This is a genomic window from Marinobacter fuscus (assembly GCF_003007675.1).
Classification (GTDB): Bacteria; Pseudomonadota; Gammaproteobacteria; order Pseudomonadales; family Oleiphilaceae; genus Marinobacter; species Marinobacter fuscus.
Window position 1 is genome coordinate 57672 of record NZ_PXNP01000016.1, and the last position, 44908, is coordinate 102579.

A 44908-nucleotide genomic window follows, 5' to 3' on the forward strand; every position below is an offset into this window, starting at 1 on the left:
CCGCCCAGAGAGCCGGTTTGTGTTCGATTTTCTGGGCCACGTCAACACGGTGGTTGGGCTGGTTAAGGGCCAGAAGCTGGTACAGGGCGACGCCTGGATCTCCTTGCCGGGCGTTCGCAACGACCAGGAAGCCCAGCTGTATCTTCGCCCCCACGAGGTGCAATTGGCCAGAGCGCCTTCGGTAAAAGCAAAACTGCCGCTGCGCATTGCGTCTATTAGCCTGATCGGCTCGGAAGTGCGTATCGAGCTGATGCCAGAGGGTTGGCAGAGCGACGAAGTCTGGGAAGTGGGCATGAGCCACAGCGAGTTTGCAAGGCAAAGCCCCACCCGGGGCGAGCTGTGGTACGCGGTGCCAGAGGTGGGCCATCTGTTTCTGGCAGATGGCGCCGAACCCCGGACAATTGACTGGCAGTATACGGAGGCTGCCAACGCCAGCAATATGTGAGTGCGGTCAGGTGGTTTCCCACCGGCCGCCGCGGTATCTCTGAATGGTCTGGCCATCTGTGCGGTATAACCACAGCCAGCGGTTTTCAATCAGAGCGCCCACATCGGTATGGCTGGCAAGCACCGCCTCTATGCGTTCTGCCGGCGCCTGAATCACTACCGCAAGCCGCATGGGTTCATGGCGCCAGTGCTTGCCGTCAAACACTGACTGCAACGGAAGACCCTGTCGCAAGTCCACATCGTTACCTTCGATCACGCCCAGATTGCCGCCCACCACGGAGTGCAGCAGCTTGTTGCCAGCACCAAATACCGTTGGGCGCGCTACGGAGCCGAAATACTGCAGGTTGATCCAGTTGGCAACCACCATGGGCGCCGCCATGAGAGCCGCGAGCACATCGCCCTGCTTATCCAGATCCGGGTCGTATTCCTGCAGAAAGCAGCGCCCCGCCAGGTTGGCGTTGCGGGTCAGGCTTCTGGAGCCAATCACCATCGCCGCGTTATTGGCCAGCCCCCATTCCGGGCGCACCTCCGCCCAGTTGCGGGTGCGACGTTTGAGTTCAGCCAGCAGTCCAACGTCTGTTTCGCCCTTAAGACCAAGCACCGTGGCCCGTTCGCGGCGACAATGAGTGCCTGCGGCCGCCAGCTTTTGTTTGAGGGTGTCGAGAATGCGGGCGGAACCCTCCGGCAGTGCATCGGCATCAAACACCCTGACCTGATCGGTCACGGTGCAATGCTCAGCGGCCAGTACCCGGGTTGTTTCCGGTAGCACAATGCCCCGGCCGGCCAGACCCTGCCGGACATCCGGAGTATTGAGCAGCGCTGCTGCGGCACGGGCGTTCACCCCGCCATTGTTGCCACCACAGGCGCCACACGCCAGCCCTGCTTCGTTCGGATTGTTGTCGGTATGGGCTCCATGGCCCACCAACAGGACAATCGGGGCAAAGTTTGCCGTGAGCGACATGGCACTCAGTATTCCTTCGGCCAGATCTACCCGCTCTTGCAGTGGCAACGGTTGTCCGCCCATGGTTTCCAGGTAGCTGTTATACCCGGCGTCTGTTGTGGTGGTATTACGGTTGAGGCCGTCCCGCACCAGTTTCCAGGCCCAGGCAAGGCCGGTGGTTTCCACCAGGGTAAACGTTGAAAGACTGGAATACTTGGCCCGACGCACCGATTCACGAACCTGTTCCCGTTGCTCGAGTGATCGCGACAGTTTCGCATCGGCTGCGGCATCACCCAGGGTATCGGACAAGCGGTAGGCAGGCGCCAACAATCCGGGTAGCCGGGGTTCCGACGTTCCGGTGCCATGGCGCGCGTGGGCAATGGGCATTCCAAAGAAGCCCGCAACGCCCAGAGTTTGCACGGCAGGGTACTCGCTTTCCAGGTGGCGTCGCAGCACTTCAGAACGGACGTCAATACAGAAAGCTGCCTGCACCTCGGTGGGCTGTGGCTTCTCGGGCTCGGATTGCCGACGGTTGCAGGCCAAATCCAACTGCGTTAAAAACCGCTTTTGCCAGGCCAGCTCATAGGCGTTGTGCCATACCCAGAGATTCTGAGTGTGCCAGTCCGGCGTCATATACGCCTTAAGTTCTTTCAGGCGCTCGTGCCAATGCTGGCGCTCAGCCTCTGTCAAGCCGATGGCTGCGTCGTGTTCACAACTCAACCAGATCGTTGCCAGTTGGGCACAGAGCCCGGCAGCGCCAGAATTATCAGGCTGCTCCAGCCCGGCTCGCCAGTCCATCCCACGACACCAGGCGGCCCAGCCCGGCAACTGCCCAAGCAGATGCTGAATCGCCCAGGGTCTTTGGGCATCGGTGTATGGCAGTTGTGCGCCGAAATGCGTCACTGCCGCTTCCCAGCCATCCGGTGCAGCTCCCGATTTGCCCGATTCTTCCAGCCAGAACTGCCAGAGCGTTCGTTGGCCAACGGGAACTTGCCAACGGCTCTGGCGCTGGTCGAAGTAGCGCATGCAGGCCTGGCCAATTTGCTCGCGGGCCAGCCTTAGTGCCTCGGAGTTACTGGCAAACCCAGCCAGTGCCGAAGGAAATCCGTGGGGAGACGTGCTCCCGGCCCGCAGCTGCTCTACCAGCTGTTCGACGGTTGTCGGCTCACCGGCAAAGCTGGCCGCCTGCTGCAGGTCGCTATCCTTGATTCGTCCGCTCCGCCAGGCGCTCAGGTAGAAGGCAGGTGGCATCAACATACCACCTGAACACAGCATCTCCCGCTCGAACGAGGCCGTTTCAACCGCCTGATGCCGCTGCCCCCACCAGGGGTTCACCGCAATCCAGCGATCCAGTGGCCACATCGGGGCAATCCCCTCGCAGGCCTGGATGACCTGCGCGGCTATAGCTGACGACTTCACCACTGGGGCATTGACAGGTGCATTCATGACTTCTCTCCTGACAGACTTGCATGGGATTGGGTATCACCGCTCTGGCGAGCCTTCCGGTCGAGCCAGGCATGGGCCCAGCGACGGGTTAATGCCTCAAAGGGACGATCCAGGTGGAGCCCTTGGCTGAACTGCCGCTGCAGCAGTTGGGCCACACGACTTTGTGGCAGGAAAAACAGCATCAGCGACAGAGCCACCAGCGCGGCCAAAGTGGCCCAGGCCAGCAAGGCGGCCAATCCTGGCAGCGGCACTTCGTTGGCGGCAGGCAGTGCCGCACCAAAGATCAGATTCAGAAAGCCGTAAAGAGGCACAAGCGAAATGGCGAGCAGTGCCACTCGTGCCTGGCTGGCCAGTCGCCAGGGCGCCGGTGCGCCGAGCACCGTAGCCGCCACCGCCAGTATCAGCAGGCCCGCCAGTACCGGTTTATGGGCCACCAGTTCCGGTGCCAGCCACAGTAAAACGGCGGCGATGCTTGCGGTTCCCAGCGCCAGAGCCAGTATCAGGGGGTGCGCGCCGCCACTGTGTACCGGCCGGGACACCTTTACCGTTCTGCCCACCGCCAGGAACGAATGGGCCTTGTAGACCGAATGCGCCAGCAGATGCAATAGGGCCAGGGTGTAGGCTCCCAGCGCGATCTCGAACAGCATGAACCCCATCTGAGCATTGGTAGACCACACCAGCGTGTGCTTTGCGGAACTCTGGGTCATCATGGTGAACACCCCCACCACCGCGGTGCTGCCACCAACGACCAGCAGAATCAGGTGCCCGGGCGTAAAGCCATCAAAGACCGGGAACATCCGCAGCCACAGAAAACCGCCCAAATTAACCACGCCCGCATGGAGCAAGGCAGACACCGGTGTAGGCGCTTCCATCATCCGGATCAACCAACCGTGGAATGGCAGTTGGGCGCATTTCAGGGCCGCAGCGATGGCCAGCAACACCGATGCGACCGTCAGCTCCATGGACTGTGCCGGCAATTGCCCGGCCATTGCGTAGATTTCCGGTAATCGAAAACTTCCGTAGTGACTGCCCACCAGCAGAACCGCGCCCAGAATGGAAAGATCACCCAGACGGCTGGCAATGAATTTCTGGGCGGCGGCCAGCCTCGCCTGCGGGCGGTCGGCATACAGCGTCAGCAACTGATGAAGCGCCAGGCTCACACCAACCCAGGCGCCCGCAAGAACCAGCAAGTGATCGGTAAACACCAGCACCAGAACACTGGCAACTGTGAGCAGGAACCAGGGCAAAAAGTCGTTGAATGCCGAATCGTTGCGCAGATAGTCGCGTGCGTACCGCAGAATTGACCATGCCACCAGGGCGACCATCAGGGACATCCACACCGCCAGCCCGTCGGGCTGGAGCCCGAAGCGGTTGCCCAGCCCCGGCAAACCAAATGTCAGGCCCCAATGGCCCGCCAGCAATGCAGCGCCGATGGCCAGGGTTGCCATCAGAAGTGCCTGTAACAGCCGCTCGGCCAAACGCCAGCAGTGGTGCCGTTTAGCCGTGTTCTTTGTCCAGTTAGCAAAGCCCGCCAGCATAAACAGGCAGATCGGAATCGTGAGCCACGCCAGAATCAGCGTGTAGGAAATCGAAGTGGTGATTGGTGTCATGATTGGCTCCTTCAGATTTCGCCTACTATGCAGCCCGCCAATCCATATATAAAATGGTTTATAAAGAACAATTCGTTCACATAAAGCGAACAATAAAAATGAGCCGGACACGCCATGCGACTGAACTATCATCATCTGTATTATTTCTGGATGGTGGCCCGCACCGGTCACCTCACCCGCACTGCGGAATCCCTCCATATCGCGCAATCGGCGCTGTCGGGCCAGATCCGAAAGCTGGAGGACAATCTTGGCTACGACCTGTTTATCCGGGAGGGGCGGAGGCTCCGGCTGTCTGAAGCCGGGCGGGTAGCCTTTGCCTACGCGGATGAGATTTTCCGCCAGGGCGATGAACTGGAATCACTCTTCCGAACCGGCAAGCTGGCCAACCGGGACACCCTGAAAGTGGGGGCTGTGGCCACTCTGTCACGAAACTTTCAGGAAGGCTTTCTTCGCCCTTTGCTGGGCCGGAAAGATCTTGTGCTGAAACTGGAAAGTGCCAGCCTGGAGGATCTGTTGCGACGCCTGTCGGCGCACCGACTGGATCTGGTGTTGTCGAATCAGCCGGTGCATGGCGATGAGGAGAATCCCTGGCGGTGTCGGCGGATCGCACGGCAAACGGTCAGTGTGATCGGCCCGCCCGGCCAGGAAAGCACCGGTGCCTTTCCTGCGCTGTTGCAGGAACAACCGCTGATTCTACCGGATGCCAGCAGCAACATTCGTCAGGCCTTTGATCAGCTTTGTGAGCACCACCAACTACGGCCGGAGATCATTGCGGAAGTGGATGATATGGCCATGATGCGATTGCTCACCCGTGACAGCGGCCATTTTGCGATCTTGCCGCCGGTGGTTGTGCGCGATGAGCTGAAGAATGGCGAGCTGACCGACTACGGTGCCTTGCCCGGGGTTTACGAGGAATTCTATGCCATCCGCATTCGCCGACAATTCGAATCGCCAGCTCTGCGGGAACTTATGGCGCAGAAGTCTGAACAATTGCTGGCGTTAGAAATCCCCGGCGCAGTCTCCCAGGATTGAGGGTCGGCCGGGATTCTGATGTAAGGATTTTGTCAGAACCACGGCCGAGTGTTTCGTCCGGTTGACCGCGGCTATTATTCATAGGATGATTGGATCATCAGTTTATTGGGTGATCGGGCATGTTAAAACCAATCCGAAAAGGTTCGCTGGTAGATACCGCGATCGAAAGCATTCGCCAAACCATTGAAAGCGGCGAGTGGCCGGTGGGCACTCGCTTACCCGTAGAGGCAGAGCTATCCGAGGCCTTGGGTATTAGCCGCAACACCATTCGGGAGGCGGTGCGAGTGCTGGTGCACGTAGGAATGCTGGAAACCCGCCAGGGCGACGGTACCTATGTGCGGGCAGATAGGGATGCCGGGGAAACCTTGCGACGCATTTCCCGCAGCAAACTGGCCGAGCAGATCGAAGTACGAACCATTCTGGAAACCGAGGCTGCACGCCTGGCAGCGCTGCGCCGAACCGAGGCCGACCTGAAAGCCATGGCCGATGCTCTCGATGCCCGTGCGGCAGCCAGTGAGCAGGTGAGTGAAAAGATTGCCCATGATGAGCGGTTCCATCAGGCGCTGGTGAAAGCCGCCCACAACCCTGCCCTGCTGGAGTTATACGATTACTTTTTCCACGCCGTCAGCCAGACCATTGAACATACCGAGCGAGACTCCGATCTTCCGGAACCCAGCCAGGAAGCTCATGAATTATTGCTGGCTGCCATTCGACGCAAAGATCCGGAGAAAGCGGAAGCGCTATCCCGCAGTTTGCTGGCACCCAGCCTGAACGCCCTGACCAACGAGGCATCATCGTGAAATTTCGTCTTGATACATTTACCTGGTTACTGCTCGGCGCCATTGTTCTTGCGTCATTTCTGCCGGTAACCGGCCAGGCGGCAGACGCCTTGGCCACCACCGGCACCATTGCGGTGGCGCTGTTGTTTTTCTTCCATGGGGCCGCTTTGTCACGCCAGCAAATTGTCGATGGCGCCACCCATTGGCGCCTGCACATCCTGATTACCGCGCTCACCTTTGTGTTCTTCCCGCTGGCAGTACTCCCGCTGAATGAGCTGAGCACCTTTGCGCCACAGTGGATGCCGGAAGACCTTGGCTTGGGCTTTCTTTACCTCGGGGTATTGCCGTCTGCAGTGTCGTCGTCCATCGCTTATACCGCCATGGCCCGCGGCAATGTGCCCGCCGCCATTTGCAGCGCGGCCGCGTCAAATGTCTTTGGCATGATGTTGACGCCGTTTCTATTGTTGCTGCTGGTCTCAACCTCCGGCGCAGGCGAATTTGCCGTTACCGAAGCGCTCAAGGACATTGTGGTGCAGTTGTTGATGCCCTTCGCCATTGGCCATGCCTTGCGCCCCTGGCTGGGCGGTTTTCTGTCGCGGAACGAGCATCTGATGGCCAGATACGATCAATGCGTGATCTGGATAATTGTCTATTCGGCGTTTTCCCACTCGGTGGTGAGCGGACTCTGGCAAAATCTGCCGCTGAAAGCCATTGGGCTAGCGATAGCTCTGTGTTTCGGCTTGCTGGCGTTGTTTGTGTATGTCGCGCGCCTGCTGGTACGGCGCTTCGGCTTCAGCCTTGAAGATGAAGCGGCGGTGGTGTTTTGCGGGTCGAAAAAGAGCCTGGCTTCAGGGCTGCCAATGGCCAAGGTGCTGTTTTCCGGGCACCCCGGCTTTGGCATGATCGTATTACCGATTATGTGCTACAACCAGGTCCAGGTAATTGTCGGGGCTATGCTGGCCCAGCGGTACAGGGTGAAAATTGAACAGGCGGCCTCAGCCGCCACCCATACCACCGAAAATAGTGGCTAGAATGACCAGCCCGACAATCCAGCCAATGACGGCTGGCCAGAAATTGGCCATCTGGGGCGGCTCCTGGGCATCCGCAGCCTGCTCCTGCCTGACCATGCTATCGTCCGTTTCCGGGTAGCTGCGTGGATCGACCTCCGGTGCCACGTCTTTCAGGTTAAACCACTCAAACCAGTCACCCAGAAAGCGCACCACCGGGCCGGGGAAGGCACCGTTCTCCGCCAGCGGGCGAATCTGCGGCTCCAGTTGGCTGGCGATTTCGCGCCGGACAGCCGGGCGATCCGCCGGTGGCTCACACAGAATGGCCTTCCAAATGCCCACATCTTGCTGGCGGCCGCTGTCGTTCATCAACGCATGGATCTGGATAACCACTTCCCTGGCAATTTGCGCTTCTTCGGCACTCAGCGTGTCGCCGTCAGCGGTATCGTCGGCTGCTGGCGCCTGTGCCAGGGCTTCAGGTGCCGGTGTACTTTGGGGTTGCGGAGCTGAACCCGTAGCTTCCCGAAACGCCTGCTCAAGGGCCCTGGCCTCATCACCCGACGCAAACTTCATCTGCCGGTCGTAGGCGCGACGAATTTGATCAAGATCACCCGTGGGTTCGATACCAAGCAGATCCCAACACGTCATAAACCGGAAACTCCGTACATGTAAATAAAGTAATCTTTAGCGAGACAAACGGCTTTTCGTCCCTTAGGATTAGTTGAAAATGCAAACCGTACTCCATACCCCGGATTATAGAACGACACGCATGCTTATTACGAATTACTCCTGTGTGAAGCCAGTAGCAAAGCGTCGCGTGCAAGGAAGCCAGTGGCTGGTTGCTTCAGTATCTCTTGCCTTTACCCTGACACATATTCCTCAGGCCTTCGGCACCTCGGCCCCCGCCCCGGAATTTAACTCCGGGCTGGATGGCATGCTTCTGGAAATTCCGGAGGTACTGACCACCACCCGATTGCGGCAACCGAAAACCCGGGTTCCCGGCAGCACCACAGTGATCGAAGGCGAACTGATCCGGAACCTCGGCATCCGCAATCTCTACGAAGTGTTTCGCCTGGTGCCGGGCATGGTGGTCAATTTCGTTGGCAACCATCAGCCGGTCACCACCTACCACGGCACCGTTCACTACGAGCAGCGGCGAATGCAGGTTCTGGTCGATGGCCGGACCGCCCACCGGGCCAACCTGTCGGACATGGACTGGGAAACCATGCCGGTACCGCTGGAACTGATCGAACGCATCGAAGTGGCCCGCGGCCCTAACTCCGCGGCCTACGGTATCAATGCGTTTCTTGGCACTATTAACATCATTACCCGTGATCCGGCCGACACGGCCAATCTGGAAGCCACCGTCACCCGAGGTTCGCGCCGGAACATGCGTACCTTCGCGGCAACCGGAAATGCTGATGGCCAATACGACTGGCGGCTGAGTTACGAAAGTCGCAAGTTCGACGGCTTTGATTACCAGGTGAGTGGCCCCGATGAGTTTCCTTTCAATGATGGCCATGATGTGCAGTCCTTTCTTTACGACTCACGCGTCACATTCAGCCCGGACACCAACCTTCAGTTGCACGCGGGCGTGGTGGATGGCAGCAAGTACCAGGATAAGCACAAAACGGGTGAATTGAACCCGCAAAATAATCCAGACATGGATGTGCGTGATTTTTATCTGCAGGGGCGGCTCAACTTCAATACATCCGAAAGCCACTTCTTCCATATTCAGGCAAGTGTGGAGAATTTTGACCGGCGTCAGCAGTATACCGTTCGCCTGCCTGACAGCGCCGTCGACTGCCTCAAAAATGGAACACCGCTCTACCAGTACACCTACTTCGGGAACAGCCGCGAACGTTTGTGTTTTGTGAGCCAGGGTGGCCCCGATTTAACGGCCGATGTAACTGCGGATTCCGAAGATACCCGCATGGAACTCGAACTGCAGAACACATTGTTAGTCAGTGAACAGCTGAAACTGGTTTCCGGCGCGGGCTTTCGCAAGGATGTGTTTCGTTCAGAAACCTATTTCAATGGTCGGGGCAGCGATTACCAGTCGCGACTTTTCGGCAACCTGGAATACTCCCCCTGGCAATGGTTAACTCTGAACGCTGGCGGCAACTGGGAGCGCACCAGCACCACAGGTGAAAGCTACTTTTCTCCTCGGGTTGCCAGCAATTTCATTTTCAATCAGAACCATGCCTTAAGACTGGTGTTTTCACAGGCCGTGCGCACGCCAGACAGCTTTGAGCAGAAGCCAGACTGGGGCTACACACTCAGAAACGTTTCACCGGGCACCTACAGCGACCTTGAAGGCTTTCGTGTCGATATTCCCGCCGCCGTGGAAGACCCGGCGCTGCTGACACTGGGGGAGCCCCTGGAGGAAGAAACCATCACATCGCGGGAAATCAGCTATTTTGGCCAGTTTCCGCTGAATCGCGCATTACTGTCACTGGAAGTCCGGGGGTTCAAAGACGAACTGCGTGATATGGTTAGCGGTGTTATCCAGTTGAAGAAGTGGACGATCGATAACAACGTGGCAGTGGATCAGAAAGGCTTTGAAGTGGAGGCCAGGCTCGACTACCCGGCCACCTCGTTCCGGGCCAGCTATGGTTATCTGGATCAGGACACCCGATATGTCGGAGAGCCCATTATCGACAGCAATGGCGACCGCAATCTCCGGGAAGAGAATTACGCCGCCGGGCTTCTCACCCGCATGTCGGTACGGCATTCCGGTAGCCTGGCCGTGGTTCAGGATTTACCGTATGGCTTGCGCTGGTCTGGCGCCTTCTATTGGGCAGACGAATTCCGTACCCAGTTCGAACGATTCGACACACGCATAGCCAAGCAAATTATTCAGCCAAGGTACACGGCAGAAATTGCGTTCAGTATGCAGCATTACCTTAACCGTGAACCTGAGCTAAGCTCTGATAATAATATTGAAGACCAAAACCAGTTCTTCGTCGAAGCTGGTTTGCGCTTTTGACCGGAAGGCTTCGGGACACTACATATACAATGGAATGGCATCGTCTGACACCACGCGATCTGTACGCTCGGGCCCGGAGCGAGCCGGCTTTCGGAAGGTGGCTGATCCCCTTCCTGAACTGGCTATTGTGTCTGGCTTGCCTGGTTGGCACGCCGATCTCAGCACTTGCAGAAGCGCCCAGGCCGGTTGTCTATGTGGCTGGCTCGGGCAATTCCGCACTGGATGATCACGTTACCCGGCTATTGCGGGAGCGGCTAGAGGAGACGGCCCTGCTGCTTCCCATCAGCGAACCGCCGCTATCTGAAATTACCGGAGCGTCCATCGTCGCTATCGGGCCGGAGGCCTTCGAAAAAGTCTATCAATCCCGCCCGGGTGTGCCGGTTCTAGGGCTGCTGGTAAGCCGAGCGTTTCTTGCACCCTATGTTGAAGCGTCGCCCATGCAGGTCTCTGCGGTCTACTACGATGTTCCGCTGCTACGCCAGGCGCTGACGGGCAAGGCGATCTTGCCGCAAGCCATCAGGATTGCCCTGCTGGCAACCACGGAAACGGTAGGGATTTACGACGCTCTGATCGAAACACTGCCGGACTACGGTATGTCGGCCAGAGTGTTTATTGCCGACACTCCGGATCAACTGATTCCGGGGCTTATCCGGGCCTTAAGTTATGGCGACTTTATTCTGGCAGGCCCGGACAACACTATTTATAACCCGGCCAACATCAAGCACATTCTTCTGACTGCCTACCGCCGCAACAAGATATTGATCGGGCCCAACCAGGCCTATGTGAAGGCCGGTTCCCTGGCCTCCAGTTACGCGTCGTTTGAAGCCATGTCGTCACAGGCCGTGGAGTATCTGGAGCACTTTTTCCGGACAGGTGCATTGCCCGGGCCCGGATATCCCGATACCTTCCGGGTGGAGCTCAACGAACAGGTTGCCCGTTCCCTGAACATCCCTATGCCCAGTCGTGAACGCATTTCCAACGCGGTTAATGCGTTGATTGAAGACCGCAACCCGGAGGGCACCCCATGAGTCAGCCTGCTGCGGCCGCCGGAATGTCTTTGTCACAAAGACTGCTTTTGCTCGGCGCCCTGCCCGCCATCGTTGTCTTTGTGGCATTGATGCTGTTTTTTACCTCCGCCCGGCTTGATGACGCCCGTGCAGAAATCGCCCAAAACAGCCAGTTGCTGGCTGACAGTCTGGCACCTGCCCTTGAGTACCCGGTGGTGGCTGGCAACACCCAGGCACTGGAGCAAATACTGGCGGAATCCCTGAAGCACAGCCAGGCCAGCTGGATTCGGGTTACCAATGTGTCTGAAGATGTGCTCGGATTTGTCGGCAATAACCTTCAACCATCTGCTGTCGACACGGCCGACTTTGTCGTATACCACGCCGAGGTATTGCAGGAACCGCTCGAGATGGGCTCGGGTGGTTCCGTTGACTGGTTCAGCGGCCAGTGGGGGCTGAGTTCCGGTGCACTGCGTGTCGGGCGGATTGAAGTCGGTGTCGACCCCTCGCTATTGCAGGCGCGGCAAGACGATATTCTGTGGTCTTCGCTGTCTGTCGGTATTGCGCTGTTGCTACTCACACTGGTTTTGGTTGATCACTTTTTACGCAACATTCTCCGGCCGTTTCGGGATCTCTCCGGGCGGGTCGGGCGATTGATCGATGGCGACTACCGACGCCTTCCGGTTGTTGCCAAAGGTGCAACACAAGAGGTCGCCGCCATTCACCGGCAATTGAATGGTCTGGCATTGCACCTGGAAGAATTAAAGGTCGCCCGGGATCAGACACTGGCACTGTCAGAAACAGCGCGCGAGAAAGCCGAGCAAGCCAGCAACGCCAAGTCCGAATTTCTGGTGACCATGGGCCATGAGTTAAAAACACCGCTAAATGGCGTGCTTGGAATGGCCCGGCGCATAGCAGAAGAACCCCTGAGCCAGAAGCAGCAGAATGATCTGACAACCGCGCAGCAATCGGTGCGGGATCTGTTGATGGTGATCTCGGACATGCTGGATTATGCCCGCGTAGAAGACGGCAGCCTGGTGCTGGATCGCAGGGAATTTGATGTAAAGGCGTTGATTACCAACTGTGTGTCGTCCTATCGCTACCAGGCGGAACAACAGGGGCTGAGCCTGGATTTGCGGTTTATCGGTGAATGGCCAGAGCAGCCGCGTGTGATGGCAGATGCACCCAGGCTCCGACAGATCCTTGCCGGGCTGATTGACAACGCTCTGAAACTCACCTCCGACGGTTTTATCAATGTGCATGCAGACTGGCGCGCCATCGATGCCGGCAGCGCGGCTCTCAGTTGCACCGTGACGGATTCCGGAACCGGCCTGGCGACCGATCAACTGCACGCCGAGCTGAATAGTCTGGAACAGTCAGACGCGGGCGCCAGCAGATTCAGCAGCCATGGCGGGCTTGGCCTGGCCCTGGTACAGCGCCTGGTTGAGCTGCAAGGCGGTCATATCCAGATAGACACAGGAAGCGTTCAGGGCAATGCGTTCCGCTTTGAGCTCACCCTGAACTATGTCGGAGAAGGCTCTGGCCAAAACGGCCAGAGCGAATCCAGCGGCGACAACACATTGAGCCAGGCAGGACGCTAGTCAGCAGCCGGCTCGCGCATGGTTACAAACTCCTCGGCCGAGGTCGGGTGGATGCCAACCGTCGCATCAAACTGGGCTTTGGTGGCACCGGCTTTGATCGCCACCCCCAGGCCCTGGATAATTTCACCGGCATCCGGCCCTACCATGTGGGCACCCAGTACAACGTCTGAGCCGTCGTCTACAACCAGTTTCATCAGGCAACGCTCGTCGCGGCCACTGAGGGTGTACTTCATGGGGCGGAATTCAGAGCGATAGACCCTCAGCCTGTGGCCGGCTTTGCGGGCTTCCTCTTCGGTCAGGCCAACGGTTCCTATATTCGGCTGGCAGAACACGGCGGTGGGAATGGCGCCATAGTCCATCTCTCCCTCACCATCGCCAAACAGGCGCCGCGAGAGCACCATGGCCTGGCCGATAGCAACAGGGGTCAGCTGGGGCGTGCCGATCACATCGCCCAGGGCATAGATAGACGGCACGGCTGTCTGGAAATGGTCATTCACCTCAATGTGGCCAGAACCGTTCAACCCGACGCCCAGGGTTTCCAGGCCGAGCCCGTCTACCAGAGCGCGGCGGCCGGTAGCGGCCATCACCAACCCGGTGTCCAGCTGGCTGCCATCGCTCAGGTCTACGCGGTACTGGCTGTCGGCTTGCTCAATCGAGTTGATGGTCACGTTGAATCGCAGGTCAACGCCCTTTTTGCGCATTTCCTGTTCGGTAAACCGGCGAATATCACCATCGAAGCCCCGAAGAAACAGGTCGCCACGGTACAGGAGCGTGGTTTCTACCCCCAAGCCCGCCAGAATGCCTGCAAATTCCACGGCAATATAGCCGCCGCCCCACACCACCGCATGGCGTGGTAATTGCGGCAGGTAGAACATTTCGTTGGAGGTCAGCAAAAAATTCTTGCCGGGAATATCCGGCACTACCGGCCAGCTGCCGGTGGCAACGGTAATGTGATCAGCGGTATAGCTTTTGTCGCCGACCACCACCGTGTGGGCATCCCGCAGGCTGGCTGTGCCCTCGATAACCGTAACACCTGCGTTCTCAAGCAACCGGCCATAGATCCCGTTCAAACGTTCGATTTCGGTGTTCTTGTTGGCGACCAGGGTTGGCCAGTCGAAGCTCACGTCGGCGGTGGGAACAGACCAACCATAGCCCCGTGCGTCTTCCAGCTCCTCGCGGACATGAGCGCCATAGACAAACAGCTTTTTGGGCACACAGCCCACGTTGACACAGGTTCCTCCCAGGTAGCGGGATTCAACAACAGCCACACGGGCGCCCTGCTGGGCAGACATGCGGGCCAGCCGCACGCCGCCGGAACCCGCACCAATGACAATCAGATCATAATCACGGTGTTCAGACACAGTTACTCCTGTCTTTGCAAATAGTCTTGAGAGGAAACCGGCGTTAAATCGCCAGCGTAAGGCGCACAGACACTTTGCCAGCCTCATTGCCCCGATCCATGGCGGCCTGGTCGATAATCACGCCATGGCTGGAGTGCAAGCGTTCAAGCCAGGCGGCGACGTCGGCGTAGGGCGCGTTTTCCAGCCAGATTCGGATGGCGCTCTCCCCACTAGGCTCGAACCGCTGTAACGACAGCCCCGCTTCACCGGACGATCGTGTTACCAATGCCATAAGGGCGCGGCCGTCCTGCGGTTTATCAACGCCTGAGGCGCCCGAACTGTTACCCGCCTGGCCGAGGCGCAGAATGGTTTGCTCATTTGCCTGCATCCACGCCAGCAGTTCAGCGGCGTTCTTCCGGCTCGCCTCGGCACGGTCATGAAAGCCCGTGACCGGCTGCCAGACCAGCAAATACAACAACGCAATCAGCAAAGCCACGGCCAGCAACGAAAGCGCCTGACGGTCCCGGGATGGCAGCTGGTCGTAACGGGCGACCAGCTTGCCGATGGCCGGCTGATTTTTCAAACGGGTCCACATGGCGTTATCCCCCCGATACCGTCAGGCGGCCACGGGCGCCCGAGGATTCATTCACCACAGAACCAATCTGCGCGTTCAGCCCCTCCCCGGACAGTCCGTTGCGTAGCTGGCTCAGGCGGTCATAACTGTCTGCCCGCACATCCACCACCAGTTCGCCCCGGGTATTGCTGTAGTTAACGGAATTGAAAGACACGGCAGAAGGATTCGGCAACCGACCGTACTGGTCTCCGGTGTACTTCATCAGGGTGATGAAATCAATTTGTGCTCCCTGGGTTCCGGCCACCCGCAGCTGGCCCTCAATCACTCGCCGTACGTTGCCTGAATGGGTGCGCCGGTCACCCGGGAACGCCTTCCGGTAAATCGTCATGGCCTGACTGTTCAAGGATTCCGCCTGCTGTTGCTGGTATACGCCCATGCCAGCCTCAAGCCCGAGCTGGATCACAAACCACAAAGACGCAACCACCAGCAGCGGCTTCCAGGGTTTGAGTCGCCCGGGGCCTTCAGCCTTTTGGGAATAGGCACCCTGGCACAGATTAATGGCCCGGGTTGCTTGCTGAAACTGCGACCAGGCCAGAAACTCAGTGACAGAGACTTCCAGAGGCGTGCGCTCGATCGTCAGATGTCCGGTTGTTCGGGCCAGCCCGGTGAGCAGCGTATCGTAGTGCTCAAGATCGGCTTCCGTACCGAAAACCTGTACCGGCAGCTCGGCCACAACTTCGTCTTCAGAGGGGGCCGCAAAAGTGATGGCCAGCATTTCAAGGTTATCAGCGCGCATTCTGAGCCACTCGCCACTGCTGCTCTGCATCAAGGCGTATTCCCCGTCCAGGCATATAACCCAACCGGACTCCCTCACCGGCAGTAACGACGCCTCGGGATAAACGGCTTCAAGGCGGGTGTGGTGCCAGCCGGCGAACAGACTGTGCCAGCCCGCCATGCGCTCCCGGTCGATTGCTGCCACCCGGTAACCGTTGGCGGTATGCTCGCCAAGCGCCAGGTGAACGGCGTCTATATCCTGTGCGATCTGCTCCTCCACCGCATAGGGCAGTGCCTGCTGGATAAAACGAGCCTGCCGGGCCGGAATGTCGGCAAGACAAAACACCGCTTCGTCGCCGGGAATCAGGCCGATCAAGCGCACATTTTCCAGGGCGTTCTGTGCCAGGGCTTGCTCGATGGTGTCACGGGTGTCGGCGGCACCGCTGGCCTGGCTGTCGCCTCCGGCATCCTGCAGCGCCCAACTGTAGAGCTGGGCTTCAGGGCTGTGAACCGGGTCGGCGTAGGGAGGAACCGGCCGGACGTAAAGGCGATATGACATCGGTTATCCTTCTGAAAAAGTGAAAGGTTCCTTGGTGATCCGGTTTTTCTGCCCGGTATTCCGGCTAACTGTCCGGATTTTGCCGTCTGGCGTGCGGTAGACAGTGCTGACCATGTTCACAACCCGGTTATCGTAGGTAATCCGGGACACAACTTCAAAAAAACGCGTCTGCAGGCTCAACCCTGAAGGCTTCAGCTCTGTTGCCGTAAATTCCGGAAGTGCCAGAAATTCGTTGAGGTTCTCAAAACGTTCTTCCGATCGCCTCTCAATAAGCGACTCGGCCTGGGCCTCCGTCAAATCATTATGCAAGCTGGTCAGTACCGGCGCTGTGGCACTGTTAACGTTAATACCCACGCCAGTAACCGGCAAGGCAGTAACGTGTGGCCTGAGTGCCACATAAATCTCTTCAGTCATTCCTTCAATCAACCGAAGCTCGGTGACCGACACGAAAGGCTGGTTACCGGCCCGGTAAGCCGGAGTGGCCATCAGGTACTGGCCATCTTCGGCGCCATAGGCACTCACCGGCTGATCATCTGCATCCAGCCAGTCGATCAGCGGGTCAACCGTCAGCCCGGTAATGCCCAGGGCCCGGAACAATCTGGTTAAACGGTCTCGGGTCATCGGATCAACTTCGCCGGTGCTGGTGATCAGATCGTTCAGATTGATACGACCGCCCAGGTCATCAATCTGCACCTCAACCACACCGTTTTCATCCAGCGGAAGCACTGCTGCATGCATGGCCCAGAACTCGTCCGGACTGTCGACCATGGTGCCCGCCTCTTTGTCTTCCTCAAAATCGCGGATCAGAATTCGTTTGGCAAACTCTTCTGCGCCCAGCGCAATGGCCTGCCCCTGCTGCTGCGCAAGATAATGCCCGGCCTTGAATACCCGCAGGCTTTGCTGGCGAGTCATGCCCGAGGCCATCAGAACGACCAGCGCCATGGCCAATAGCACCATAATCAGGGCCACACCCCGCTGGCGGCTGACGAATACAGGGCGCATCAGCCTGCCCCCTCGTCGCCGCCCGGTTGGTCTTCGCCCGGGCTGTCGTCATCGCCAGCCTGAGAGCCCTGCTGATTGAGAATGGCCTGCGCCTGGCTGGCCTCAAAATCCGGCAGGCTGAACAGCCGGGTAATCTTGCCAAAGCGGTCGTGTTCCAGGGTAACCTCTATACCCAGGGGCAAGGCGATATCAGGCCGGGAGCCGGGCAACATCTGGGCAAGCACCTCGTCGGTCGGCCATTGATCATGCCAACGCCGCTTGTCATCCATAAACCGCACCGAAAAATCCGTGATGTCGTTAAGCAGCAACCTGTCACGACTTTCATCTTCCTGGCCCTGGTCGACCACCGGCCAGTGCCGCCGCCGCAGGTCTGTTCCGGTGTATTCCCAGGCCACCCGCTGCAGGCCCGAGCGCCTTAGCCCCAGCGGGTTGCGCCATCCCTGCCGGGTGAGCACCAGGGCAAACGCATCGTCCCGGGAGCTCAGGGCCGGCGAGTAGTCTCCGTAAACATCCCGGGCAGACCGGTTTACCAATTGCGTGAGGTCCCGCTCCAGTAGCAGAATGCTGCGTTGCAGGCCATCAAATTCGCTGGCAACGGCATCCACCCGATCCCGTGAATTCATAACGCCACTGACCACCTGCCAGACCCCAAGCCCGATGACCGCCGTGATGGTAACGGCAATCAGAACCTCCATCAGGGTAAAGCCCGCCTGGGTTCGTCGGGAGGCTGGCACAGGTATGGCGGGTGTCATCAGCGCTCTCCCAGAAAGGCGGATAGCGTGTGCACGCTGTATGGCTCGCTCCGGCTTTCCGGATATTTCGAAACCGTGACTTCAACCCGGCGCATGGTAGGCTCGGCGGTCGCCTTGATGGCTGTGGTGACCCGCCATTGGAAGTTGCCAAATTCGGTGTCGTTGGCGTTCTCGGAGATGCCGGGCAGTTCTTCCTCAAGCCTCAACTCGCTTATGCGGTTATCGGCAATCCATCCTGCCAGGGTTTTATCCCGGATACGTTCGTAACTGGTGATGTAATTGCTCCCGACCTCGGCCGCGGCCGTGGCAATCAGGCCAAACACCAGCAGCGCTACCAACACCTCCAGCAGCGTGAACCCGCGATGTCCCGCCCTCATGAATCTTCCCCGCCCCCGGGGCGGCGCCACTCCATGGGTGACAAACCATCCGATGCAAGCACATGCATTTGCCCGGTGTTTGCGCCAATCGAGAACTCAAGCTCAAAGGGGGTGGTTTCACCGCTGGAGAAGAACACGACATCCGGCCGCAAGCGATCCTCCACGCTGGCCAGCCTGGGAGTATCACTTTCAACAAAAGAAGTAACCTCGAGCCATTCCGGCAAGGGCCGCTTGCGGAACACCCGTTCACCGGACGCCTTCCACTCCCCGGTATCGTCCTGGAATGCCACGAAGCGATAGCCATCGTCTTCCAGCAGCAAGCCCATTTCGAGGTTGTTCAGCACGGCCTGGTCGCGAACGGTTTGCATCAGCAGAAACAGTTCGCGCACTTCGTTTTCAAGCTCCCTTTGCTGGGAGCTGCCAGCCATATTGAACACAGCCAGCGCTGCCAGTAACCCGACAATTATCAGGACAACCAGTATTTCGATCAGCGTAAAGCCGGTCTGGCGGGCCCGATCTGCCACAATCAATCAGTTCCCGGTATTCCACACGCTGATGTCTGCGGCGTCGCCATCGCCGCCTTCCTGTCCGTCTGATCCGTGGGAATACAGATCGTATGGGCCGTCAACACCAGGGCTGACATACTGGTAGCTGTTTCCCCAGGGATCTTCGGGAACACTCTTCAGGTAGCCGTCCGGGTTCCAGTTTTTCGGTTCGGGGCTGCCGCTGGGTTTATTCACCAGGGCTTCGAGCCCCTGCTGGGTAGACGGATAGTGGCTGTTGTCCAGCCGGTACAGATCCAGGGCATTGGCGATATTGCTGATCTGGGTTTCAGCAACCGTCACTTTCGCCTGATCACTCCGGCCCATAATATTCGGCGCCACGATGGCCACCAGCAACCCGAGAATCACCATCACCACCATAATTTCGATCAGGGTAAAGCCCCGGCTGCGGGCCATTCCGCGAGATTGTTTGCTGTTCATAGTTTTACTCGTTTTAGATCCATGGGTATTCGTTGCCGGACAAAGCTCCGGCGGGCTGGTTGGCAGGCCACTAACCCACCAGGTTACTCATGTTCAGAATCGGCAGCATGATCGCCAGTACGATAATCAGCACCACCGCTCCCATCACAAGCAGCATCATTGGCTCAAACAGCCCGACGATCGCGGCAATCTTGGACTGCAGGGTGTTCTCCTGCATTCGCGCTGTGCGCTCCAGCATACTGTCTAGTTCGCCACTGGCCTCTCCGCTGGCAATCATATGCAACATCATCGGGGGGAAGTACCCGGTCTGGTCCAGCGACCGGTGTAATGCCCCGCCTTCACTGACTTTTCTTGCGGCTTCACGGAGTTCCTGCCGCAAGTGGTCATTCGACAAAACTTCGCCGGCAATTTTCATAGCTTCCACCAGGGGTACGCCACTGGTTGTAAGGATGCTCAGGGTGCTGGCATAGCGAGCGGTATTCACGCCCCGCACCATGCCTGCAAACAGCGGTGCATGCAAAAGCCGTTTATGAAAGTTTAGCCGAAAGCCCGGTTTACTAAGCGCGTAGCGGAACCCGACAATGCCAAGCACCAACAAAATCAGCAGATAGATCCCAAAGCTCGCCAGAAAATCCGAGATCGCCAGCATGGCAACGGTCAGCCCGGGCAGCTCCTGGCCCTGCTTCAGAAACACTTCAATAATATCCGGCACCACGTAGGTCAGAAGAAATACCACAATGGCAACGGCTACCACGCTGAGGATGATCGGATATATGGCCGCCAACTGGATTTTTTGCCGGGCTTCCTGTCGACTTTCGGTGTAATCGGCCAGCCGGTTCAGAACCAGATCCAGGTGCCCGGCGTGCTCGCCTGCTGCCACGGTGGAGCGATACAGGCGGGGAAATGCTTTGGGGAATTCCCCGAAACTGTCGGCCAGGGTGTAGCCTTCCATGACTTTGGCCCGAATGGCGATCATCATACTGCGAATGGCGGGTTTGGCGGACTGCTGGGCCGCTGCGCTGAGCGCCTGCTCAATGGGAATGCCAGACTGGATAAGGGTGGCCAGCTGACGGGTAACCAGCGCCAAATCAGCCGCGCTCAGCGAACCTCGATTGCCCAGCGGATTACTCCGGGAGCGCTTTTCGACCGCCGGGACAACTTCCAGAGGCGTCAGGCCTTTTTCGCGTAACTGCTGGCGAACCGCCCTTGGCGCGTCGGCTTCAACAACACCCTGCTTCTGTTTGCCGCGAGCGTCCAGCGCCTTGTATTCATAGGCTGGCATGGCTTACTTGCTCCGGTGGGTCACGCGCAGGACTTCTTCCACCGTGGTTACACCGTCCAGAATCTTCTGAACGCCATCGGCATGAATGCTCGGGCTGTGCAGGCGAGCTTCCCGCTCGAGGTCCAGCTCCCCTGCCCGCTTGTGGATAAGAGCACTGATTTCTTCAGTAATGCCTACAACCTCATAGATACCGATTCGGCCACGATAGCCTAGCTGGTTGCAATGTTCACAGCCCTTGGCCCGGTAAATGCTGGGGGGATTGTCCGGGTTCTGCTGCATGAACTCGCAGTGTTCCGCAGAGGGCTGATAGGGTTCACGGCAATGGGTACACAGAGTTCGCACCAGGCGCTGGGCCACAATCCCCACCAGGCTCGACGAGATCAGAAACGGTTCGATGCCCATATCCATCAGGCGGGTAATGGCGCCAACCGCTGTATTGGTATGCAAAGTAGAGAGCACAAGGTGGCCGGTGAGACTGGCCTGAACTGCGATTTCAGCGGTTTCCAGATCCCGGATCTCACCGATCATCACCACATCAGGATCCTGTCGCAGTATGGCTCTGAGGCCACGGGCGAACGTCATATCCACTTTGGTGTTTACCTGAGTCTGGCCGATGCCTGGCAGGTTGTATTCGATCGGATCTTCAACGGTCAGGATGTTCCGGCTGCGATCATTGATTTCCTGGAGCGAAGCATAAAGTGTGGTGGACTTACCGGAACCGGTAGGCCCGGTAACCAGCAGAATACCGTAAGGCCGGTGGATCAGCTTGCGCAGTGTTTGCAGATCCTGACCGGCCATGCCCAGGGATTCAAGGCGTATGGCGCCTGCCTGCTTGTCGAGCAAACGCAAAACCACGCGCTCTCCGCTGGATGACGGCATGGTTGAGACCCGGATGTCGACCTCACGGCCAGCTACCCGCAGCGCGATCCGTCCATCCTGAGGCACCCGCTTCTCGGCGATGTCGAGCTTGGCCATTACCTTGATCCGCGACACCAGAAGCGGCGCCAGTGCCCGTTTGGGCTGTACCACCTCGCGCAATACACCGTCGATGCGAAAGCGCACCACCAGTTGCTTCTCGTAGGTTTCAATGTGGACATCCGAAGCATTGGTTTTAACGGCCTCGGTAAGGATGGCGTTGATCAGGCGAATGATCGGAGCGTCGTCTTCCTGCTCCAGAAGATCTTCGGTTTCCGGCACGGAATCCGCAAGCGAGGCCAGATCCATGTCGTCGCCGATACCCTCAACCATTTGCATGGCTTCTGCCGAATCGTTCTGATAGGCGGCATTCAGGGCCTGGTCAAAATGATCCGCTTCAATACGGGTAAAACGGGCATGACCACCACTCACCCGGTTAGCTTCTGCCAGCGCAGTGTGTGGCGCTCCCGGGCGCACAAGGATTACCGGAGTGCCGTCTTCACTGCGCGTAAGAATAACGCCATTACGCTTGGCAAACGTAAACGGAAGGCGGTCCAGCGACGCATCCTGCGGCCGAATATCGGTATCGGTGGTCAAGCTTGTCCTCGTCAGATTCGTCAGATCGCTAAATATTGTTATAGAGCATAATCTTACGCTCTACATGGCTCCGGTTCAGCGAATATCAAAAGGCTACCACAGGAATGGGAACCACTGAACAACTCTATGCACTATACTGCCACTAATTCATGACAGTCTGATAATCTGTGAGTTTTTTCCACATTTCCGACACGATCAGGACGGCTGATGGGTGCATTAGATCAACGGGTTCCAAAGCTGTCAGCGCTGATTGCGCTCGTAGCCATGATCGGCGTGAGTGGCTGGCAAGGCTACCGGTTCTGGAAAACCGAATTGCAGGCGACGAACCCGGTCGCCCGTTCTGTGGTGGCACCGCTGCCAACAGAACAGGCCAACATGCCCCCGGATATCCGTCTTGCCGAACTCCAGTTGTTTGGTGCCGCTAACACCGGTGCAACACCTGCTCAAAGCAGCACTGAAAACCTTCCCGAAACCAACCTCCGGCTTCTGCTGAGGGGAGTACTGGTGCCAGACGGAGACTTCACCGGCAGCGCGCTGATTGAAGATGATAAAGGCAACACCGAGGCCTACCTGGTATCTGACGAGCTTCCGGGCAACGCCACCCTGCGCCATGTCTTTGCCAACCGGGTGATTATTGAACGAACAGGCAAGCTGGAGAACCTCTATTTTCCAGAATCTGAAAGCCGCTCCGGTATGGATCTGGCCAGCAATAATGACGTACCGATGGACGAGTCTGTTGCCCCGCCCGCGGCCCAGCAACCCCGTTCCCAGGCCAGTCAGACTTCACCTTCAGAACAACAGCGGCGAGACGAAATCCGCCGCAGGCTGGAACAGCTACGCCAACGGCTACAGACAAACTGAGGCTGGCCATGACTGCGGTTACGGCATTATCGCAACCACGGAACCTGCTGCTACCGGTGGTGCTTGCACTGGCACTGGCCACCACAGTCGGCGCGCTGGAACTGAGCAGTCGCCTGATGGCCTATGTGCTGGAAGAATTCGGCGAAACGGCCCATCAACGCCTGGAAAACTGGCAAAGACTGCATACACTCGCCGCCAACGCACCGGTGGATCGACAGCTGAGGCTGGTGAACTCGTTCTTCAACCGGATTAATTTTGTCAGTGACATCCGGCACTGGGGTGAAGAAGACTACTGGGCCACCCCCATTGAACTGCTGACGACCAACGGCGGTGATTGCGAAGACTTCTCTATTGCCAAGTATCTGACCCTGCGGGCCATGGGTGTGCCAGACGACCAGCTGCGCATTGTTTACGTCAAGGCCCTGGAACTGAACCAGGCCCACATGGTGCTGGCCTGGTACAAGACCCCCGGTGCCGACCCGCTGGTGCTTGACAACCTTATAAATGACATTAAGCCTGCATCTCAAAGAATTGATCTTGAACCAATTTATAGCTTTAACGGTGAAGGCCTTTGGCTGAACCGCAGTGGCGGAGGCAATGCCCGCATTGGCGATGCCGGCAAACTTGACCGCTGGCAGGAGCTGAACAAGCGCCTGTCGGAGCAGGCTATGTAAGCGGCTGTCGTTCCTTCTGGCGCCAAATGACACTGCCTGTGTCGCGCCATGACACCCTGCTTTATTCAAACGGTCGTTAGAATGAGTGCCTTCAAAGATCACGGGAGTAGTAAGGCATGCGACGCTGGAATGGCTGGGGTGACGATCAGTTCTCGCTGGATTTACCGGAACAGGGCGGCGATTTTCTATCGGCAAGAATAGGTGGCGGAACCGCTCTGCCAGATGCCGCGCTGGATCACGTTTGCGCCCAGGTGCCGGAAAGCCGCTTGCCGGTCGATCCGCTGGTCACCGATTTGATCGACAAATCTCCGGAAGTCCGCGTACGCCACGCCCGGGGCCAGAGCCTGGCAGACTGGCTGGCCCTGCGTAGTGGCGACATCGGCCTGTTTCCCGACGGCGTAGCCCTGCCCCAAACCAACACCGATGTCCGTGCGCTGCTCCAGTATGCGCGGGATCACGATGTACACCTGATTCCCTACGGCGGCGGCACCAGCGTGGCCGGGCACATTAACCCGGTTGAACAGGGCAAGCCGGTGCTGACCGTGAGCCTGGCCCAAATGAAACGGTTGCTTGATATCGATCGTCAAAGCCAGATCGCCACCTTTGGAGCGGGCACCCCGGGCCCACTGGTAGAGTCGCAGCTTCGCGCCCACGGCTACACCCTGGGGCATTTTCCGCAGTCGTTCGAACTGTCCACCATCGGCGGCTGGGTGGCCTCCCGCTCCAGCGGTCAGCAATCCCTGCGTTACGGTCGCATCGAGCAACTGTTTGCCGGTGGCCGTATTGAAACACTGCAAGGCACACTGGATATCCCCACCATACCGGCCTCCAGCGCTGGCCCGGACATCCGGGAAATGATCCTGGGCTCCGAAGGGCGACTGGGGCTGATCACCGAAGTAAACGTCCGTATCAGCAAACTGCCAGAGCAGGAAAGCTTTCATGTGGTGTTTTTCCCGGACTGGGAACAGGCCCGCACCGCTGCCCGAAAGCTGGTTCAGAACCGGGTGGCGCTGTCGATGTTGCGGCTAAGCAACCCCATTGAAACCGAAACCCAGTTGGCCCTGGCCGGGCACCCCAGGCTGATCGGCCTGTTAGAGCGTTTTCTGTCCCTGCGCGGCGCGGATACCGGAAAGTGCATGATGACCTTCGGTGTAACCGGCAGCAAAGCCCAGTGCCGCGCCACCCTGGCCGAGGCCCGCAAGCTCTGCGGGCGTTATCAGGGCGTGTACACCGGTACGCGGCTGGGTGCGAAGTGGGCAGAGAAGCGCTTCACCATGCCCTACCTCCGGGAAGCCCTGTGGCAGATGGGCTACGCCGTCGACACCCTGGAAACCGCCACCGACTGGGATAACGTGGATAACCTGATGGGTAAGATGGAGTCCTGCCTGCGCAATGGCCTGGCTGACAAGAATGAAAGCACTCACGTGTTCACCCATCTGTCTCATTTCTACGGCCAGGGATGCTCGATTTACACCACCTACGTGTTCCGGGTAGCAGACAACTACCAGGAGACCCTGGTGCGCTGGCAACACCTGAAGAACACCACTTCGGAGGTGATTGTCAGGAACCGCGGCACCATCAGCCATCAACACGGTGTGGGCAAAGACCATGCGCCGTTCCTCAGTGTGGAGAAGGGCCAACTGGGCATGCAGGCCATCACGGCCCTGACCCAGAGCTTCGACCCAAGTGGCCTGCTAAACCCCAAGACCCTGCTGGACTGAGGTGCCCATGAATCGGCAACAGATGCTTGAGCAGTTGCAAACCAAGCCACACACGTTTGACGTGATCGTGATTGGCGGCGGCATAACCGGTGCCGGTGTGGCCCGGGAGGCTGCGGGTAGCGGCCTGAAAACACTGCTGGTGGAACAGAAGGATTTTGCCTGGGGCACCTCAAGCCGCTCCTCGAAGATGGTGCATGGTGGCTTGCGCTACCTGGCCAGTGGCCACTTCGGGCTGACCCGGGATGCCCTGCGGGAACGGGAACGTTTGATGCGCGAAGCGCCAGGCCTGGTGGAACCGCTGCCCTTTCTGATGCCCCATTACAAAGGTGCCTTTCCCGGGCCCCGGGTCTTCCAGATACTGCTGCGGCTTTATGATCGCCTGGCAGGCATCCGCAGTCGCGGCCAGCTCACAGCGGCAGAAACCGGGCAATGGGCGCCGGGCCTAAACAGCAAGCATCTGTTGGCCACCAGCCGGTTTACCGATGCGGTAACCGACGATGCCCGCCTGGTGCAGCGTTTAATTCGCGAAGCCAGCCTGGCGGGCGCCTGGTGCCTCAACTACGTTGCGGCGGACACCCTCGAGCGTGATCAGGATGGCCGGGTTACCGGTGTTCGATTGTGTCCTGAAACCGCGCCGGAGAGTTCCGGTGACGAACCGGGGTTGACCGTCCATTGCCAGCACATCATCAACGCCACGGGGGTTTGGGCAGACCGCCTGCAGAAACAGGTGAATACCAACAACCACCTGACCCTGCGGCCGTTGCGCGGCAGCCATCTAATGATTCCCTGGCACAAGCTACCGGTAACCTGCGCCGTGTCGCTGATGCACCCGAGTGACAAGCGCCCGGTGTTTGCCTTTCCCTGGGCCGGTGCCACGGTACTGGGCACAACGGATCTGGAGCACGCCAGTGATCTGAACCAGGAACCAGCCATTACCTCCGCAGAAGTCGACTATCTGCTGCAGATCGCCGGGCGCCTGTTCCCGACTGCGGGCATTGAGCCGCACGACATTCTGTCGACCTGGGCGGGCGTGCGGCCCGTGGTGACCGATGGCAGCAGCAAGACACCTTCCCGCGAGAACCGGGAACATGCCGTTTGCGAGGATCATGGGTTAATCAGTATCGCGGGTGGCAAACTGACCACTTTCCGACCTATGGCCCGGCAGGCGTTGACGCTGGCACTTGGCAAAGGCGCCGCCGACAAACTGAGAGCAGATATCGCCCCGGTTTTTACGCCAGGCCCCGTATCGGCAAGGCCCAGAGGCATTCCGGCAATAACCTGGCAGCGGTTGCAGGGCTATTACGGTGCAGACCTGCCCGCGCTTTTGTCCCAGGCAGACACCAACACCGTTGCCAATACCTCTGTACTTTGGGCCGAGATCCTCTGGGCCTGCCAGCAGGAACAGGTGGAACACCTGGACGATCTAATGTTGCGCCGCACCCGTCTGGGGCTGGTACTGCCCAACGGGGGCAGCGAAACCCTTCCGCACATTCGCGAACGCTGCCAGGCTTTGCTGGGCTGGAGTGACGGGCGCTGGGATCAGGAACAGGCGCGTTATCTCGCCCTGCACCGCAAGGCCTATCAGCTGCCAGCGGCGGATTTTCAACCCGGAGACACCCTCCGTGGTTAAGCCGCCGCTGATTCTTGCCATAGACAACGGCACCCAAAGTGTCCGGGCCCTGCTGTTTGACACTCGGGGTAACCTGGTGGGGAAAGGTAAGCAGGAAATCGAGCCCTACTTTTCAGAACAGCCGGGCTGGGCAGAGCAGCATCCGGACTATTTCTGGGCCAACCTTGGGCTGGCCTGCCAGCAACTCTGGCAGAGCACCGAGGCCCGGCCAGAACAGGTGGTGGGTGTAACCGCCACCACCCAACGGGGTACCGTTATCAACCTCGACCGGCACGGCAAGCCCCTTCGCCCGGCCATTATCTGGCTGGATCAACGCCACGCCCGTGTTGACGGGCCGGTCGCCGGGCCCTGGGGCTGGCTGTTCAAAGTTGCCGGGCTGCAGGACACCATTCACCGCTTCCGCGAGAAAACCCAGGCCAACTGGATTGCCCAGAATCAGCCCGAAATCTGGGCAAAGACCCACAAATACCTGCTGTTGTCCGGCTACCTGAACTACCGCTTGACCGGGAAATTCCGCGATTCCGTTGGCAGCCAGGTGGGTTACCTGCCGTTCGACTACAAGAAACAGGCCTGGGCCGGGCGCCGGGACTTCAAATGGCCCCTGATGCCCGTTACCCGGGCCATGTTGCCGGAGCTGGTTCAACCCGGCGAAACCATTGGCACGCTGTTGCCAGAAGCGGCGGCGCATCTTGGGTTGCCAGCGGGCCTGCCGGTGATTGCTGCGGCTTCGGACAAAGCCTGCGAAATCCTTGGCTCCGGCGGGCTGTCACCCGACATCGGCTGCATGAGTTACGGCACCACCGCCACCATCAACATGACCAACGCCCGCTATGTAGAGCCCGCCCGGTTCATGCCACCCTACCCGTCTGCACTGCCCGGCCACTATTCCACGGAAGTGATGATCTACCGCGGCTTCTGGATGGTGAGCTGGTTCAAGCGGGAGTTTGGCCTGCGGGAGCAAAAGCTGGCCGAGCAGCGCGGGGTCGAGCCGGAAGCGCTGTTCGATGAACTGGTCGATGCCGTGCCGCCAGGCAGCATGGGCCTGATGCTGCAACCTTACTGGAGCCCCGGCGTCCGCCAGCCTGGCCCGGAAGCCAAGGGGTCCATCATCGGTTTTGGCGATGTCCACACCCGCGCCCATGTGTATCGTGCCATTCTCGAAGGCCTGGCCTATGCGCTCCGGGAAGGCAAGGAGCGCATCGAAAAACGCAGTGGCCAAAGAATCCAGCGCTTGCGTGTGGCCGGGGGCGGTTCCCAGAGCGATGCCGCCATGCAGTTGACCGCCGATATTTTCGGCCTGCCCGCCGAGCGGCCCCACACCTACGAAACCTCCGGCCTGGGCGCGGCCATCGACGCAGCCGTCGGGCTTGGCCTGCATCCGGATTTCGAGACTGCGGTGGGCGCCATGACCCGAACCGGCAAGATCTTCATGCCGGAACCCGAAGCATCGGCGCTCTATCAACGCCTGTACAAAGAGGTGTACCAGGATATGTACCCGCGCCTGCAGCCACTGTACAAAAAGATTCGGGAGATTACCGGCTATCCTCGATAACGCTGTATGGCGGATTTTCGTCAAAATGGACTATACTGATGAAAATTCAACAAAGGAGACCCAGGTATGTCGGAAGCCGTTGGCCTTGCACCGGGCACCAGCGACAAAGCGTTGCTGGCAAAGGCCTTGTTGAACGCCGCCAGAACCTTTGGCTTATCCCAGACGGATGTTGCCGCCGTGGTGGGCCGCAACCGTACCGGTCTGGCCCGGGATGGTATCGACCCGGACAGCAAATCCGGGGAGCTGGCCTTGCTGTTTATCCGCCTCTACCGCAGCGTCTACGCCCTCACCGGCGGCGAACGGGACGCGATGAACCATTGGCTGAACACCCCCAACCACTATTTTGAAGCAACACCGAGAGAACTGATCCGCACCACCGAAGGGCTGGTTCGGGTGGTGCACTATCTGGATGCCATGCGGGGGCAGATTTGAATTATCAACAGCGGCTGGCAGATGCCATCGCACCCCTGCAAGGCAGTCTGTTCCGGGTGGTGGAAAGCCAGGAAGACATTGCCACCGCCCGCATCGTCGATAACATGCAGGAACAGAATCGCCTGGAAGAGTTGCTGGAAAGCAGCAAACCAAAGATTCCACAGGGCGCACCAACACGGCATTACCTGCTCACCACACCGTTTCGTTACCCGCCACTGAAATACGGCTCCCGCTACGGGCGCAGCTTTGAACCCAGCCTGTTTTACGGCGCCATGGCCATCCCGACCGCGTTGGCGGAAACCGCCTTCTACCGGTTTGTGTTTTTGAGCCACGTCGCCGAGCCGTTCGCCCGGCCGTTGACCACCCTGCACACGGTGTTCAGCGCCCGATTTCGCAGTGAGCGCGGCATACGCTTGCAGGCAGACAACTGGCAGGATCTTCACGCTGAACTGACCTCCCCCATCAACTACCGCGAAAGCCAGGCGTTGGGGATGGACATGCGCGCGCTGAATGTCGGTGCGTTCCAGTTTCTCTCTGCCCGGGCCCTGCAGGCCGGGTTATATGCGCTGCCCTATCAACCGGATAAGGGTATGGAAGGGGTCAATGTTGCCCTGTTCCGCCCTGCCAGCTTCCGGGATCAGGCCCCGCGCAGCTACCAGAAGCTGATTGCCGTGGCATCGGCAAGCGAGGTATCCATGAGCCTCTCGGAACCGGACGGCAGCAAACGGGTTTTCGAATTCAGCCGGGAGGCCTTTCTGGTGGATGGAGTTCTGCCGCAGCCAGCACCTTAGCCACTTCAGGAAGCTATTTCAGGGGCACTAGATTCCTGCCACCGCAAGCTGCACCGCAATCGCCGCCATCATCAGCCCGATCACGCCATCAATGGCGCGCCAGGCGGTGGGTGTGGCCAACCAGGGCGCCAGTTTTGAGCCACCCCAGGCCAGCAGTCCAAACCAGAAAATCGAAGCACTGCTGGCACCGGCAAGAAAGGTGGTGCTGTCGGTTTGTTGGGCGCCGATGGCGGGCACCAACAGTAAAGTATCCAGGTACACCTGGGGGTTCAGCAGAGTCACCGCCAGGGTGGTGAACAGAACCCCTTTCAGTGTTGTACTTGCTGTGTCTCTCGCCTCCAGTGAGGCGCGACCCTTGAACACGCGATAGAACGCCTGGATCGTCAGCCAGCCCAGAAACACCACGCCCAGCCAGCGCAAGACCACCAGTGCCTGCGGCATCGCCATTAACGCCGCGCTGACCCCAAACATCCCCAGCGAGAACAGCAGAACGTCTGACGTCATGCACAATCCTGCCGACCACCAGTGATGTTCACGGCGGATGGCCTGGCTCAGCACATAGGCATTCTGGGCACCAATGGCGACAATGATTCCACCACAGACAATCAATCCGGTCAGGTAACTTTCCAGCACAGCCTCACAACTCCCCTTTGAAGATGGCGCAAGAATAGTCGGTTTCCGCTATACTTAAAATTCATAATGTTAATACGGCATAAGAAAATCTGATGCTCGATTACAAATTACTGGAAGCGCTGGCGGCGGTGATTGATTGCGGCGGCTTTGAAAAAGCCGGCGACACCCTGGAGATCAGCCAGTCGGCGGTTTCGCAACGGATTCGCACGCTGGAAATCCGCCTGGGCCAACCGGTGCTGGTGCGAAGCCCGGTACCCCGCGCCACACCGGCCGGGCAACGGCTGTTGAACCACGTTCATCAGGTGCGAATGCTGGAGAAAGATCTGGCCCAGGCCATTCCGTCTCTATCAGAACCCGCTACTCGCCTGAGAATAGCCATCAATGCAGACAGCCTCGCCACCTGGTGGGCAGATGCGGTGGGTGAATTCTGTGCCAGAGAGAGCGTATTGCTCGACCTGGTAATCGAAGACCAGGACGTCGGCCTGCGCCGAATGCGCGATGGCGACGTGGCCGCCTGCCTGTGCAGCAGCCCCCAGCCCATTGCCGGGGGGCGTTGCGAGCCCTTGGGCAGCATGACTTACCTGCCTCTGGCAACACCTGCCTATATCGAGCGCTACTTTCCGAAGGGGTTGGCCGACGCCAGCCTGCAAGCCGCACCGGCCATCATTTTCGGCCCGAACGATCAGTTGCAGCACAGGTTTCTTGCACAGGCGGGCTACCACGGCAAGTTTCCCTACCACCTGTGCCCGTCGTCAGAGGGCTTCGTAAAACTGGCCCTGGCAGGCATGGGCTACGGCATGATTCCGGAGATTCAGGCGGCCCGGGAACTGGCAACCGGCCAACTCACCAGCATCGCGCCCGGCCACGGCCTGACCGTGCCCCTCTACTGGCACTTCTGGCGCCATGGAGGCGAGATCATGACACGGCTCACCAGTAACTTGAGGAACCGGCTGGGCTAAAAATTATTGCAGTTCTGTCACGATGGCAGTTTCCACCTGCTCCTGACACGGACTGTAAGGTTGTTGCAATAATATATTGTTTTCGCGAAGATTTTGGTCAATCAAATCAATGACCTCGTTACGGCAGCGGGATTCCTCATTGTGTTTCGGCACCCAGTATTTCACCCGATAGGTAATGCCCATCGGCGTGTAACGGGCCACCTGAACTTCAATGGCTGTGCCATCCACCACCCAGGACAAATCCGCCAAGGCAGAGATCATCAGGCTGCGCACCTGAGCCACGGGCACCGTCACCGGCAAGGTAAATTCCGCTTGGTCCCGATACTCCTTTTTCGGAGCACTGAAGTTGGTGATTCTCTGCTTGGAGATCTGACTGTTCGGTAGAATCACGTAGGTTTCATCCCGACTCACCAACCGTGTGGTGCGCCAGCCAATTTCCTGCACCCGGCCCTGAGCCAGATTTTCAATGCGAACCCAGTCTCCCATTCGAAACGGCGCCTCAATGCCAATGGCAATACCCGACAGGGTATCGGCCACTACGTTACGAATGGCAAAACCCAGCACCGCCAGCAAGATGCCCGAGCCAGTGAGAAAGCCGGTCATATCCTGGCCCAGCAACAATGGCAGGCCGATCAATACCGCCAGGGCATAAAGGAATACCTTGAGAATATCCAGCAGCACCTTGGGCACCGGTCGCTGGCCTTTGCGCCGCTGGGTGAGCTGATTCACCGCCAGGCGATTCACCAGGTGCGCCACGGAAAACACCAGGGCCATCAGCAGAATGCCCCGCAAGATCTTTTCTTTCCCTGCAAGAAAGTGCTCGGGCGGCAGCAGTTTGAGTGCTGGCCCGAGAAAGATGACGCCAAGAATCAGAAGGCTAAGAAGCGATAACGCCTTAACGACAGACTGAATGTTTCTGTTAATTTTATCCCTGCTCCGAACAAATCGTTACTAACCAAGACACTCTCTAATATGGCGGCGAATCCGGCTTGTTCAATCAGGGTTAGTACCAGTGCAACCAGACCTCAGACAACCACTCCGCCTTGCTGCTTCAGCCTTTGCAAATCCATCGGCGGCACGCCGAGATCCTGCCATTTCTCCGGGTGGCAGGTGAACAGCAGGATCTGATGGCGGTTGGCGGCGTCGAACAGAATGCGTTTCATGTTGTCGAGCCGGGCCTGGTCGCTGTGTACCAGGGTGTCGTCGAGGATGATCAGGGTTGGCCGGTCGGCTTCGCGCAGCAGATCGGCGTAGGCCAGGCGGCTGATCAGGCCCATTTGCTCCCGGGCACCAAAGCTGAGCTCAGCTACGTGGCCAAGTTCCGTGCCTCGGCTGAATCGGCCGGGTTGCAGTTGCTCGTCCACCTCAAGCTTCGCCTGGGGGAATAGCAGCGACACATAGTGGTCGAGATGTTTCTGCAGTGGCGCCTGCAGGCGGCGGGTTAATTCCTGTCGCTGTTCGGTTAACAGCGTCAGCAGCAGATCCAGTGCTTTGGCACGGCGGCTTAGTTCCTGATAGCGGCGCTCACTTTGCTCCCAGGCGGCCCGCGTTTCATTAAGCTGCTCTTCCAGCCCCTCGGCACCCCAGGCTTCCAGGCGCACGCGGGCCTCGCGGATTTCCCGCTCCCTGGCTTCCTGGGCCTGTTGCAGATGGGTTATGGTCTTCTGATACCGGTCAATGTCTTGCCTGAGGATGTCCGGGCGGGCCTGTTCGATTTTGACCCTGCGCTCGGCCAGACTGCCTTGTTTCTGCGTCATCTCCGCCTGTAACTGAGTAAGGCGGGCTTGCAGTTCGGCCCGCTCAGCCTGGCGTTTGTCGCTGTGCGTGTCGTCATGCAGGCGCTGCCATTCCCGCTGTGCGGCATCCCGGGTTTGTTCCGCCATCAGCAAGGCACTCTGATGCTGCCGCTGCCGCTGTTCCGCTGCTTTCAACTGGGTTTCTGCGTGCGCCAGCCGGGCTTCAGCCTCAACCAGCGGGGCAATCTGCTGTTCGGAATCCGATTTGGGTAGCGCCTCGATCTGCTGGCTCAGGGCCTCCAGCTCACCAACAATATCCGCCAGCTCGGCTTCAAGCGCTGGCACCCCCGACGGCGCCACCGAGCGCAGCAGCTCTTCAGCATGCTTTCGCTGTCGCTCTGCCGCGTCGAACGCTGCTTTACGCTGCTCGGCCAGGTCGACAGAGCCGACACCCAACTCCGCCAGCTCGCTGTCAAACCGCTGCTCCAGACTGACCAGCTTGCGCCGGGTGGCCGCAAGATCCTCGCCACCGGGGCTAACAGTAATCGTACCGATATCGGGAATCACCAGGCGGGCGGCGTCCAGTAACTGCTGTTCCCCCTGGCCGCTCAAGGCTTGGTCTTCCAGCAACAGATGAGCCTGCGGCTGCAAATCCCAGCTCAGACGGGTCGCCACCGCCTGGGAGCGAATGCGCTCTTCCCGCAACGCCCGTTCGGTGTTTTTCAGGCCCGCCACCGCCGCGGTCTCAATACGGTTCCGGACGGCCTGTTCGCGGGCCGCAGCAACCAGTGCCTGATACTCCCGGGCCTTGTCCAGGCTTGCCGTTAAAGACCGCTGCCGCTCGGCAAGGCGCGACTGATCGCGCAGCAGGCGACTTCGGTTCTCCTGCATCCGCGCAGCTTTCAACTGTCCATCGGCGGCTTGAAAGGCCTGAGTTGCGGCTCTCAGTTCAGCGACAACGCCCGGGCCTTGGCTTTCTGCCGCCTGCAACGCCTGCCCGGCCTGTTGTCGCTCCCGGTCGCGCTCCGCTAACTGTTCATCGGCCCGCTGCAGCTGTAAAAGCGCCCGGCTGGCCATCTGGTGTTGTTGTTCGATGCGCTGCAGCGTTTCGGATTCCTGTCGTTGTTCCGCCTCCAGTCGCTCGGCCTCGGCCAGATTCCGCTTTGCGGTGTCCAGCTGCTGTTGCGCGGCTTCCCAGGGCCGCTCCTGCTGATATCGCTGATGTTCTTCAGCCACGCTTTCCAGTCGGTCAACCTGCTCCTGATAATGATCAACCCGCTCCTGCAGCTGGGCGACTGCTGCCTGCTGCTCTTCCCGGGCCTCCGCCACTTGCCGAAGCTCACCGGTGGGCTGCCCGGTTTTGGTCAACAGGACGGCACGTTCAGCGGCCACCTTGTCGATCACCGCATCGCCGCCGGAGCTTGCCACTTCGCCGACCAGAGAAGTCAGCGCCGATTTCAGGTGATCACCGGCAAACTCCACCGATTGTTCAATCTCCTGGCCGGTGCCCTGCTCAACCCAAAGTAGCCCCGGAATGCCCCAATGAGCCGCCTTGCTGCCGCCCTTTTTGGAGTATTCGTAGCCCAACAGCTCGGCCACTTGCTCTTCTGCATCATCCTCACTGAATGTGGCATTACCGACGGTCAGGTCGCAACGGGTGCGCTTCAGGAAGCTCTTTACCAGATGCCAGCGGGTGTTCTGGTGCTCGAATTGCAAATCCACCGTGGGCGCCGCGCCCGAGTCGCCCCAGGGGCTCAAATCCTGAACCGACTTGGAGCGATAGCGCTCAAAAAACGCCGCCCGTATGGCGCGCACCAGGGTACTTTTGCCGGATTCATTGGGGCCGTGAATCAAATTCAACCCGGGCTGCAGGTTGTCGAGCACAAAGGGTTCACGAAACTGGCGGAGCTGCTCAACCCTCAATCGTTGAAGCTTCATGGCTGCACCTCGCGATTGTCGTCTTTGAGCAGGCTGGCCAGAATGGCCAGGGCATCCCGGGCGCTCTCGCCGTCTTCACCCTCCTGGCGTTCACGCAGTGCATCGATAACCGTACCCAGGTAACCGTCTGCGTGCAGGGCCGCAATATCGTCTTCCGTGGGAGCCAGCTGCAATTCGCTACGATCGCAGCGAACACTCCGAAACCGGGCTTCGGCAATGGATAGGGCCTGGTTGAGCCGGTCTTCGCCTGCCAGGGTGATCTCACCGGACAACCGCAGATCCAGAACCGTCGCCGGTGGTAGTGCTTCCAATCGGCCAATCAACTGTTCCAGATCCGACTCCACGGCCAGCGACAGCCGCCACTGCTGCCATTGGTAACGGGCGGTTTCCACCACTTCCACCTGCGGCGCATCACCGGGGCCTTCAATACTGACAATCAGTGCATTACCTGCATCGTTGTTGCGAAATCGCTCCGGTTCCGGGGTACCGCTGTACCAGGTGCGGGGGTTAATCTCGCGGGTGCCGTGCCAATCACCCAAGGCGAGATAATCCAGCTGCGCCGTTTGTGCCCGGTCTTCGGCAATCGGGTTGGTGGCGTCGATACCCTCGGCCAGCAGGCCCTGAACGCCGCCATGGGCCAGGCCCACCCGCACCAGGTGCTCCGGGGTTTGGTATTGGGTGAACGGCTCCGTAAGGTCGCCATAGGTATGCCGCTGGGTCAGCGGCGCGCAGAGTACGGCCAGCCCCTGGGTTTCCAGCGTGATCACCCCCGGCTGCAGCGCCAGATGCACATTTTCCGGCACCGCACCTAACCGTTGGGCCCGTGTCCACACGCTTTCCACCAGTGCCGCGTCGTGGTTCCCCGATAACATTACCCAGGGCCCGGCGAACCCGCTGGTGGCGTTGAATACCCGGCGGATGGTGCGGTCGGACACCGTCTGGGCGTCGAACACATCGCCCGCCACCAACACCGCGTCGCACTGCCGTTCAGTCGCTAACTGCGCCAGGGTTTCGATGGCCTGAAACCGGGCCTCCACCAGGGCGGCGCTGTCTTCGGGCTCAAAACGGCTGTAGGTTCGCCCCATTTGCCAGTCGGCGGTGTGCAGAAACCTGGGCATGGATTCTCCTTGTTGGTTTTGGCGGTCATCACAGAAACCTAGTACCCTACCAGAAATGCGGGCGTGCGGAATGAATCTGTGCGGAATACACCTGTCCGGCCAGGCAACACAGACTCCTAGGACTATGGTCGGGCTGCCGCTGGTGTCACCGAGCTCTTAAAATAGGCGGCAGACTGCTCGATTGCGGTTCCTGCCCTCTTTGCAACTTGGATAAGGCCTATCATGTTTTCTGAACAATTTTTTGTCGTCCGGGATGGGCGTGTCCTGATTACGGCCAATCAGGCCAGTTATTTTGCCAAAGAAATTGCGGGAGACTTCAACCCCATTCACGACCCGGACGCCCGCCGCTTCTGTGTGCCCGGCGATCTGCTGTTCGCCATTGTGCTCTCCCAGTTCGGGCTTTCCGAGCAGATGACCTTCCAGTTTCGCAACCTGGTGGGCGCCGAAGTTCCCCTGCAGTTTCGTGAGAGCAACAACGGCGAAACCATTGAAGTGATTGATGAGGCGGAAAAGGTGTACCTGGACGTTCAACGCAGCGGCGCAATCACCCGAGACGAGCAAGTCATCGAAGAATTCACGCGTTGTTACGTCGCCGCCTCGGGCAAGAACTTTCCCCATACCCTCAAACCGCTGATGGAAAGCCACGGCGTGATGTTCAACCCGGATCGCCCGATGGTGATCTACGAGAGCATGAGCGTATCCCTGAACCAGTTGGACAACCCGGCGCCAGAGCTGGAACTGGATCATGCAGAGCTAGAAGTGGCTGGCAAGCGAGGCAACGTCACCCTGGCCTACAACTTGTCATCCGATGGCAAGGTGGTTGGCGAGGTGTCCAAGCGCCTGGTGCTGGGCGGCTTGCGTGAATACTGCCCAGAAGCCATGGCAGGCATTGTTGAAGAATTCTATCGGTTGAAAGCCCGGGGAACACGTTGGGGCATGACCGGCTCCGAATAATTCGTGACAGATTGTTGGAGTTTCTGTTCGCAAAAACGGCAATCCCTACCTATTCTAAGTGTGCGCATCGCAAACCGTTTCACCACACCGTGATCAATCGGGGGATGTTGTGCCTGCCATGGCAACCAGAAAAGTAACGGAACCAGCCGCAAACCCCAGCGAACGGAAGTTCTACGAGCTTATCGAAAGCTTGCCGATGGTGGCGGTACAAGGCTACGACCGGAATCGCCGGGTTATTTACTGGAACGAGGCCAGCACCCGCATATATGGCTACTCACGGCAGGAAGCCCTGGGGCAATTACTGGAAGATCTCATCATTCCCAAGGCCATGCGCGAAGGCGTGATTGCTGCCCATGATGCATGGCTAAGAAAAGGCATCAGCATTCCCGCGGAAGAGATTGATCTAAAACACAAAGACGGACACCTGATCCCCGTCTATTCAAGCCATGTGATGATCAAGCAGGACACCGGCGAATGCGAGATGTTCTGTATCGACATCAGCCTGCTGGAGCAGAAGCGGGCGCGGGAAGAGCTCTATAGGCGCGCCTGTTTTGATGATCTTACCGGGCTGCCCAATCGCCACCTGATGGAAACCGAACTGACCGCCCGGCTGGCCGAAGCAGACCGACTGAATCACGAAGTGGCGGTGGTTTTCATCGATCTGGATAACTTTAAACTGATCAACGACACCATGGGCCACCACCACGGCGACCGCCTGTTAAAAGCCGTTGCCGAAATTCTTGAAAGAGAGTTACGCGTTGGCGATGTGCTTAGCCGCTTTGGCGGTGATGAGTTTGTACTCTTGCTGTTCGATTTTGCAGGCCCGGAAGGCATTCTTGCCCTGCTCAACAGGTTAATCATCGCCTTGGAACAGACCGTGCGCATCGATGGCGACTGCTACCAGGTATCTGCCAGTTTTGGGGTAAGCCTGTTTCCCGAAAACGGCCGCAGTGTACAGGAGCTGATGGGCCACGCCGACGCTGCCATGTACCAGGCCAAAGAAGCCGGCAAAAACGGCATCTGTTTTTATACCTCCGACATCAACGACCGCCTGGTACACCACCAGAAAATCACCGCCCAACTTCGCCAGGCACTGGCAGAAGAGCGGTTGCAACTCTACTTCCAGCCCCAGATCGACCTGAACACCGGTGAAATCGCTTCCTGTGAAGCCCTGCTGCGCTGTTTTGATGAAGATTCCACCATGATCTCCCCGGCGGTCTTCATACCCGTGGCCGAGAAATCCGGGCTGATCAATCGGATTGGCGACTGGGTGATTCACACAGCCTGCCAACAAATGCAGGCCTGGAAAGGCACACCGCTGGAGGGATTGCGGGTAGATGTTAACTTGTCCGGGCGCCAGCTCACCAACCCCTATCTGTCGCAGGAGATCCTCGAGAGCCTGGAGCGCTTTGAACTGATGCCTTCACAGTTGGGCGTAGAACTGACAGAAAACGAAGTCTTTGGCAGTGACGAAAGCCAGACCCGGCAACTGGAACGCCTGAAAGAAGCTGGCCTGCACATTTCCATCGACGACTTCGGCACCGGCTACTCATCACTGGTGTATTTACGTAAGCTGCCGGTTTGTTGCATCAAAATTGACCGCAGCTTCCTGCACCACGCCATGGAAAATAAGAGCGATATGGCAATCATGGAAGCCATGGTGACGGTTGGCCACAGCCTGGGGCTGAGCGTGCTGGTAGAGGGTGTGGAAACCGAAAAACAACACAAGCTGGTTAAGAACCTGGGGTGTGATTTCGCCCAGGGCTTTCTATACGCCAGACCAATGCCGGCAGAGCAACTGGAAACCTTTTCGCTGGAGAACGCGGTAAAAATGCTCGTCACGCCCTGACAGGCAACCGGCGAGCCTACCCCTGCTCTTCCGCACGGTTCCCCTACCAATCGGATCGGCTGGCACTGATTACCGCCAACCAGCACCCGCTCAGCCAGGCCCAGAGCATTTATTTTACCGACACCCTGAAATACGATTACGTGGGCCTGCACACGGGCAGCGCCATCAACAACAAACTGCTGCAAGCAGCTGCGGCGGCAGAAAAAGACTTTCGTATGCGCATTCAGGTAACCCAACGGCGACCGGGAACCAACGCCACAGCCGCTGGAAGGCGTTCGCGTACTTGAACTGGGCTCTCTTATTGCAGGCCTCTACGCCTCTCGGCCGGGCTTCGCCGCCATTGCCGAATCCGTTGGCGGCACGCGCTACCTGGCAGGCTATCCGGATTGCCCGCCGGTACGTGCCGGTGTGAGCATCGGTGATACCTTGGCCTCGCTCTACGGTGTGATCGGCGCCATGATGGCCATGCACCACCTGAAGATGAACGGCGGCAAAGGCCAGTTTGTCGCCGTTGCACTGTACGAGGCGGTGTTCGGCGTAATGGAAAGCCTGATTCCCGAATACGGCATGTTCGGCTTTGTCTGGCCAACGACCCCGAGCTGGAACACAACGATGGCCGGGCCAAACGCAGCGACGAATTGGACGAAGCCATCGAAAGCTGGACATCGCAGCACAAGCTGGCGGACGCTCTCGCCGTGCTGGAAGCGGGCACCCGATACGTATTCCTGGCGCCCACATTGTGATGGATTCGGTTGCCATCAACGCCACTTCGGCACCCATGCTGGGCCTGGCGATGCTGCTGGTGGCCGATATGTCACCACTGATGGTATCCATGCACATTGGCAGCACAGGGCTGTTCATTCTGGCGGTGTGCCTGGTGCTGCTGGTGATGGGATTCTTCCTGAATCCATCTCCATGCTGCTGATCATGATGCCGGTGCTCTACCCGTCTCTGGCACCACTGGGCATCGACCCCATCTGGTTCGGCATCATCGGTCATCTTCGTGATCATGATCGAGTGCGCGCTGATAACGCCACCGGTAGGGCTAAACCTGTTCGTGATACAGGCCGTGGCTGGCGGGAAGGTAATGGACGTAGTACGCGGTGTATGGCCCTTCATCATTATGATGTTTATCTGCCTGCTGCTGGTGTACTTCTTCCCGATTGTGGCGTTGTATTTGCCGTTTTATTTGTAGGGTTTGGGGGCTGGCCGGGTAGTCACCCGGCCAATGTTCCGAATGTTTGACTGGTTTCGACTTAGAGGTGAAAATCGCGAAGTTAATAAGTTTGGATAGCCGCACCTTGGGTTGACCGGTTTTGTGGGCGATAGGGGCGCTCGCGACACAGAATTCTGAACACTACCGCCGCATCCGATAATAACAAACCGATTTCCGGTCTCTTTCCATTTTCGTTGTTCCATTGGCGGTCAGGCTATCGTAGCGCTCCTTTGCGGCCTCATAGGGCATCGGCTCGCTCTCGAAGCTGTCTGATGGTGTCATCCTGTCTACGAAATCTATAACCCACAGCGCATTGGCCTGGGCGGCTTTTCGTGCTTTGCTGCGTTTACTCATGGTGTTTGCTTCCTGTATCGGTGGTGCTCACCCACACAAACCGGTCTGCGTTCAAACATTGCTCACCATCAAACCGGTAGGCACACAGCTTTCCGCCCTTACCGGCTGCCACGCTGTAATCAAGGCAGGCAATGCTTTTGGTAAGCGGTGCTGGGTGGCCAGACATCCAGTAGTGCCCAACAAACAGAGGTTTTGCGTTGTCATACCCTGGCAGGATGTCTGTTGCTACGGGCTCATGGGGAATGCTGTTGATAATGCTCCCCGGAACAATCGCCAGATCCCGGTAGGTCAAACTGCCCTCTCGCCACCATTCGGTGCGAATGTCGGTGCGTTTGTTTCTGTCTTTATCGAAGAAGTGGTGGTCACCGGGCAGTGGGATTTCCAGGCCTTTAAGCAGTGTTTCTATGGCTTCGTAAGCAGTAGAGCCTTTGCGGCTGGTTTGCTCCCATGCCTCAGCACGCAGTCGGTTCTCGGAATCTGTATAGCGGGAAAGCCTGGCAAGATGATCCGGGTGCCAGCAGGCATGAACCACCCGAAACTCCGGAAACTCCAGGTAAACCGGCAAGGTTTTGAACCACTCGACGATGTCGAGATGCAGCTCGCTCCCCTCACCCACCTGATCCAGAAAGGCCCGATGCTGCTTGAAGTTCTTATCGGTGTGCGGGCGTAAATGCTCGCCCGGGTTGTCGGGGTCTTCGGTGGCCCAGGCAACGGCGTTGAATTCGTGATTGCCCATTACCACAAGCGCCTGGCCCTTCTCTACCATCTTGCGTGCGATGGTGACGGTTTCTACCTGTTCAGGGCCACGATCAACAAAATCGCCCAGGAAAATAACTTTGCGGTTCGGGTGCTGCCACACGCCATCCGTTAGCTGGTAGTCCATTTTCGCGAGGAGTGCTTTTAGCTCTTTTGCGTGGCCGTGAATATCCCCAATAAGGTCGTACATGGTGCTTTCCTGCTGATTACCCTTTGTTGTTGCCTTGAACTGCTGCCGAAATGATACCCGTTACCCGGTTACACGTGGCTTTGTTACGGGGCGGCCTGCTGTGTTGGCCTATCCATTCGGCATCCGGATTAAAAACGTAGGCTGCGTCCTTTTTGTAGTAAAAGTGATACTGCTTGATCTTGCCCCATATTCCAAGTTTTCCATCCATTTCAGAGACATGTTTTCTAATCAGGGCCTTAACCTGGGGTAGCTGCTCACCCAGGGAGTATCGCCAAAATCCTTTTTCGAACCCCAGGTATCGCTGGTGCTCGCATGCGGCCAGCGCCAGCAGTGGCTGGCTTGTTCTTACAAACCCGGTATCTACCCATATGTAAGGCTTGAAGGCCGCCCGTTCTTCTTCAAGGCGGGTGGTGATTCTTTTGATGTGGAAGTCGGCAACCACCGGATCTACGCCAACCGCCCGGCACAACGCAGCCAAGAATTCGGCTCCACCATATTTGAAATCGTAGTCGCCAGAGCTCAGGCCCAGGTCTGGCGATTCCAGGGCCCGTTGTAATCGCCTGTAGTTCTTGGCGGTGGGCGTGGCGTACCCCATCGTCTTGAGGATCTCAGCGTGGGGCTTCGCTGCGGCGCGAACCGCTAGGTCTGTTCTGAAGTTCACGATCATGGCCGCCCCTCGAGTATCGCCAGTGCGGGCGCCAGGATGCCGGTATTGAAGCTCTTGCCATCGAAGAACCACTCTCCGATGCTTTTTGTCATGGCAACCAACAACGCCTCTCCCTGCTGCAGATGGTCATAGACTGTCTGCGCGACATAGTCGTATTCGTCTGTGCAGTCGTTTTCTCGGCAGCAGGTATTCAACGGGTCTGTTTCAAACAGTGCACGGGAAATCTGTTGCGGGGTCAGTTCACCGGTCATCGTGTTCTCCTTTCGCGAGTTCATCCGTGTCGTTGCCTTTCAGGTAACTCACCAATGCATCAAGGCAACCGGCACGCCGTTCTTGTTCATCGCCCTCTCCACCATCCAGCTCCAATACCAACGCCTGCTTCAGGCTAAAGCCCTGACGCAGGCGCCCTTCAACGCTTTCTGCTAGTGCAGCATATTGATCAAAACTCGCTTCTTCCCCGCAGCAGGTGTTCAGTAAGCGCCAATAAATCCGCACCTGTAGCTGACGCCCGAGTTTCGCCACACTGATTCCTGCTTTCACATTAAAGAGGAATCCGATGACTACCCCTGATTTACACCAGTTCTGGCAAGAGACGCTGTCGGACTGGCAGGCCTCGGGCCTGTCCGGTGCAGCCTACTGCAAACAAGAGTCGCTTGTTTATCATCGGTTTGTCTACTGGCGGCAGAAGCTGACCGGTCGTGTCGAATCCAGTGATGAACCGGTTCACGCTCGATCCGGATTCACTCGCGTGACTCCGACTCCGACTCCGGATGCCGGAGTCAGTTTGACCGTGTCACTGCCCGGCGGCGTATCGATCACCGGTCTGCATGCCGGTAATATCGATTTGCTGGGTGCCGTCTTGAGACAGCTGTGATGCGTCACCGCTATCTGCGCCCTTCCAGGGATTTGCCGGAGATCTACCTGTACCGAAAGCCCATCGACTTCCGCAAGCAGGCCAACGGCCTGGCCCTGCTGGTTGAACAGGAACTGGGGCACAGCCCATTCTCCGGTGCACTTTACGCCTTCACCAACCGGCAGCGGAACAAGATCAAATGTCTAATGTGGGAAGACAACGGCTTTGTGCTCTATTACAAAGCCTTGGCTGAGGAAAAATTCAAGTGGCCAGGGCCTGCGGATGAGCTGATGCCGCTGACCGGTGAACAGATCAACTGGTTGTTGGACGGCTACGACATCAGTCTGTTGCGGGGCCATAAAACCCTGCACTATGAGAGTGTCGGATAGCCCTTTTTGCATTACGTTTTAGGTGTGCCAGGGCATTGTTTTTGCTATAATTCCGCCATGAAATCAACGCCTGATAACGCCCTCAAAACCCCGGATCTCAACGGTTTATCGACCGCTGAGATGGTGGCGGTTATCAGCGGCCTTCAGCAGCAACTCGCCTCCAAAGAAGACGCCATCCAGCGACGAGACGCTCGCATCGAGATCCTCGAAGAACTGCTGCGCCATAAGAAGATCCAGCAGTTCGCCGCCAGCAGTGAAAAGCTGCCCAATCAGATCCTGCTGTTCGATGAGGTCGAGCTGGAAGTCGAGATTGATGAACTGCGCGATGAGCTGCCGGACGATGTCGAAGAGGAAGAGACGCCCCGCCGTTCCCGCAAGCGCCGCCAACGTGGCTTCTCCGATACGCTGCTGCGTGAGCGTATTGAATTAACCCTCAGCGACGAAGAGAAAGCCGGTGCCAGCAAGACCTTCTTCACCAAGGTGAAGGAAGAGCTGGAGTACATTCCCGCTCAACTGAAAGTGCTGGAGTACTGGCAGGAAAAGGCGGTGTTCGAGCAGGACGGCGAAGAGCGCATTGTTGCGGCTGCCCGTCCGGCGCGCCCGCTGGGCAAGTGCATCGCCACCCCGTCACTGCTGGCTTACCTCATTACCTCCAAGTATGCCGACGGTCTGCCGTTGTACCGTCAGGAACAAATGTTCCAGCGCCTGGGGCATGAAGTGAGTCGCACCAGCATGGCTCACTGGATCATCCGGCTGAATGACGTCTTCCAGCCGCTGATCAACCTGATGCGGGAAACCCAGAATAGCGGTGATTACCTGCAAGCCGATGAAACCCGGATCCAGGTGCTCAAGGAAGACGGTAAGACCGCCCAATCCGACAAATGGATGTGGGTCACCCGGGGTGGTCCACCGGGAAAACCTTCGGTTCTGTTCGAGTATGATCCATCACGAGGTGGCAAGGTACCGGTGCGTCTGCTGGATGACTTCCAGGGCATTCTGCAAGCCGATGGCTATTCCGGCTATGGGCAGGTCTGTGCCACGAACAAGCTGACGCGGATCGGGTGTTGGGATCACGCGAGACGTAAGTACGTGGAGGCGTCCCGGGCGGCACCGGCCAAAGGCAAAAAAGGCCAACCCTCAAAGGCGGATGTAGCCCTGAGCCACATCCGCAAACTGTACGCCATTGAAAAGGCCGCCCGGGATCTGAGCGACGCGGAGCGATATCGGGTTCGCCAGGAAAAGAGTCTGCCGTTGTTGAACGCCTTTAAAGCCTGGCTGGAGAAAAATGCCCCCAAGGTGATGAAAGGCCTGCTTACCCGTCAGGCCATGGATTACACCCTGAACCAATGGGACTACCTGGTCGGCTACTGTGAGCGCGGTGACCTGAAGATCAGCAATGCCGGAGCCGAGAACGCCATCCGCCCGTTTGCCCTCGGCAGAAAGGCCTGGCTCTTCGCCGATACCTCACAAGGGGCGAAAGCCAGCGCCACCTGCTATTCGCTCATCGAAACCGCCAAGGCCAATGGCCTGGAGCCTTCAGCTTATATCCACCATGTGTTGGAACGCATTGCTGAGTCCGACACGCTGGAGAAGCTCGAAGCGTTGCTGCCCTGGAATGCCGAGTTGCC

General features: G+C 58.5%; 43 protein-coding genes (1 of these 43 running past the window's edge). 21 read left to right on the plus strand and 22 right to left on the minus strand.

Translation table 11 applies throughout. The annotated features are described in order from the left end of the window. On the plus strand, nucleotides 1-445 hold the end of the coding sequence (locus C7H09_RS04580; protein WP_106761439.1) for a sulfate/molybdate ABC transporter ATP-binding protein. It extends 677 nt beyond the left edge of the window; 445 of the gene's 1122 nt are visible here — the last part of the coding sequence; the start codon falls outside the window, past its left edge; it ends in the stop codon at nucleotides 443-445. A gap of 6 nt (nucleotides 446-451) precedes the next feature. Here C7H09_RS04580 and C7H09_RS04585 read toward each other — a convergent pair whose 3' ends face one another. Then, entirely contained in the window at nucleotides 452-2830 is a 2379-nt protein-coding gene (locus C7H09_RS04585; protein ID WP_106761440.1) for a YbcC family protein, read from the minus strand. Beyond that, a complete protein-coding gene (locus tag C7H09_RS04590) occupies nucleotides 2827-4440 on the minus strand; it encodes a proton-conducting transporter transmembrane domain-containing protein (RefSeq protein WP_106761441.1) in 1614 nt (537 codons plus the stop codon). The genes C7H09_RS04585 and C7H09_RS04590 overlap by 4 nt, the downstream gene beginning before the upstream one ends. A gap of 114 nt (nucleotides 4441-4554) precedes the next feature. Here C7H09_RS04590 and C7H09_RS04595 point away from each other — a divergent pair, with 114 nt between their 5' ends. The 3 genes from C7H09_RS04595 to C7H09_RS04605 all read left to right on the plus strand — a co-directional run bounded on the left by C7H09_RS04595 (nucleotide 4555) and on the right by C7H09_RS04605 (nucleotide 7282). Further along, on the plus strand, nucleotides 4555-5472 hold the full coding sequence (locus C7H09_RS04595) for a LysR family transcriptional regulator (RefSeq protein WP_106761442.1): 918 nt from the start codon (nucleotides 4555-4557) through the stop codon (nucleotides 5470-5472). Between the two features lie 119 nt (nucleotides 5473-5591). Continuing rightward, the gene (locus C7H09_RS04600; protein ID WP_106761443.1) at nucleotides 5592-6272 is read left to right on the plus strand and encodes a FadR/GntR family transcriptional regulator; all 681 of its coding nucleotides are present in this window, start codon (nucleotides 5592-5594) and stop codon (nucleotides 6270-6272) included. After that, nucleotides 6269-7282, plus strand: coding sequence for a bile acid:sodium symporter family protein (locus C7H09_RS04605; RefSeq protein WP_106761444.1), 1014 nt, complete (start codon nucleotides 6269-6271; stop codon nucleotides 7280-7282). Before C7H09_RS04600 ends, C7H09_RS04605 begins: the two co-directional genes overlap by 4 nt. Here C7H09_RS04605 and C7H09_RS04610 read toward each other — a convergent pair. Continuing rightward, nucleotides 7247-7906 carry a J domain-containing protein gene (locus tag C7H09_RS04610; protein WP_106761445.1) on the minus strand — a complete coding sequence of 220 codons (660 nt, stop codon included), beginning with the start codon at nucleotides 7904-7906 and terminating at the stop codon, nucleotides 7247-7249. The two genes, C7H09_RS04605 and C7H09_RS04610, sit on opposite strands and share 36 nt — an antisense overlap. A 145-nt stretch (nucleotides 7907-8051) precedes the next feature. Here C7H09_RS04610 and C7H09_RS04615 point away from each other — a divergent pair, with 145 nt between their 5' ends. From C7H09_RS04615 to C7H09_RS04625, 3 genes are read left to right on the plus strand one after another with little or no spacing between them, the layout of a single operon-like run. Next, on the plus strand, nucleotides 8052-10247 hold the full coding sequence (locus C7H09_RS04615; protein WP_276309305.1) for a TonB-dependent receptor plug domain-containing protein: 2196 nt from the start codon (nucleotides 8052-8054) through the stop codon (nucleotides 10245-10247). Nucleotides 10248-10276: 29 nt separating this feature from the next. Next, nucleotides 10277-11275, plus strand: coding sequence for an ABC transporter substrate-binding protein (locus C7H09_RS04620; RefSeq protein ID WP_240616500.1), 999 nt, complete (start codon nucleotides 10277-10279; stop codon nucleotides 11273-11275). Next, entirely contained in the window at nucleotides 11272-12852 is a 1581-nt protein-coding gene (locus C7H09_RS04625; RefSeq protein WP_106761447.1) for a sensor histidine kinase, read from the plus strand. Before C7H09_RS04620 ends, C7H09_RS04625 begins: the two co-directional genes overlap by 4 nt. On the opposite strand, the gene gorA is transcribed toward C7H09_RS04625, so the two are convergent. The 10 genes from gorA to gspE form a co-directional block, all read right to left on the minus strand. Beyond that, nucleotides 12849-14213, minus strand: a complete 1365-nt coding sequence (gene gorA, locus C7H09_RS04630) for a glutathione-disulfide reductase (RefSeq protein ID WP_106761448.1) — start codon at nucleotides 14211-14213, stop codon at nucleotides 12849-12851. The two genes, C7H09_RS04625 and gorA, sit on opposite strands and share 4 nt — an antisense overlap. Nucleotides 14214-14256: 43 nt before the next feature. Then, nucleotides 14257-14787: a type II secretion system protein GspM gene (gspM, locus tag C7H09_RS04635; RefSeq protein WP_106761449.1), complete on the minus strand. Its 531-nt coding sequence runs from the start codon at nucleotides 14785-14787 to the stop codon at nucleotides 14257-14259. 4 nt (nucleotides 14788-14791) lie between these two features. Beyond that, complete coding sequence (gene gspL, locus C7H09_RS04640; RefSeq protein ID WP_106761450.1) at nucleotides 14792-16099, minus strand: type II secretion system protein GspL; 1308 nt, start codon at nucleotides 16097-16099, stop codon at nucleotides 14792-14794. 3 nt (nucleotides 16100-16102) lie between these two features. After that, nucleotides 16103-17101, minus strand: a complete 999-nt coding sequence (gene gspK / locus C7H09_RS04645) for a type II secretion system minor pseudopilin GspK (RefSeq protein ID WP_106761451.1) — start codon at nucleotides 17099-17101, stop codon at nucleotides 16103-16105. Continuing rightward, a complete protein-coding gene (gspJ, locus tag C7H09_RS04650; RefSeq protein ID WP_106761452.1) occupies nucleotides 17101-17853 on the minus strand; it encodes a type II secretion system minor pseudopilin GspJ in 753 nt (250 codons plus the stop codon). Before gspJ ends, gspK begins: the two co-directional genes overlap by 1 nt. Next, nucleotides 17853-18230, minus strand: coding sequence for a type II secretion system minor pseudopilin GspI (gene gspI / locus C7H09_RS04655; RefSeq protein ID WP_106761453.1), 378 nt, complete (start codon nucleotides 18228-18230; stop codon nucleotides 17853-17855). The genes gspJ and gspI overlap by 1 nt, the downstream gene beginning before the upstream one ends. Next, the gene (gene gspH / locus C7H09_RS04660) at nucleotides 18227-18754 is read right to left on the minus strand and encodes a type II secretion system minor pseudopilin GspH (protein ID WP_106761482.1); all 528 of its coding nucleotides are present in this window, start codon (nucleotides 18752-18754) and stop codon (nucleotides 18227-18229) included. Before gspH ends, gspI begins: the two co-directional genes overlap by 4 nt. 6 nt (nucleotides 18755-18760) lie before the next feature. Beyond that, nucleotides 18761-19213: a type II secretion system major pseudopilin GspG gene (gene gspG / locus C7H09_RS04665; protein ID WP_106761454.1), complete on the minus strand. Its 453-nt coding sequence runs from the start codon at nucleotides 19211-19213 to the stop codon at nucleotides 18761-18763. A 70-nt stretch (nucleotides 19214-19283) separates the two neighbouring features. Next, nucleotides 19284-20495, minus strand: coding sequence for a type II secretion system inner membrane protein GspF (gspF, locus tag C7H09_RS04670; RefSeq protein WP_106761455.1), 1212 nt, complete (start codon nucleotides 20493-20495; stop codon nucleotides 19284-19286). Between the two features lie 3 nt (nucleotides 20496-20498). After that, the gene (gspE, locus tag C7H09_RS04675) at nucleotides 20499-22007 is read right to left on the minus strand and encodes a type II secretion system ATPase GspE (RefSeq protein ID WP_338064020.1); all 1509 of its coding nucleotides are present in this window, start codon (nucleotides 22005-22007) and stop codon (nucleotides 20499-20501) included. Nucleotides 22008-22214: 207 nt separating this feature from the next. Here gspE and C7H09_RS04680 point away from each other — a divergent pair, with 207 nt between their 5' ends. From C7H09_RS04680 to C7H09_RS04710, 7 genes are all read left to right on the plus strand, one after another. Beyond that, complete coding sequence (locus C7H09_RS04680) at nucleotides 22215-22868, plus strand: type II secretion system protein N (RefSeq protein ID WP_106761457.1); 654 nt, start codon at nucleotides 22215-22217, stop codon at nucleotides 22866-22868. Between the two features lie 8 nt (nucleotides 22869-22876). Beyond that, a complete protein-coding gene (locus C7H09_RS04685; RefSeq protein ID WP_106761458.1) occupies nucleotides 22877-23542 on the plus strand; it encodes a transglutaminase-like cysteine peptidase in 666 nt (221 codons plus the stop codon). Between the two features lie 116 nt (nucleotides 23543-23658). Beyond that, nucleotides 23659-25263 (plus strand): FAD-binding oxidoreductase, encoded by a 1605-nt coding sequence (locus C7H09_RS04690; protein WP_106761459.1) that lies wholly within the window; start codon nucleotides 23659-23661, stop codon nucleotides 25261-25263. A 7-nt stretch (nucleotides 25264-25270) separates the two neighbouring features. Beyond that, on the plus strand, nucleotides 25271-26893 hold the full coding sequence (locus C7H09_RS04695) for a glycerol-3-phosphate dehydrogenase/oxidase (protein ID WP_106761460.1): 1623 nt from the start codon (nucleotides 25271-25273) through the stop codon (nucleotides 26891-26893). Then, nucleotides 26886-28445: an FGGY-family carbohydrate kinase gene (locus tag C7H09_RS04700; RefSeq protein ID WP_106761461.1), complete on the plus strand. Its 1560-nt coding sequence runs from the start codon at nucleotides 26886-26888 to the stop codon at nucleotides 28443-28445. Before C7H09_RS04695 ends, C7H09_RS04700 begins: the two co-directional genes overlap by 8 nt. A gap of 66 nt (nucleotides 28446-28511) precedes the next feature. Next, nucleotides 28512-28877 carry an MbcA/ParS/Xre antitoxin family protein gene (locus C7H09_RS04705; protein WP_106761462.1) on the plus strand — a complete coding sequence of 122 codons (366 nt, stop codon included), beginning with the start codon at nucleotides 28512-28514 and terminating at the stop codon, nucleotides 28875-28877. Beyond that, nucleotides 28874-29668, plus strand: coding sequence for an RES family NAD+ phosphorylase (locus C7H09_RS04710; protein ID WP_106761463.1), 795 nt, complete (start codon nucleotides 28874-28876; stop codon nucleotides 29666-29668). The genes C7H09_RS04705 and C7H09_RS04710 overlap by 4 nt, the downstream gene beginning before the upstream one ends. A gap of 27 nt (nucleotides 29669-29695) precedes the next feature. Here C7H09_RS04710 and C7H09_RS04715 read toward each other — a convergent pair whose 3' ends face one another. Continuing rightward, nucleotides 29696-30301, minus strand: coding sequence for a LysE/ArgO family amino acid transporter (locus tag C7H09_RS04715; protein WP_106761464.1), 606 nt, complete (start codon nucleotides 30299-30301; stop codon nucleotides 29696-29698). A gap of 92 nt (nucleotides 30302-30393) precedes the next feature. Between C7H09_RS04715 and C7H09_RS04720 the strand changes: the two genes are divergently transcribed. Then, nucleotides 30394-31260: a LysR family transcriptional regulator ArgP gene (locus C7H09_RS04720; protein WP_106761465.1), complete on the plus strand. Its 867-nt coding sequence runs from the start codon at nucleotides 30394-30396 to the stop codon at nucleotides 31258-31260. A 3-nt stretch (nucleotides 31261-31263) separates the two neighbouring features. Here the strand turns inward: C7H09_RS04720 and C7H09_RS04725 are convergent, their stop codons facing one another. From C7H09_RS04725 to C7H09_RS04735, 3 genes are all read right to left on the minus strand, one after another. After that, nucleotides 31264-32052: a mechanosensitive ion channel family protein gene (locus C7H09_RS04725; protein ID WP_206074263.1), complete on the minus strand. Its 789-nt coding sequence runs from the start codon at nucleotides 32050-32052 to the stop codon at nucleotides 31264-31266. Between the two features lie 233 nt (nucleotides 32053-32285). Further along, nucleotides 32286-34934: an AAA family ATPase gene (locus tag C7H09_RS04730; protein ID WP_106761467.1), complete on the minus strand. Its 2649-nt coding sequence runs from the start codon at nucleotides 34932-34934 to the stop codon at nucleotides 32286-32288. Continuing rightward, a complete protein-coding gene (locus C7H09_RS04735; protein WP_106761468.1) occupies nucleotides 34931-36052 on the minus strand; it encodes a metallophosphoesterase family protein in 1122 nt (373 codons plus the stop codon). The genes C7H09_RS04730 and C7H09_RS04735 overlap by 4 nt, the downstream gene beginning before the upstream one ends. Before the next feature lie 222 nt (nucleotides 36053-36274). Between C7H09_RS04735 and C7H09_RS04740 the strand changes: the two genes are divergently transcribed. The 3 genes from C7H09_RS04740 (at nucleotide 36275) to C7H09_RS20585 (ending at nucleotide 40100) form a co-directional block, all read left to right on the plus strand. Next, the gene (locus tag C7H09_RS04740; RefSeq protein ID WP_106761469.1) at nucleotides 36275-37006 is read left to right on the plus strand and encodes a DUF3581 family protein; all 732 of its coding nucleotides are present in this window, start codon (nucleotides 36275-36277) and stop codon (nucleotides 37004-37006) included. A 118-nt stretch (nucleotides 37007-37124) separates the two neighbouring features. Beyond that, nucleotides 37125-38855, plus strand: coding sequence for a putative bifunctional diguanylate cyclase/phosphodiesterase (locus C7H09_RS04745; RefSeq protein ID WP_106761470.1), 1731 nt, complete (start codon nucleotides 37125-37127; stop codon nucleotides 38853-38855). Nucleotides 38856-39155: 300 nt separating this feature from the next. Next, a complete protein-coding gene (locus C7H09_RS20585; protein ID WP_476738586.1) occupies nucleotides 39156-40100 on the plus strand; it encodes a CoA transferase in 945 nt (314 codons plus the stop codon). A gap of 112 nt (nucleotides 40101-40212) precedes the next feature. Here the strand turns inward: C7H09_RS20585 and C7H09_RS04765 are convergent, their stop codons facing one another. The 5 genes from C7H09_RS04765 to C7H09_RS04785 are packed head-to-tail and all read right to left on the minus strand — an operon-like array spanning nucleotide 40213 to nucleotide 42578. Then, nucleotides 40213-40425, minus strand: a complete 213-nt coding sequence (locus C7H09_RS04765; RefSeq protein WP_106761471.1) for a hypothetical protein — start codon at nucleotides 40423-40425, stop codon at nucleotides 40213-40215. After that, the gene (locus tag C7H09_RS04770; protein WP_106761472.1) at nucleotides 40418-41371 is read right to left on the minus strand and encodes a metallophosphoesterase; all 954 of its coding nucleotides are present in this window, start codon (nucleotides 41369-41371) and stop codon (nucleotides 40418-40420) included. Before C7H09_RS04770 ends, C7H09_RS04765 begins: the two co-directional genes overlap by 8 nt. A 16-nt stretch (nucleotides 41372-41387) precedes the next feature. Further along, nucleotides 41388-42038 (minus strand): hypothetical protein, encoded by a 651-nt coding sequence (locus C7H09_RS04775; protein WP_106761473.1) that lies wholly within the window; start codon nucleotides 42036-42038, stop codon nucleotides 41388-41390. Then, nucleotides 42035-42289 carry a hypothetical protein gene (locus C7H09_RS04780; RefSeq protein WP_106761474.1) on the minus strand — a complete coding sequence of 85 codons (255 nt, stop codon included), beginning with the start codon at nucleotides 42287-42289 and terminating at the stop codon, nucleotides 42035-42037. The genes C7H09_RS04775 and C7H09_RS04780 overlap by 4 nt, the downstream gene beginning before the upstream one ends. Next, nucleotides 42279-42578 carry a hypothetical protein gene (locus C7H09_RS04785; RefSeq protein ID WP_165794781.1) on the minus strand — a complete coding sequence of 100 codons (300 nt, stop codon included), beginning with the start codon at nucleotides 42576-42578 and terminating at the stop codon, nucleotides 42279-42281. Before C7H09_RS04785 ends, C7H09_RS04780 begins: the two co-directional genes overlap by 11 nt. 16 nt (nucleotides 42579-42594) lie before the next feature. Between C7H09_RS04785 and tnpA the strand changes: the two genes are divergently transcribed. From tnpA to tnpC, 3 genes are all read left to right on the plus strand, one after another. Further along, nucleotides 42595-42912 carry an IS66 family insertion sequence element accessory protein TnpA gene (gene tnpA / locus C7H09_RS04790; protein WP_106761476.1) on the plus strand — a complete coding sequence of 106 codons (318 nt, stop codon included), beginning with the start codon at nucleotides 42595-42597 and terminating at the stop codon, nucleotides 42910-42912. Then, a complete protein-coding gene (gene tnpB, locus C7H09_RS04795; protein WP_106761477.1) occupies nucleotides 42912-43280 on the plus strand; it encodes an IS66 family insertion sequence element accessory protein TnpB in 369 nt (122 codons plus the stop codon). The genes tnpA and tnpB overlap by 1 nt, the downstream gene beginning before the upstream one ends. A gap of 57 nt (nucleotides 43281-43337) precedes the next feature. Further along, nucleotides 43338-44908: IS66 family transposase (gene tnpC / locus C7H09_RS04800; RefSeq protein WP_106761478.1), on the plus strand; the 1571-nt coding region annotated here is incomplete at its 3' end.

Coding starts and splice junctions, on each gene's coding strand:
- C7H09_RS04585 (WP_106761440.1), bottom strand. CDS start 2,830: ATGAATGCACCTGTCAATGCCCCAGTGGTGAAGTCGTCAGCTATAGCC.
- C7H09_RS04590 (WP_106761441.1), bottom strand. CDS start 4,440: ATGACACCAATCACCACTTCGATTTCCTACACGCTGATTCTGGCGTGG.
- C7H09_RS04595 (WP_106761442.1), top strand. CDS start 4,555: ATGCGACTGAACTATCATCATCTGTATTATTTCTGGATGGTGGCCCGC.
- C7H09_RS04600 (WP_106761443.1), top strand. CDS start 5,592: ATGTTAAAACCAATCCGAAAAGGTTCGCTGGTAGATACCGCGATCGAA.
- C7H09_RS04610 (WP_106761445.1), bottom strand. CDS start 7,906: ATGACGTGTTGGGATCTGCTTGGTATCGAACCCACGGGTGATCTTGAT.
- C7H09_RS04620 (WP_240616500.1), top strand. CDS start 10,277: ATGGAATGGCATCGTCTGACACCACGCGATCTGTACGCTCGGGCCCGG.
- C7H09_RS04625 (WP_106761447.1), top strand. CDS start 11,272: ATGAGTCAGCCTGCTGCGGCCGCCGGAATGTCTTTGTCACAAAGACTG.
- gspM (WP_106761449.1), bottom strand. CDS start 14,787: ATGTGGACCCGTTTGAAAAATCAGCCGGCCATCGGCAAGCTGGTCGCC.
- gspL (WP_106761450.1), bottom strand. CDS start 16,099: ATGTCATATCGCCTTTACGTCCGGCCGGTTCCTCCCTACGCCGACCCG.
- gspK (WP_106761451.1), bottom strand. CDS start 17,101: ATGCGCCCTGTATTCGTCAGCCGCCAGCGGGGTGTGGCCCTGATTATG.
- gspJ (WP_106761452.1), bottom strand. CDS start 17,853: ATGACACCCGCCATACCTGTGCCAGCCTCCCGACGAACCCAGGCGGGC.
- gspI (WP_106761453.1), bottom strand. CDS start 18,230: ATGAGGGCGGGACATCGCGGGTTCACGCTGCTGGAGGTGTTGGTAGCG.
- gspG (WP_106761454.1), bottom strand. CDS start 19,213: ATGAACAGCAAACAATCTCGCGGAATGGCCCGCAGCCGGGGCTTTACC.
- gspF (WP_106761455.1), bottom strand. CDS start 20,495: ATGCCAGCCTATGAATACAAGGCGCTGGACGCTCGCGGCAAACAGAAG.
- C7H09_RS04680 (WP_106761457.1), top strand. CDS start 22,215: ATGGGTGCATTAGATCAACGGGTTCCAAAGCTGTCAGCGCTGATTGCG.
- C7H09_RS04685 (WP_106761458.1), top strand. CDS start 22,877: ATGACTGCGGTTACGGCATTATCGCAACCACGGAACCTGCTGCTACCG.
- C7H09_RS04690 (WP_106761459.1), top strand. CDS start 23,659: ATGCGACGCTGGAATGGCTGGGGTGACGATCAGTTCTCGCTGGATTTA.
- C7H09_RS04695 (WP_106761460.1), top strand. CDS start 25,271: ATGAATCGGCAACAGATGCTTGAGCAGTTGCAAACCAAGCCACACACG.
- C7H09_RS04705 (WP_106761462.1), top strand. CDS start 28,512: ATGTCGGAAGCCGTTGGCCTTGCACCGGGCACCAGCGACAAAGCGTTG.
- C7H09_RS04720 (WP_106761465.1), top strand. CDS start 30,394: ATGCTCGATTACAAATTACTGGAAGCGCTGGCGGCGGTGATTGATTGC.
- C7H09_RS04730 (WP_106761467.1), bottom strand. CDS start 34,934: ATGAAGCTTCAACGATTGAGGGTTGAGCAGCTCCGCCAGTTTCGTGAA.
- C7H09_RS04735 (WP_106761468.1), bottom strand. CDS start 36,052: ATGCCCAGGTTTCTGCACACCGCCGACTGGCAAATGGGGCGAACCTAC.
- C7H09_RS04740 (WP_106761469.1), top strand. CDS start 36,275: ATGTTTTCTGAACAATTTTTTGTCGTCCGGGATGGGCGTGTCCTGATT.
- C7H09_RS04745 (WP_106761470.1), top strand. CDS start 37,125: ATGGCAACCAGAAAAGTAACGGAACCAGCCGCAAACCCCAGCGAACGG.
- C7H09_RS04765 (WP_106761471.1), bottom strand. CDS start 40,425: ATGAGTAAACGCAGCAAAGCACGAAAAGCCGCCCAGGCCAATGCGCTG.
- C7H09_RS04770 (WP_106761472.1), bottom strand. CDS start 41,371: ATGTACGACCTTATTGGGGATATTCACGGCCACGCAAAAGAGCTAAAA.
- C7H09_RS04775 (WP_106761473.1), bottom strand. CDS start 42,038: ATGATCGTGAACTTCAGAACAGACCTAGCGGTTCGCGCCGCAGCGAAG.
- C7H09_RS04780 (WP_106761474.1), bottom strand. CDS start 42,289: ATGACCGGTGAACTGACCCCGCAACAGATTTCCCGTGCACTGTTTGAA.
- tnpA (WP_106761476.1), top strand. CDS start 42,595: ATGACTACCCCTGATTTACACCAGTTCTGGCAAGAGACGCTGTCGGAC.
- tnpB (WP_106761477.1), top strand. CDS start 42,912: ATGCGTCACCGCTATCTGCGCCCTTCCAGGGATTTGCCGGAGATCTAC.